The sequence below is a fragment of the Mycobacterium sp. Aquia_216 genome, assembly GCF_026723865.1.
GTDB lineage: Bacteria > Actinomycetota > Actinomycetes > Mycobacteriales > Mycobacteriaceae > Mycobacterium.
The window spans coordinates 5,683,709-5,740,065 of record NZ_CP113529.1 but is presented as its reverse complement, the minus strand read 5'-3'; the positions used below and the strand labels follow the sequence as shown (position 1 = coordinate 5,740,065).

General features: G+C 65.4%; 57 protein-coding genes (2 of these 57 running past the window's edge). 27 read left to right on the top strand and 30 right to left on the bottom strand.

The annotated features are described in order from the left end of the window. The 3 genes in view from OK015_RS26875 to OK015_RS26865 are tightly spaced (at most 35 nt apart) and all read right to left on the bottom strand, a layout consistent with a single transcriptional unit that may run on beyond the window. On the bottom strand, nt 1-117 hold the beginning of the coding sequence (locus OK015_RS26875; RefSeq protein ID WP_268127770.1) for an MSMEG_0570 family nitrogen starvation response protein. It extends 180 nt beyond the left edge of the window; only the first 117 of its 297 coding nucleotides appear in the window; the start codon lies at nt 115-117; its stop codon lies beyond the left edge, outside the window. Then, nucleotides 110-1,009, bottom strand: a complete 900-nt coding sequence (locus OK015_RS26870) for a carbon-nitrogen hydrolase family protein (protein ID WP_268127769.1) — start codon at nt 1,007-1,009, stop codon at nt 110-112. Before OK015_RS26870 ends, OK015_RS26875 begins: the two co-directional genes overlap by 8 nt. A 35-nt stretch (nt 1,010-1,044) precedes the next feature. Further along, nucleotides 1,045-1,566: an MSMEG_0572/Sll0783 family nitrogen starvation response protein gene (locus OK015_RS26865; RefSeq protein WP_268127768.1), complete on the bottom strand. Its 522-nt coding sequence runs from the start codon at nt 1,564-1,566 to the stop codon at nt 1,045-1,047. Between the two features lie 253 nt (nt 1,567-1,819). On the opposite strand from OK015_RS26865, the gene purD reads away from it, so the two are divergent. Beyond that, on the top strand, nt 1,820-3,088 hold the full coding sequence (gene purD / locus OK015_RS26860; protein WP_268127766.1) for a phosphoribosylamine--glycine ligase: 1,269 nt from the start codon (nt 1,820-1,822) through the stop codon (nt 3,086-3,088). Here the strand turns inward: purD and OK015_RS26855 are convergent. Continuing rightward, nucleotides 3,085-4,668 (bottom strand): gamma-glutamyltransferase family protein, encoded by a 1,584-nt coding sequence (locus OK015_RS26855; protein WP_268127765.1) that lies wholly within the window; start codon nt 4,666-4,668, stop codon nt 3,085-3,087. The two genes, purD and OK015_RS26855, sit on opposite strands and share 4 nt — an antisense overlap. A 75-nt stretch (nt 4,669-4,743) precedes the next feature. Beyond that, on the bottom strand, nt 4,744-5,661 hold the full coding sequence (locus OK015_RS26850) for an alpha/beta hydrolase-fold protein (RefSeq protein WP_268133139.1): 918 nt from the start codon (nt 5,659-5,661) through the stop codon (nt 4,744-4,746). A 73-nt stretch (nt 5,662-5,734) separates the two neighbouring features. On the opposite strand from OK015_RS26850, the gene OK015_RS26845 reads away from it, so the two are divergent. Next, a complete protein-coding gene (locus OK015_RS26845) occupies nt 5,735-6,352 on the top strand; it encodes a TetR/AcrR family transcriptional regulator (protein ID WP_442791168.1) in 618 nt (205 codons plus the stop codon). A gap of 4 nt (nt 6,353-6,356) precedes the next feature. Here the strand turns inward: OK015_RS26845 and OK015_RS26840 are convergent, their stop codons facing one another. Further along, the gene (locus OK015_RS26840) at nt 6,357-7,103 is read right to left on the bottom strand and encodes a DUF429 domain-containing protein (protein ID WP_268127764.1); all 747 of its coding nucleotides are present in this window, start codon (nt 7,101-7,103) and stop codon (nt 6,357-6,359) included. Between the two features lie 93 nt (nt 7,104-7,196). Here OK015_RS26840 and purB point away from each other — a divergent pair, with 93 nt between their 5' ends. Next, nucleotides 7,197-8,615: an adenylosuccinate lyase gene (gene purB / locus OK015_RS26835; RefSeq protein WP_268127763.1), complete on the top strand. Its 1,419-nt coding sequence runs from the start codon at nt 7,197-7,199 to the stop codon at nt 8,613-8,615. Further along, nucleotides 8,612-9,871 (top strand): cytochrome P450, encoded by a 1,260-nt coding sequence (locus OK015_RS26830; RefSeq protein WP_268127760.1) that lies wholly within the window; start codon nt 8,612-8,614, stop codon nt 9,869-9,871. The genes purB and OK015_RS26830 overlap by 4 nt, the downstream gene beginning before the upstream one ends. Before the next feature lie 9 nt (nt 9,872-9,880). On the opposite strand, the gene OK015_RS26825 is transcribed toward OK015_RS26830, so the two are convergent. Beyond that, nucleotides 9,881-10,498: a hypothetical protein gene (locus OK015_RS26825; protein ID WP_268127757.1), complete on the bottom strand. Its 618-nt coding sequence runs from the start codon at nt 10,496-10,498 to the stop codon at nt 9,881-9,883. Nucleotides 10,499-10,555: 57 nt separating this feature from the next. Here OK015_RS26825 and OK015_RS26820 point away from each other — a divergent pair, with 57 nt between their 5' ends. Together OK015_RS26820 and OK015_RS26815 are read left to right on the top strand one after the other, a co-directional pair. Then, on the top strand, nt 10,556-11,449 hold the full coding sequence (locus OK015_RS26820) for a phosphoribosylaminoimidazolesuccinocarboxamide synthase (RefSeq protein ID WP_268127755.1): 894 nt from the start codon (nt 10,556-10,558) through the stop codon (nt 11,447-11,449). Continuing rightward, entirely contained in the window at nt 11,446-13,596 is a 2,151-nt protein-coding gene (locus OK015_RS26815; RefSeq protein WP_268127753.1) for a S9 family peptidase, read from the top strand. Before OK015_RS26820 ends, OK015_RS26815 begins: the two co-directional genes overlap by 4 nt. On the opposite strand, the gene OK015_RS26810 is transcribed toward OK015_RS26815, so the two are convergent. Then, a complete protein-coding gene (locus tag OK015_RS26810; RefSeq protein ID WP_268127752.1) occupies nt 13,525-13,971 on the bottom strand; it encodes a DoxX family protein in 447 nt (148 codons plus the stop codon). The genes OK015_RS26815 and OK015_RS26810 overlap by 72 nt on opposite strands. A 90-nt stretch (nt 13,972-14,061) precedes the next feature. Here OK015_RS26810 and OK015_RS26805 point away from each other — a divergent pair, with 90 nt between their 5' ends. Further along, nucleotides 14,062-14,625 (top strand): TetR/AcrR family transcriptional regulator, encoded by a 564-nt coding sequence (locus OK015_RS26805; protein ID WP_268127749.1) that lies wholly within the window; start codon nt 14,062-14,064, stop codon nt 14,623-14,625. A 6-nt stretch (nt 14,626-14,631) separates the two neighbouring features. Here OK015_RS26805 and OK015_RS26800 read toward each other — a convergent pair whose 3' ends face one another. Beyond that, the gene (locus tag OK015_RS26800; RefSeq protein ID WP_268127746.1) at nt 14,632-16,272 is read right to left on the bottom strand and encodes a DHA2 family efflux MFS transporter permease subunit; all 1,641 of its coding nucleotides are present in this window, start codon (nt 16,270-16,272) and stop codon (nt 14,632-14,634) included. 214 nt (nt 16,273-16,486) lie between these two features. Beyond that, entirely contained in the window at nt 16,487-18,106 is a 1,620-nt protein-coding gene (locus OK015_RS26795; protein ID WP_268127745.1) for a DHA2 family efflux MFS transporter permease subunit, read from the bottom strand. Between the two features lie 233 nt (nt 18,107-18,339). On the opposite strand from OK015_RS26795, the gene OK015_RS26790 reads away from it, so the two are divergent. Together OK015_RS26790 and OK015_RS26785 are read left to right on the top strand one after the other, a co-directional pair. Beyond that, complete coding sequence (locus OK015_RS26790; protein ID WP_268127744.1) at nt 18,340-19,044, top strand: DUF2334 domain-containing protein; 705 nt, start codon at nt 18,340-18,342, stop codon at nt 19,042-19,044. A 48-nt stretch (nt 19,045-19,092) separates the two neighbouring features. After that, nucleotides 19,093-20,766 (top strand): FAD-binding dehydrogenase, encoded by a 1,674-nt coding sequence (locus OK015_RS26785; RefSeq protein ID WP_268127742.1) that lies wholly within the window; start codon nt 19,093-19,095, stop codon nt 20,764-20,766. A 15-nt stretch (nt 20,767-20,781) separates the two neighbouring features. Here the strand turns inward: OK015_RS26785 and OK015_RS26780 are convergent, their stop codons facing one another. Further along, nucleotides 20,782-21,420, bottom strand: a complete 639-nt coding sequence (locus OK015_RS26780) for an MBL fold metallo-hydrolase (protein ID WP_268127739.1) — start codon at nt 21,418-21,420, stop codon at nt 20,782-20,784. A gap of 32 nt (nt 21,421-21,452) precedes the next feature. Between OK015_RS26780 and OK015_RS26775 the strand changes: the two genes are divergently transcribed. The 3 genes from OK015_RS26775 to purQ all read left to right on the top strand — a co-directional run bounded on the left by OK015_RS26775 (nt 21,453) and on the right by purQ (nt 23,105). After that, a complete protein-coding gene (locus tag OK015_RS26775) occupies nt 21,453-22,130 on the top strand; it encodes an ATPase (RefSeq protein ID WP_268127738.1) in 678 nt (225 codons plus the stop codon). Between the two features lie 64 nt (nt 22,131-22,194). Beyond that, a complete protein-coding gene (gene purS / locus OK015_RS26770) occupies nt 22,195-22,434 on the top strand; it encodes a phosphoribosylformylglycinamidine synthase subunit PurS (RefSeq protein ID WP_268127736.1) in 240 nt (79 codons plus the stop codon). Beyond that, entirely contained in the window at nt 22,431-23,105 is a 675-nt protein-coding gene (gene purQ, locus OK015_RS26765; protein WP_268127735.1) for a phosphoribosylformylglycinamidine synthase subunit PurQ, read from the top strand. The genes purS and purQ overlap by 4 nt, the downstream gene beginning before the upstream one ends. Here purQ and OK015_RS26760 read toward each other — a convergent pair. Further along, nucleotides 23,076-24,020, bottom strand: coding sequence for a WS/DGAT domain-containing protein (locus tag OK015_RS26760; RefSeq protein ID WP_268127734.1), 945 nt, complete (start codon nt 24,018-24,020; stop codon nt 23,076-23,078). The genes purQ and OK015_RS26760 overlap by 30 nt on opposite strands. 278 nt (nt 24,021-24,298) lie before the next feature. Here OK015_RS26760 and OK015_RS26755 point away from each other — a divergent pair, with 278 nt between their 5' ends. After that, entirely contained in the window at nt 24,299-25,138 is an 840-nt protein-coding gene (locus tag OK015_RS26755; RefSeq protein WP_268127732.1) for a mycofactocin-coupled SDR family oxidoreductase, read from the top strand. 20 nt (nt 25,139-25,158) lie between these two features. Here OK015_RS26755 and OK015_RS26750 read toward each other — a convergent pair whose 3' ends face one another. After that, entirely contained in the window at nt 25,159-25,965 is an 807-nt protein-coding gene (locus tag OK015_RS26750; protein WP_268127731.1) for a lysophospholipid acyltransferase family protein, read from the bottom strand. 144 nt (nt 25,966-26,109) lie between these two features. On the opposite strand from OK015_RS26750, the gene OK015_RS26745 reads away from it, so the two are divergent. Continuing rightward, nucleotides 26,110-26,301: a hypothetical protein gene (locus tag OK015_RS26745; RefSeq protein ID WP_268127730.1), complete on the top strand. Its 192-nt coding sequence runs from the start codon at nt 26,110-26,112 to the stop codon at nt 26,299-26,301. On the opposite strand, the gene OK015_RS26740 is transcribed toward OK015_RS26745, so the two are convergent. Then, entirely contained in the window at nt 26,281-26,751 is a 471-nt protein-coding gene (locus OK015_RS26740) for a hypothetical protein (RefSeq protein ID WP_268127729.1), read from the bottom strand. The two genes, OK015_RS26745 and OK015_RS26740, sit on opposite strands and share 21 nt — an antisense overlap. 345 nt (nt 26,752-27,096) lie before the next feature. Further along, nucleotides 27,097-28,092: an aldo/keto reductase family protein gene (locus OK015_RS26735; protein ID WP_268127728.1), complete on the bottom strand. Its 996-nt coding sequence runs from the start codon at nt 28,090-28,092 to the stop codon at nt 27,097-27,099. 584 nt (nt 28,093-28,676) lie between these two features. On the opposite strand from OK015_RS26735, the gene OK015_RS29375 reads away from it, so the two are divergent. Together OK015_RS29375 and OK015_RS26725 are read left to right on the top strand one after the other, a co-directional pair. Next, on the top strand, nt 28,677-29,069 hold the full coding sequence (locus tag OK015_RS29375; RefSeq protein WP_442791167.1) for a TetR/AcrR family transcriptional regulator C-terminal ligand-binding domain-containing protein: 393 nt from the start codon (nt 28,677-28,679) through the stop codon (nt 29,067-29,069). Nucleotides 29,070-29,071: 2 nt separating this feature from the next. Further along, nucleotides 29,072-29,470 (top strand): VOC family protein, encoded by a 399-nt coding sequence (locus OK015_RS26725; RefSeq protein WP_268127726.1) that lies wholly within the window; start codon nt 29,072-29,074, stop codon nt 29,468-29,470. Here the strand turns inward: OK015_RS26725 and OK015_RS26720 are convergent. From OK015_RS26720 to OK015_RS26690, 7 genes are all read right to left on the bottom strand, one after another. Beyond that, entirely contained in the window at nt 29,464-29,931 is a 468-nt protein-coding gene (locus OK015_RS26720) for a cupin domain-containing protein (RefSeq protein ID WP_268127725.1), read from the bottom strand. The genes OK015_RS26725 and OK015_RS26720 overlap by 7 nt on opposite strands. Before the next feature lie 17 nt (nt 29,932-29,948). Further along, nucleotides 29,949-31,397 (bottom strand): dihydrolipoyl dehydrogenase family protein, encoded by a 1,449-nt coding sequence (locus OK015_RS26715; RefSeq protein ID WP_268127722.1) that lies wholly within the window; start codon nt 31,395-31,397, stop codon nt 29,949-29,951. Nucleotides 31,398-31,451: 54 nt separating this feature from the next. After that, a complete protein-coding gene (locus OK015_RS26710) occupies nt 31,452-32,138 on the bottom strand; it encodes a haloacid dehalogenase type II (protein WP_268127719.1) in 687 nt (228 codons plus the stop codon). 184 nt (nt 32,139-32,322) lie between these two features. After that, nucleotides 32,323-33,375, bottom strand: coding sequence for a zinc-binding alcohol dehydrogenase family protein (locus OK015_RS26705; RefSeq protein WP_268127717.1), 1,053 nt, complete (start codon nt 33,373-33,375; stop codon nt 32,323-32,325). A 129-nt stretch (nt 33,376-33,504) separates the two neighbouring features. Continuing rightward, nucleotides 33,505-34,176 carry a TetR/AcrR family transcriptional regulator gene (locus OK015_RS26700; protein WP_268127715.1) on the bottom strand — a complete coding sequence of 224 codons (672 nt, stop codon included), beginning with the start codon at nt 34,174-34,176 and terminating at the stop codon, nt 33,505-33,507. Then, entirely contained in the window at nt 34,173-34,874 is a 702-nt protein-coding gene (locus OK015_RS26695) for a TetR/AcrR family transcriptional regulator (RefSeq protein ID WP_268127713.1), read from the bottom strand. The genes OK015_RS26700 and OK015_RS26695 overlap by 4 nt, the downstream gene beginning before the upstream one ends. A 77-nt stretch (nt 34,875-34,951) precedes the next feature. Continuing rightward, nucleotides 34,952-35,821, bottom strand: a complete 870-nt coding sequence (locus tag OK015_RS26690; protein ID WP_268127710.1) for an alpha/beta fold hydrolase — start codon at nt 35,819-35,821, stop codon at nt 34,952-34,954. Nucleotides 35,822-35,976: 155 nt separating this feature from the next. On the opposite strand from OK015_RS26690, the gene OK015_RS26685 reads away from it, so the two are divergent. After that, nucleotides 35,977-36,390: an SDR family oxidoreductase gene (locus OK015_RS26685; RefSeq protein WP_268127707.1), complete on the top strand. Its 414-nt coding sequence runs from the start codon at nt 35,977-35,979 to the stop codon at nt 36,388-36,390. Between the two features lie 29 nt (nt 36,391-36,419). After that, nucleotides 36,420-38,120: an MOSC and FAD-binding oxidoreductase domain-containing protein gene (locus OK015_RS26680; protein WP_268127705.1), complete on the top strand. Its 1,701-nt coding sequence runs from the start codon at nt 36,420-36,422 to the stop codon at nt 38,118-38,120. 146 nt (nt 38,121-38,266) lie between these two features. Here OK015_RS26680 and OK015_RS26675 read toward each other — a convergent pair whose 3' ends face one another. Together OK015_RS26675 and OK015_RS26670 are read right to left on the bottom strand one after the other, a co-directional pair. Further along, nucleotides 38,267-39,067: a family 1 encapsulin nanocompartment shell protein gene (locus OK015_RS26675; protein ID WP_268127702.1), complete on the bottom strand. Its 801-nt coding sequence runs from the start codon at nt 39,065-39,067 to the stop codon at nt 38,267-38,269. Next, nucleotides 39,064-40,083 (bottom strand): Dyp-type peroxidase, encoded by a 1,020-nt coding sequence (locus tag OK015_RS26670; RefSeq protein ID WP_268127699.1) that lies wholly within the window; start codon nt 40,081-40,083, stop codon nt 39,064-39,066. Before OK015_RS26670 ends, OK015_RS26675 begins: the two co-directional genes overlap by 4 nt. A 223-nt stretch (nt 40,084-40,306) precedes the next feature. On the opposite strand from OK015_RS26670, the gene OK015_RS26665 reads away from it, so the two are divergent. Together OK015_RS26665 and OK015_RS26660 are read left to right on the top strand one after the other, a co-directional pair. Continuing rightward, nucleotides 40,307-41,575 carry a M18 family aminopeptidase gene (locus OK015_RS26665; protein ID WP_268127697.1) on the top strand — a complete coding sequence of 423 codons (1,269 nt, stop codon included), beginning with the start codon at nt 40,307-40,309 and terminating at the stop codon, nt 41,573-41,575. 35 nt (nt 41,576-41,610) lie between these two features. Next, nucleotides 41,611-41,958: a VOC family protein gene (locus OK015_RS26660; RefSeq protein WP_268127695.1), complete on the top strand. Its 348-nt coding sequence runs from the start codon at nt 41,611-41,613 to the stop codon at nt 41,956-41,958. Here OK015_RS26660 and OK015_RS26655 read toward each other — a convergent pair. Continuing rightward, a complete protein-coding gene (locus OK015_RS26655; protein WP_326498562.1) occupies nt 41,952-42,536 on the bottom strand; it encodes a TetR/AcrR family transcriptional regulator in 585 nt (194 codons plus the stop codon). The two genes, OK015_RS26660 and OK015_RS26655, sit on opposite strands and share 7 nt — an antisense overlap. Before the next feature lie 84 nt (nt 42,537-42,620). On the opposite strand from OK015_RS26655, the gene OK015_RS26650 reads away from it, so the two are divergent. The 3 genes from OK015_RS26650 to OK015_RS26640 all read left to right on the top strand — a co-directional run bounded on the left by OK015_RS26650 (nt 42,621) and on the right by OK015_RS26640 (nt 47,134). Next, on the top strand, nt 42,621-43,691 hold the full coding sequence (locus OK015_RS26650; RefSeq protein WP_268127690.1) for a phosphotransferase: 1,071 nt from the start codon (nt 42,621-42,623) through the stop codon (nt 43,689-43,691). 90 nt (nt 43,692-43,781) lie between these two features. Next, a complete protein-coding gene (purL, locus tag OK015_RS26645; protein ID WP_268133135.1) occupies nt 43,782-46,058 on the top strand; it encodes a phosphoribosylformylglycinamidine synthase subunit PurL in 2,277 nt (758 codons plus the stop codon). 119 nt (nt 46,059-46,177) lie between these two features. Then, the gene (locus OK015_RS26640; RefSeq protein ID WP_268127688.1) at nt 46,178-47,134 is read left to right on the top strand and encodes a phosphodiesterase; all 957 of its coding nucleotides are present in this window, start codon (nt 46,178-46,180) and stop codon (nt 47,132-47,134) included. Here OK015_RS26640 and OK015_RS26635 read toward each other — a convergent pair. The 3 genes from OK015_RS26635 to OK015_RS26625 all read right to left on the bottom strand — a co-directional run bounded on the left by OK015_RS26635 (nt 47,079) and on the right by OK015_RS26625 (nt 51,398). Further along, nucleotides 47,079-48,647 (bottom strand): stealth family protein, encoded by a 1,569-nt coding sequence (locus OK015_RS26635; protein ID WP_268127687.1) that lies wholly within the window; start codon nt 48,645-48,647, stop codon nt 47,079-47,081. The two genes, OK015_RS26640 and OK015_RS26635, sit on opposite strands and share 56 nt — an antisense overlap. A 219-nt stretch (nt 48,648-48,866) precedes the next feature. After that, entirely contained in the window at nt 48,867-50,174 is a 1,308-nt protein-coding gene (locus OK015_RS26630; protein WP_268127685.1) for a haloacid dehalogenase-like hydrolase, read from the bottom strand. 9 nt (nt 50,175-50,183) lie between these two features. Continuing rightward, a complete protein-coding gene (locus OK015_RS26625) occupies nt 50,184-51,398 on the bottom strand; it encodes an MCE family protein (protein ID WP_268127684.1) in 1,215 nt (404 codons plus the stop codon). A gap of 19 nt (nt 51,399-51,417) precedes the next feature. Between OK015_RS26625 and OK015_RS26620 the strand changes: the two genes are divergently transcribed. The 3 genes from OK015_RS26620 (at nt 51,418) to purM (ending at nt 54,636) form a co-directional block, all read left to right on the top strand. Continuing rightward, nucleotides 51,418-51,807, top strand: coding sequence for a sterol carrier family protein (locus tag OK015_RS26620; RefSeq protein WP_268127682.1), 390 nt, complete (start codon nt 51,418-51,420; stop codon nt 51,805-51,807). A gap of 135 nt (nt 51,808-51,942) precedes the next feature. Next, a complete protein-coding gene (gene purF / locus OK015_RS26615; RefSeq protein WP_268127679.1) occupies nt 51,943-53,469 on the top strand; it encodes an amidophosphoribosyltransferase in 1,527 nt (508 codons plus the stop codon). Nucleotides 53,470-53,541: 72 nt separating this feature from the next. Further along, nucleotides 53,542-54,636, top strand: a complete 1,095-nt coding sequence (purM, locus tag OK015_RS26610) for a phosphoribosylformylglycinamidine cyclo-ligase (RefSeq protein ID WP_268127678.1) — start codon at nt 53,542-53,544, stop codon at nt 54,634-54,636. Between the two features lie 63 nt (nt 54,637-54,699). Here the strand turns inward: purM and OK015_RS26605 are convergent, their stop codons facing one another. Continuing rightward, nucleotides 54,700-54,879, bottom strand: a complete 180-nt coding sequence (locus OK015_RS26605) for a DUF3073 domain-containing protein (protein WP_268127675.1) — start codon at nt 54,877-54,879, stop codon at nt 54,700-54,702. 147 nt (nt 54,880-55,026) lie between these two features. Continuing rightward, nucleotides 55,027-56,121: a CAF17-like 4Fe-4S cluster assembly/insertion protein YgfZ gene (gene ygfZ / locus OK015_RS26600; RefSeq protein WP_268127673.1), complete on the bottom strand. Its 1,095-nt coding sequence runs from the start codon at nt 56,119-56,121 to the stop codon at nt 55,027-55,029. A gap of 85 nt (nt 56,122-56,206) precedes the next feature. Here ygfZ and OK015_RS26595 point away from each other — a divergent pair, with 85 nt between their 5' ends. Continuing rightward, on the top strand, nt 56,207-56,357 hold the start of the coding sequence (locus OK015_RS26595; protein WP_268133133.1) for an aminodeoxychorismate lyase. The gene runs 722 nt beyond the window's last position; only the first 151 of its 873 coding nucleotides appear in the window; its start codon is at nt 56,207-56,209; the stop codon falls past the right edge of the window.

The window sequence follows — 56,357 nt, the reverse complement described above, 5'->3', positions numbered from 1 at the left end:
CTCGGCAACGGTGTAGTTGGCGCCGGTCTGCAGGTAGTCGTGCATCACCAGGCTGGGTGAGTAGCAGCATTGAGTGCTGCCGTCGGGCCAGCGCACCTCGAAGGTCATTTCAGGCACGAGCCAGCTCCCGCCATTTCGCCGGCCGCGATGTCTCGGTGTCGGTGAGGGATCCGTAAACGTCGGGCCTGCGGTCGCGCAGGTGGAACATCCCGGCCCGCATGGTGCGGAAGGTCGCATCCAAGTCCACCTCGGCTACAGCCATGCCGCTACCGAGAAGCGTTGTGGCCATGATATTTCCGCCTGGGTCGACAATCTTTGCGTTGCCGACGTAGCGGAGCGACCCGAAGGTGCCACTCTGGTTGGAGGCCATCCAAAACACTTGGTTGTCCAGGGCTCGGGCCATATCGAACAGGTTGAACCGGTAGGTCCAGCGGTCATCCTGGAGGTTCTCGGCGGGCGCGGTCCGCGCGGCCGGCCATGCTGACAGGCTGGCGATGATCTGCGCACCGTCAAGCGCCATGACGCGGGCGGCTTCGGGAAAAGCCTTGTCGTAGCAGATCTGCAGCCCCACCCGACCGACCGGTGTGTCGTAGACGTCGTAGCGAGAGCCGGCGGAGTACGACATGCTCTCTCCGAGTGGTTGATGCACCTTGCGGTAGACGCCGTATACATTGCCGCCGTCGAGCACAGCGGCGGTGTTGTAGCGGGTTTCACCGTCGTCGTCCAGCTCGCAGAAGCCGATCGCCACAACCAGGTGACCGAGCATCTCCTGGACGCGGGCGATTTCAGGTCCGTCAATCCGGATGGCGGGGGGCAACGAGCGATTCGTCGTTCGCACCGTGTCGCCGTGGTCGCCGAGCGAAGGCAGGTATCCGCCGATGGCGGCCTCCGGTAGCGCCATGAAGTCGACGCGTTTCTCCTGGGCTTGTCGCACAAGGGAGGCGATCAGCGCATAGTTCTGTTCGAGGTCACGGGTGAAGTTGGCCGAGACGGCGGCAAGAGTTGTCATCTATGAATCCTGTTGTGTGGCATCTATTCTGGACCTTAGACCATGTATGCGGAATTGATGATGGCGCCTTTGCGGGAGTAGTAGATCAGCGCGTCCTGAACGTCAAGCGGGTGAGCTGGGATAACCCCCTCGATGAGGTCCTCTTCGCGGCCGCCGTGTAAGCCGAGCCCGAAACGGCAGCAGAACACGGTTCCGCCCTCGGCGATGAATGTCGCCAGCGCCTCGTTGATGTTCTGCTGGCCGGGGAAGGCGGCGTCACCGACTTTCGGAAAGCCGCGTGTAGCAAGGCAATTGATGGATCCCGGCCCGTAGAAATAGAGCACGGATTCAAAGCCTTGACGAAGTGCACGAGTAGCCTGCAGCACCGCGACGAACGACGCCGAAGATTCGTGAGCGATGCCATGGATCAAAGTGAAGTAACTCTCCCCGTTCTCAGCCTTGTAGTCGGGGAAGATCTTCGTAGCGCCGTAAACACTCGAGCCCCTGGGCGCCGACGGATGAGGGATCTCTGCCAGTGACGCTTTGATGTTTGCAGCGATGGATTCTTCAAAAGGCATGGAGTACCCCAGATTTCGATTGGTATCAGGTTGGCGACAATGCCACGGTTTCGGCAATTACCGATGTGCCCATTACAGGCGCCGTCCATTACTGAATGGTTATCGACAGACTACGGTCGTGTATTGCATACATCACTTACGTAATATGAACGAAACATATGCGCCTGGCTGCCGGTGGCGATCGCCTAAGCGTGACCCCTGACACACACCTGGCGGTAGGCATACCGTAAGGGCCCGGCTAGTGTGACGTGTCGTGCGCGTCCTGGTGATCGGCTCCGGTGCCCGTGAACATGCCCTGCTGCTGGCTCTGAGTAGAGATCCGCAGGTCACGGGGCTCGCCATTGCCCCCGGCAACGCCGGCACCGCCCGGCTGGCCGAGCAACACGACGTCGACATCACCTCCGGCGAGGGTGTGGTCGCCCTGGCTCGCGAGGTGCGGGCCGATCTGGTCGTCATCGGCCCCGAGGTTCCGTTGGTGCTCGGGGTGGCCGACGCGGTGCGCGCCGCCGGCATCGTCTGCTTCGGGCCCGGCAAGGACGCGGCGCGCATCGAGGGATCGAAAGCATTCGCCAAAGAGGTGATGGCCGCCGCCGGGGTACGGACGGCTTCCAGCGAAATCGTAGACAATCCAGCACATTTGGATGCAGCCCTGGATCGCTTCGGCCCCCCCGCAGGCGACCCGGCATGGGTGGTCAAGGACGACTCCCTGGCGGCCGGCAAAGGTGTGGTGGTGACACCGGACCGCGACGCCGCGCGGGCGCACGCCGCAGGGCTGCTCGAGGCCGGGCATCCGGTGCTGCTGGAGTCATTCCTGGACGGCCCCGAAGTATCCCTGTTCTGCGTCGTCGACGGCGCGACGGTGGTGCCGCTGCTGCCCGCCCAGGACTTCAAGAGGGTCGGTGAAGGCGACTCCGGTCCCAACACCGGCGGGATGGGCGCGTATGCGCCGCTGCCGTGGCTCCCCGGCGACGTATACCGGGAGGTGCTCACCGCGATTGTCGAACCCGTTGCGGCCGAGATGGTTCGGCGTGGCAGCCCGTTCTCTGGCTTGCTCTATGTCGGCCTCGCCATTAGCGAGAAAGGGCCAGCGGTAGTCGAATTCAATTGCCGTTTCGGTGATCCGGAGACCCAGGCCGTGCTGGCCCTGCTGGATTCACCGCTCGGGCAGCTGCTCTACGCCGCCGGAAGCGGTGCGCTGGCGGACTTCGGTGAGTTGCGCTGGCGGGACGGCGCCGCCGTCACGGTGGTGCTGGCCGCCGAAAACTATCCGGGACGGCCGCGGCTCGGTGACGTCGTCCTCGGATCCGAAGCCGACGGTGTGCTGCACGCCGGCACGGCGCGGCGCGGCGACGGCGCGATCGTCTCGTCCGGGGGACGGGTGCTGTCGGTGGTCGGCACCGGCGCCGACCTGTCCGCCGCGCGTGAGCACGCCTACGACATTCTGCGCTCAATTCGCTTGCCGGGCAGTCATTTCCGAGGCGACATCGGATTGTTGGCGCAGGAGGGCAAGATTCACATCTAGAAGGCCACCGCCTGGCCGTCGCGACGCGGATCGCTGGCCGCGAGGTAGCCGTCGTCGAGGCGCCAGATTGCCTGGCAGCTGCCGAATGCGTTGTAGTCGTCCACCGTGAGCAGCTCGTGCCCGCGCTGCCGCAGCCCTTCGAGCGTCGACGGCGGATAACCCGGCTCGCAGCTGACCTGCATGCCCTGCACCCAGCGGAACCGCGGCCCATCGCAGGCCGCCTGCGGGTTTTGGCCATGGTCGGCGATGCGGATCAATACCTGCACGTGGCCCTGGGGTTGCATCGGACCGCCCATCACCCCGAAGCTCATCACCGGCGCCCCGTCCTTGGTGACGAAGCCGGGGATGATCGTCTGGTAGGGCCGCTTATTCGGTCCGACCTGATTCGGATGTCCCTGAGCAACAACGAAGCCCGCTCCGCGGTTTTGCAGTGAGATGCCCGTGCCGGGCACCACCACGCCGGAGCCGAACCCCATGTAATTCGACTGGATCATCGACACCATCACCCCCGTTGCGTCGGCAGCGGTGAGGTAGACGGTGCCTCCTTTCGGGGTTCCCGCCGACGCGGGCTTCGCCCGATCCTCGTCGATCAGCCCGGCCCGCTGCTTCAGATACTCGGTGTTCAACAGGTCCTCGGGGCGCACCGGCATGTGGTCGATGTCGCAGACATAGGCCTGCGCGTCGGCGAAAGCCAGCTTCAGCGCTTCGATCTGCAGGTGCACGCTGGCAGCGGAGTCGACTGGCAGTGCGGACATGTCGAACTGCTGGAGGATCCCGAGCGCGATCAGTGCCACAATGCCCTGACCGTTTGGCGGGATCTCGTGGACGGTGTAGCCGCGGTAGGTTCCGCTGATCGTGCCCACCCAGTCGGCGCGGTGAGCGGCGAGGTCACTGGCCCGCATCGCGCCGCCGTTCGCCGTCGAATGCGCGTCGAGTTGGGCCGCCAGGTCACCGCGATAGAACGCTTCCCCGCTGGTTGCCGCGATCTTTTCGAGCGTGGCCGCGTGCTCCGGGAACCGGAACCGCTCCCCGGGTTTCGGGGCTCGCCCGTCGGGCAGAAACGCTTCGGCGAACCCCGGCTGAGACTTGAACAGCGGCACCTGCGCATCCCATTGCTGCGCAATCGTCGGAGACACCGGAAAGCCGTTGCGGCCGTACGAGATCGCCGGTTCGAAGAGGCGCTCGAACGGGAGTTTGCCGAACTTGGCGTGCAACTCGGCCCAGGCCGACACCGCGCCCGGGACGGTCACCGAATTCCAGCCCAACGCAGGAACACCGTTGCCGCCGAAGTACTCTGGCGTCCACGCCGCCGGTGAACGGCCGGACGCGTTCAGTCCGTGTAACTGCCTGCCGTCCCAGACGATCGCGAAGGCATCCGAGCCGATGCCGTTGGACACGGGCTCCACGATTGTCAGCGTGATGGCGGTGGCGATGGCCGCGTCGGCGGCGCTGCCGCCCTCGGCGAGCATCCGCAGACCCGCTTGGGCGGCGAGCGGCTGCGATGTGGACACCACGTTCGGCCCCAGAATGGGCGTTCGTGGCCAGGCGTAAGGGAAGTTCCAGTCGAACGGTGCACTCACGTCCGCGAGCGTAGCGCCGCGGCGAATACGCGCCCAGTTTTTCGCCGTGGCGCTACGCTCGCGGACGAAGGTGCCTTATGCCGTCAGCAGCGGTGCCATCCACGTCAGCTCGGCCGGGAGCTGCGAGCTCCAGAACGCGGGGTTGTGCCCCCCGGGCGAGAAACCACCCGCGGGCGGGTTGGGCAGCTGAGCGATGAATTGCTTGGTCGCGTCGTAGAACGGATCGCTGTCGCCGCAATCGATCCGGATCGGGATGGAGGCCAGAGCGGGCATTCCGAACACCGAATTGGCAGCGAAGTCGTCGGGACCGTCGAAAGCGCCGGGTGCTGCCGCCCCGGACGACATCCACAGCGCCGGGCTCACCGCGCAGATCGCCGCGGTACGTGCGGGTCCGAGGCGGCCGCCGAGCAGCAATGCTCCATAGCCGCCCATCGACCAGCCCAGGAACGCGACCCGCGAGGTGTCCAGCCGCTGGCCGTCCAGCATCGGAATCAGCTCGTTCAGCACCATCGCACCGGAGTCGTCGCCAGAGGACCGCTTGTGCCAATAGCCGCCGCCGCCGTCGACCGCGACGACGGCGAAGGGCGGTAGCCCCGCATTGACGGCCTGAGCCAGACCCTGCTCGACACCACCGGCCATCACGGTGGCCGCGTCGCTGCCCTTGCCGTGCAGCGCGATCACCGGTCGCAGCGCCTTGGTCTGCCCCGGCGGCCGGGCGATCGCCCAGTTGGTCGATATTCCGCCGCGTGCCGCCGACACGAACGAACCGGTCGTCATCGTCGGCGCCGGGTCTGCCGGCGCAGCCGGCTCCAGCGGTGCGGTGGGCTGCGGCGCCAGTGGAACCTGCGTGCTGGCCCTCGACACCGGCATGCTGCGAGATGTTCTGGCGTGTAACAGGTTGTCGAGCGCAAAAGCGCCCGTCGCACCTACCGCCGCACTGGCACCGAGACTGAGCACGGCGCGACGGCTCAAGTCGGGCATGCGGGCCATCATGCCATGTTGGTTCGGCGGGCCGTTTAGCGGAAATGGCAATGCAGTACCACTTTGACTGGCACGATGGCTACTCGTGACTGCAGCAGTTACTCCGAAAGGGGAACGTCGACGGTATGCGCTGGTGAGCGCTGCCGCCGAGCTGCTGGCCGAGGGCGGGTTCGAAGCGGTGCGGCATCGGGCGGTCGCGCAGCGGGCCGGCCTGCCGCTGGCATCCACCACTTATTACTTCTCGTCCCTGGACGACTTGATCGCGCGTGCGGTCGAACACATCGCGATGATCGAGGTAGCTCAGTTGCGGGCCCGGGTCAACGCGCTGTCACGCCGGCGCCGCGGGCCCGAGACGACCGCCGAGGTACTGGTTGACCTGCTGGTGGGCGATCTGTCCGATCAGACACTCGTGGAGCAGCTGATCTCGCGCTACGAGCGAAATATCGCCTGCACCCGCCTGACCGCGTTGCGCGAAACCATGCGCCGCAGCCTGCGACAGCGTGCCGATGCCGTCGCCGAGGCGATCGACCGATCCGGCCGAGCGGTGCGTATCGAGCTGATCTGCACACTGATCTGCGCGGTTGACGGTTCGGTGGTGTCCGCGCTGGTCGAGGGCCGCGACCCCCGGACCGCGGCAATGGGCACCGTGATCGACATCATCGACGTGCTCGCACCCATCGACGAACGACCGGTGCGCATCTGACCCGTCACTGCCGCGTCAGCTCGGCAGGCAGCGACGGCGTCACGATGTACCCAGTGGCGCAGTCCCCGTAAATCGTGATGCGAGTCGGGCAGCGCTGGGCGTACAGCGCCACGTAGGCGCAGACCACGGCGTCGATCGGGTCTTCGGCGCGACGCAGTTCACTCTTGCGCTGCGCCGTCGTCACCTGGGAGCGCAGTGCAACCCAGTCGTCGTGATCGGCGACGCGCAACGGCACGTCGGTGTCGGCGAGGCGCTCGACGCCGTCCATCAGCAGCAGTAGCTCCGATTTGAGCCGATCGAGGGTACGGCCGGGCTTGGCCTTGTATTTCAGGGTTCGCTCCAGCCGGAACAAGGCAACGGTCGCCGCGTGGGGGTAGACCTCGATCGCGCGGCGCAGCATCGGCGACCGTGGATTCATGTCCAGGCCCAGCGCCTCGGCCAGCCGCGCCCCGCGCGGACCGTTGGCGAACTCGGGTTTGCCGGTGTTGGCGGGATGTGCGCCGGCTTCGAACCTGCGAAAGTCGCGGTTGAGCGCCGTCTCGGCCGGGCGCTGGCCTGTGCGGTTGTTGACTACCAGCGGCGCGTCGAATCCGACGACACAATTCCCGTGCACGTAAGGGCGCAATGCCGTCAGGATTTCGTCGTCGGCGCGGACCGCGCCGGCGCTCACCAGGCAACCGCCGGAATCGACGACGGCGACACCGGTCGGATTGCGGGTACCCCACGCCAGGTCGACACCCGCGAAGTACATCGGCCACATTGTGCCGCGAAACTGTAACTACTGATTTCGCTACTGGCGGAAATGCGTTGCCGGTCGCAGTCTCGCGGTCGATAAGCTGACCAAGTGAGCATTCCGAATGTGCTGGCCGCCCGGTACGCCAGCGCCGAGATGGTCGCGATCTGGTCGCCGGAGGCCAAGGTCGTCGCGGAGCGGCGGCTCTGGCTGGCCGTGTTGCGGGCGCAGACGGAACTGGGTGTTCCGCTACCCCAGGAAGCGATCGCCGACTACGAGCGAGTGCTCGAGGACGTCGACTTGGCTTCGATCGCGGAACGCGAACGGGTGCTGCGGCATGACGTCAAGGCGCGGATCGAGGAATTCAACGCCCTGGCCGGACACGAACACGTGCACAAGGGGATGACCAGTCGCGACCTGACCGAGAACGTCGAACAGCTGCAGATCCGACGGTCGCTGGAACTGGTCTTCTCCCATGGTGTCGCGGTGGTCGCGCGGCTTGCCGAGCGGGCGGTGACGTATCGCGACTTGGTGATGGCCGGACGCAGCCACAACGTCGCCGCGCAGGCCACCACGTTGGGCAAGCGGTTCGCCTCCGCGGCCCAGGAGACGCTGATCGCGTTGACCAGGCTGCGCGAGTTGATGGACCGCTACCCACTGCGCGGCGTCAAGGGCCCGATGGGCACCTCGCAGGACATGCTCGACCTGTTGGACGGGGACACGGCCAAGCTGACCGAACTCGAGCGGCGCGTCGCTGAATTTCTCGGTTTCGCAACAGTTTTGACCAGCGTTGGGCAGGTGTATCCGCGTTCGCTGGACCACGACGTGCTCTCCGCGCTGGTGCAACTGGGTGCCGGCCCGGCGTCGATGGCTCACACCATCCGGCTGATGGCGGGGCACGAACTCGTGACGGAAGGGTTCGCGGAGGGCCAGGTTGGTTCCTCGGCGATGCCGCACAAGATGAACACCCGCAGCTGCGAACGGGTCAACGGGCTGCAGGTGGTGCTGCGCGGCTACGCCTCGATGGCCGCCGAGCTGGCTGGCGCGCAGTGGAACGAGGGCGACGTGTTCTGCTCGGTGGTACGCCGGGTTGCTTTGCCGGACAGCTTCTTTGCCATCGACGGTCAGATCGAGACGTTCTTGACTGTGCTCGACGAGTTCGGCGCCTACCCGGCCGCGATCGAGCGGGAGCTGGACCGCTATCTGCCCTTCCTGGCCACCACCAAGGTGTTGATCGCGGCCGTGCGGGCCGGCATGGGTCGCGAGGCTGCGCATCACGTGATCCGCGAACACGCCGTGGCAACGGCGTTGGCGATGCGCGAACGCGGCGCCGAGCCCGACCTGCTGGATCGGTTGGCCGCTGACGAGCGACTGCCGCTGGACCGTGCGGCGCTGGACGCCGCGCTGGCCGACAAGAAGGCATTCACCGGTGCCGCCGGTGATCAGGTCGATGAGGTTGCCGCGATGGTGGACACGCTGGTGGGCCGCTACCCGGACGCGGCCAAATACGCTCCGGGCGCGATCCTGTGACTCATGCCGCCGCGCTCCCGGGGATCGACTTGACCGATCTGGACAACTTCGCCAACGGTTTTCCGCACGAGTTGTTCGCCGTGCACCGCCGCGAGGCGCCGGTCTATTGGCACGAGCCGACTGATAACACCCCCGACGGGGAGGGCTTTTGGTCTGTCGCTACCTATGCGGAAACCCTTGCGGTGCTCAAGGATCCGGAAACGTACTCATCGGTGACCGGCGGCACACGGCCCTTCGGCGGGACGCTGTTGCAGGACCTGGCCATTGCGGGCCAGGTACTCAACATGATGGACGACCCGAGGCATTCCCAGATTCGGCGACTGGTCAGCTCCGGGCTGACGCCGCGGATGATCGCTCTGGTCGAAGACGACCTGCGGGCGCGGACACGACGGCTGCTGGACGACGTGGTGCCGGGCGAGCCGTTCGACTTCCTCGTCGACATCGCCGCCGAACTGCCGATGCAGATGATCTGCATCTTGCTGGGAGTGCCTGAATCCGAACGACATTGGTTATTCGAGGCCATCGAGCCGCAGTTCGACTTCGGCGGCTCGCGCAAGGCGTCGCTTTCCCAGCTCCCGGCCTCCGAAAGAGACGCTGCGGGCGGCTCGCGGATGTACAGCTACGGCCAGGAGCTGATCGCCTCGAAACGTGCCAACCCGACCGACGACATGTTGTCGGTCGTCACCAACGCCGCCCTCGACGACGTCGACGCGCCGGCCTTGTCGGACCTCGAGCTGTACCTGTTCTTCAGCCTACTGTTCAGTGCCGGCGCGGAGACGACTCGCAACGCCGTTGCGGGCGGCCTGCTGTCGCTGGCCGAGCACCCGGACCAATTACGGGCGCTGCGTGCAGATTTCGGTATGCTGCCGACAGCTGTCGAGGAGATGGTGCGGTGGAGTTCGCCGTCGCCGTCCAAGCGGCGTACCGCCACCCGCGATGTCGTCCTCGGTGGGCAGTCGATCGAAGCCGGCCAGAAGGTGCAGATCTGGGAGGGCTCGGCTAACCGCGATGCCGAAGTGTTCGACCGCGCAGACGAGTTCGACATTGGCCGAAAACCGAATCCGCACTTGGGCTTCGGCCAAGGCGTGCACTACTGCCTGGGAGCCAATCTGGCGCGCCTGGAGCTGCGTGTTCTCTACGAGGAACTGCTGTCTCGCTTCGGCGCCGTACGGGTGGTGCGGCCCGTCGAATGGACGCGAAGCAACCGGCATACCGGCATCCGGCACTTGGTCGTGGAACTACACGCGGCACAGTGACGTTCCGGCTCACCGACGGATCGTGATCCCCGCCGAGCGCAGTTCGAGGGCGGCCAGCGCGCGGATCGTGAAGGGATCCTCGTGACGCCAGCCACCGACCGGATCCGCACTGATGGCCGCTAGTTTCCCCGGCGAACGGTTGCTCAGTGCCCGCAGCGCCAGCAGCTGTTCGCCGGCCGGGGTGGCGGCCAGGGCAGTCACGATCAATTTGCGCCGGAAGAACCGCAGCCGCAGGTAGAGCCATGGCATCGCCGCGACGAGGATCGGGGGAGCGACCACGGCCAATGCGAGCAGCACCGCGAGCCAGCCGGCCGTGGTGTCCAGCTCGTGCAGGGCACCGGCGACGTCGAGCGCGGCCTGGCTAGCCGAGTTGAGCGGCTTGCTGACAGCATCGCCGACGACCGGAATGTGTTGTGCGCCATGACCCGCTGAGGCCAGGTTGCCCGCGATGCTGTGCGTGCCGTCCTCGACTTGACGGCCGGCGTCGGCGATCGTCGAGATGGCGTCGTAGACGGCGGTGCCGACGACCAGCCAGATCCCCGTCCACACGACGATGACGGCATCGCTGAACAGTTGAGCCAGCAACCGGCCAGGCGTGGTGGCGTAGGGCAGAAAGCGCGATCTCATAACCCCGATCCCAGCACAGCTCCCGGCCCGGGGTGGGGTTCCCGATAGGCTGGCCCGATGCGCCCTGCACTGACCGACTACCAGCATTTGGCCAGCGGCAAGGTCCGTGAGCTGTATCGCGTCGACGAAGAGCACCTGTTGCTGGTCGCCAGCGACCGGATCTCGGCGTACGACTTTGTCTTGGACAGCACGATCCCGGACAAAGGCCGCATCCTGACCGCGATGAGCGTCTTCTTCTTCGGCCTCGTCGATGCCCCCAACCACCTGGCCGGCCCGCCCGATGACCCACGTATCCCCGACGAGGTGCTGGGCCGCGCGTTGGTGGTGCGCCAGCTGGAGATGGTCCCGGTGGAATGTGTGGCCCGCGGATATCTGACCGGCTCGGGGTTGCTGGACTATCAGGCCACCGGCAAGGTCTGCGGCATCACGCTGCCGCCGGGCCTGGTCGAGGCCAGCAAGTTCACCCAGCCGCTGTTCACCCCGGCGACCAAAGCCGCATTGGGAGACCACGACGAGAACATCGCCTTCAGCCGGGTCATCGAGCTGGTGGGAGCGATACGCGCCAACCAGCTGCGCGACCGCACCCTGCAGATCTATGTCCAGGCCGCCGATCATGCCTTGACGAGGGGAATCATCATCGCCGACACCAAGTTCGAATTCGGCACCGACCGCGACGGCAACCTGCTGCTGGCCGACGAAATCTTCACCCCGGACTCCTCGCGGTACTGGCCGGCCGAGGATTACCGCGCCGGGGTGGTTCAGACCAGTTTCGACAAGCAGTTTGTCCGCAATTGGCTCACCAGCCCCGAGTCGGGCTGGGACCGTCACGGCTCGCAACCCCCGCCGCCGCTGCCTGCTGACATCATCAGTGCCACTCGTGACCGTTACATCAATGCCTACGAACGGATTTCCGGCTTGAGTTTCCACGACTGGATCGGCCCGGCGGCATGACGGACTCCGGTACCGCCCCTGTCGCGAAGCGGGTGGAGACCACGCGCGAGCACCACGGCGATGTGTTCGTCGATCCTTACGAGTGGCTGCGCGAAAAGTCGAATCCCGAAGTCATTGCTTACCTCGAGGCCGAGAACGACTACGTCGACCGGTCGCTCGCCCACCTGGAGCCGCTGCGGCAAAAGATTTTCGACGAGATCAAGGCACGCACCAAGGAAACCGATCTGTCGGTGCCGACCAGGCAGGGTGATTGGTGGTACTACTCACGAACTTTCGAGGGAAAGCAGTATCGCGTCCAGTGTCGTTGCCCGGTCGCAGATCCCGACGACTGGGACCCGCCGGCTCTGGACGAGAACACCGAAATACCGGGCGAGCAGATTCTGCTCGATTCGAATGAAGAGGCCGACGGGCACGACTTCTTTGCCCTGGGCGCCGCCCTGGTCAGCTTGGATGCCAATCTGCTCGCTTACTCCGTCGACATCATCGGCGACGAACGGTACACGCTGCGGTTCAAGGACTTACGCACCGGCGAGAAGTACACCGACGAAATCGCCGACATCGCGGGTGGAGTGACGTGGGCGGCCGACAACCGCACCGTGTACTACCTGACCCTGGACGACGCCCACCGTCCGGACAAGGTATGGCGGTATCGGCTCGGTTCTTCGGAGCCGTCGGAATTGGTGTATCACGAAGCCGACGAACGGTTTTGGGTCGGTGCGGGCCTGAGCAGAAGTGAGGCGTACGTCTTTATCGCCTCGGGCTCGTCCATCACCTCCGAGGTTCGCTACGCCGACGCCGCGAACCCACAAGCCGAGTTCACCGTTGTGCTGCCTCGCCGTGAAGGTGTCGAGTACTCGGTGGAGCACGCGGTGGTCGGGGGACAGGATCGCTTCCTGATCCTGCACAACGACGGCGCGGTGAATTTCACTCTCACCGAAGCGCCGGTCAGCGATCCCGCGCAGCAACGCACCCTGATTCCACACCGCGACGACGTCCGGCTCGAAGCTGTGGACGCATTTGCCGGTCATCTGGTGATCAGCTACCGGCGTGCAGCATTGCCACGAATTCAGTTGTGGCCCATCGGCTCCGACGCTGACTACGGAGAGCCCGAGGAGATCGCCTTCGATTCGGAGTTGATGTCGTCGGGCCTGGGGGCCAACCCGAACTGGCGTTCGCCCAAGCTGCGGGTCAGGGCGGGGTCCCTCGTCACGCCGCTGCGGGTGTACGACATCGACCTGGGCACCGGAGAGCGCACTTTGTTGCGTGAACAACCCGTGCTCGGTGACTATCGTCCAACCGATTACGTCGAGCGGCGCGACTGGGCGCCCGCCGCCGACGGCACCCGAATCCCGGTGTCGATCGTGCATCGGGCCGGCCTCGAATTTCCGGCGCCGACGCTCATCTACGGCTACGGTGCCTACGAGATATGCACGGATCCGGCATTTTCCATTGCGCGGTTATCGTTGCTGGACCGCGGCATGGTGTTCGTCATCGCTCATGTCCGCGGCGGCGGAGAAATGGGCCGGTTGTGGTACGAGCACGGCAAACTACTGGAGAAGAAAAACACCTTTACCGACTTCGTCGCGGCGGCACAGCATTTGGTGGACTCGGGGGTGACGCGCCCGCGAGAGCTCGTGGCGTTGGGCGGCAGCGCAGGCGGGCTGCTGATGGGTGCGGTGGCCAACCTGGCTCCGGATCTGTTCGCGGGAATTCTTGCTCAGGTCCCGTTCGTCGACCCGCTGACCACCATCCTGGATCCCTCGCTGCCGTTGACCGTCACCGAGTGGGACGAATGGGGAAACCCCTTGAGCGACAGCGAAGTCTACGCATACATGAAGTCGTACTCGCCCTACGAGAACGTCGAGACCAAGACGTATCCCGCGATCCTGGCGATGACGTCGTTGAACGACACCAGGGTGTACTACGTGGAGCCGGCCAAGTGGGTGGCCGCACTACGGCACGCTAACGTCGACGGGAACCCGGTGCTGCTCAAGACGGAGATGGCGGCGGGCCACGGCGGCGTCAGTGGTCGCTACCGGGGATGGCAGGAAACCGCATTCCAATATGCCTGGCTGCTAGCCGCTGCCGACGGCAACCGTTACGGCGGCGGCCAGGAAAGCGATCTCGGTGACGGTCCGCAGGGGTAGCCGCGTGGTCATCGACTTGGGCGGATCGGGCATCCGCGCCGCGTAGACGTTGGCCGGGAACATGGCCAGCATCAGCACCAGCAGGCACACGGCCGCGGCCAGCCGGGTGGCGGGAAGTAGCAGCCCCGCGGCGCCCAGGAGTTCCAGCACACCGGTGACGGTGACGAGCAGGCCCGGCGCGGGCAGCCGGGGCGGGACGATCGCGATGAGGTCGCGACGCAGCGGCGGCGCGAAGTGCGCGATGCCGGTCAGGGCGAACATGGCGGCCAGTCCGATGGCCAACGCCTCGGTCCAGCTGGTGAGGTAGCCGACGCCGAGCCAGCCGGCGACCCGGGCGATGACGGTGCCCAACAGCAGAGTGATCAGTGGAGCCATCCCATTTCCAATCTAGGCAGTGACAAGATAGATGTCTCAAAGCTAGCTCGTATCTAGTCACTGTCAAGTTAGCCCGCTATGCTTGCTGCCATGGGCCGTCCGAACTACCACCACGGTGATCTGCGCGCGGTGATCCTGGGCGAAGCCGCGCGCCTGGTGGCCGAACGCGGCGCGGACCAGGTGTCCTTGCGCCAGCTGGCCCGAGGCGCGGGTGTGTCCCACGCCGCGCCTGCCCACCACTTCGTCGATCGTCGCGGCCTGTTCACCGCACTGGCCGCACAGGGCTTTGAGCTGCTGGCGCGGGCGCTGAAGGGCGCTCGCGGCCACTTCGCCGACGCGGCCCTGGCCTATGTGCGGTTCGCCCTCGAACATCCCGGCCACTATCAGGTGATGTTCAACAGGTCGTTGCTGGACGCTGCGGACACCGCGCTGGCCGCCGCGCAAGCCGCGGCCGGCGCCGAGCTGGCGCGCGGCGTGGCGACGCTGCGCGATGCCAACGCGCAAGCCGACCCCGAGGGCGCGCAGTTGGCGGCATGGTCACTGGTGCATGGGTTTTCGACGCTGTGGCTCAACGACGCGGTCAACGCTCAGGTCAAATCGGTCGACCCGATGCTAACCGTGACGCGGATCGCGACAATGCTTTTCGAGGGGTAAACCGGGTCAGTCAGCCGGCGCGGCGGCGGGCTCCGGATCTACCTCCGGCTCCGGCCGCTTCATCGGAAGAAATGCTGCCGGGACGATCGTCAGCACCAGCAAGGCGACGGCGACCACGAACACCGCCGTGTAGGCGTGTGACAGGCCGAGCGACACGCTGTTCGCGAAGTCGGGGCCAAGGTCTTTCCATGCGGAGGCCGAGGCCTCCACCGGCAGACGTTGCCCAGTGGCCTCCTGCTGCGCTGCGACCAGCCTGTTCGCCGCGACCAGGGTCTCGTTGTGATTGAACAACTGGGTCAGGATCACGCCCAACAGCGCTGCCCCGATCGATCCACTCACCTGCTGGTTCACGGTCACCAGCGTGGTGCCGCGCGCGACCTGATGCGGGGCCAGCGCCTGCAGCACCGCCGCAGACAGCGGCGTCGTCGTGCAGCCGACGCCCAGGCCCATGACCGCAAGTCCGATCAACAGCGTCGGGTTGAAGGGCGCCTGCGTGGCGACTCCGTAGGTGAAGATGCCCAGACCTGCCGCCATCACCGGCAGGCCGATCATCACGATCTTGCCGGGTCCGTGTTTGTCCATGAATATCCCGGCGAGCGGCATCGTGATGACCGCACCGAGACCGACCGGCACCAGAAGCAAGCCGGACTGCATCGGCGTCTTGTGCATGACGAGTTGGAAATAGCTCGGCACCAGCAGGCCGAGGCCGACGAAGGGGGCGCCGAACACCAGCAGGGCCATATTGGCCTGGGCTACCACGCGATTCTGGAAAAGTCGCAGGTCGATGAGCGGGTGTTCGGTGCGAAAGGAGTGGAAGACGAATGCGCTGACCAACAGCAGCCCGGTGAGGGTCGGTGCCCACACGCGGTAATCGCTTATCGTGCCGGCCGCCGGGATGTACGACACCCCGCAGAGGAAAAGCGTGACGCCGGGGGGCAGCAGCAGCACGCTGACGATGTCGAGGGCTTCCGCCGGGGCGGGGCGGTCTTTGGGAAAGGTGACTGCCGCCAGGATGAGCGAGATCAGCCCGATCGGCAGATTGATCAGGAAGATCCACTCCCAGCCGTAGGAGCCCACCAGCCAGCCGCCCAGGACTGGCCCACCGATCGGACCGAGCAGGATCGGAATTCCCCCGATCGCCATCAGTCGGCCAACCCGATGCGGTCCTGCCTCATGCGCCAGGATCACGAAGCTCAGCGGCATCAACATTCCGCCGCCGATACCTTGTATCACCCGAAATATGATGAGCAGCATGATGTTTGGTGAAATCGCGCAGAGTAGCGAGCCCACCATGAAGAACAGAACCGACCCGATGAAGAGCCGCTTGGTACCGAACCTGTCGGCCGCCCACCCGGTTATCGGGATCACGGTTGCAAACGCGAGCATGTAGCCGGCGACCGTCCAGGAGACGACGGCTTGGGTGGTCTTGAACTGGGTGACGAAGGTGCCCTGGGCGACCGCGACGACGTTGCTGTCCAGCACTGCCATCACGGCGGCCAGCCCGCACACGAAGACGACGCGCAGCAGCTTGGCGTCGACCTTGTCGGGATACTCACGATCGCCCGCGGCTGCGCGCCTGGTGGAAATGAGGGGGACCGCGACTTTGGGAGCTGCGGGGCGCGCTCCTTCCACGGCGTCGCTGAGCATGCATCCGAGCATATCGAGACGGTTGCGCGATTTGGTCGCTTTGCCGGTATTCACGAGCTGTAAGGGGAGCCTGAGCGGCTGCAATATGTCCTTGCCACTTGCGTAGCCGTCATTTTCTAGACACCTGCGAACGGGAAATCTACGCGTGCCGAATCAACGCGCAAGATCATTTCTACGAAACCGCGTGCAGCCGGCATCGGCGCTGCTCAAATGATTATTCGGCGGCTGTTTGGCTGGCGGGTCTTTTCGGCAGAAATGACGCCGGGATGATCGTAAATGCCACCAATACCGCTGCGACCACGAATACAGATGTATAGGCGTGCGAAAGGTCGTGCAGCAGATTAGCGGAAAAATCGGGGGCGAGTGACTGGTGTGGTATTTGTGACGGATCAACCGGAACGCCGCTGATTGCGGCCTGCTGCTGTAACGCGGCAAGTTTGTTCGCCGCGGCGATGTCTTGGCTCCGGTCGAATTGGTCGGTCAGGATCATCGCCATCAGCGCGGTTCCCATCGAGCCGCCCACCTGATGGCTGACGCTCATCAGCGTGGTGCCGCGGGCAATCTGGTGCGGTGCCAACGCCTGCACCGATGCCACCGAGAGCGGCATCATCGTGCAGCCCATCCCCAGGCCCATGACCGCCAGCGCGATCAGCAGCGTGGGCAGATACTCGGCGTGCCTGGCGACACCGAACGCGAACGTGCCCAGGCCGGCGATGATCAGTGCGATACCGCCCAGCACGAACTTGCCCGGTCCCTGTCTGTCCACGAGCGGACCCGCCAGTCGCATGGTGAGCATGGCGCCGAGTCCCTGCGGGATCAGGTGCACCCCGGCTTGCATCGGCGTCTGGTGCAGCACCTGCTGGAAATAACTGGGCAGCAGCAGGCCGGCGCCGAAGAAGGCGCCGGCGAACAGCAGCATCGTCACATTGGCCCGGGTGAGAACCGGGTTCTGAAACAAATGCAGGTCGATGAGCGGGTGATCGGCGCGGCGCAACGCGTGCACGACGAACGCCGCGATCAAGGCCAGGCCGACGGCCGCGGGTATCAAGACGCGACGATCGGCGATCGTTCCGCAACGCGGGATCGAGGACACCGCGAACAAAAACGTCGCCAACCCGGGCGAGAGCAGCAGCCCGCCAACCACGTCGAACGTTTCCGACCGCGCGGGGTGATCTCGCGGGAACACGATCCCCGCGAGGACGAAGGTGACCAACCCGATCGGCAAGTTGATCAGGAAGATCCACTTCCAACTGGATGTGTCGATCAGCCAACCGCCCAGGATTGGCCCGGCGATCGGGGCAAGCAGCATCGGGATGCTCAGAATAGACATCAGCCGACCGAGGCGTCCGGGGCCCGCTTCGCGCGTCATGATCATGAATCCCAGCGGCATCAACATGCCGCCGCTGATGCCCTGCACTACGCGAAATACGATGAGCTGCAAGATCGTTGACGCCAACGCGCATAGCAACGAACCCAGTACGAACGCCACTACCGAGCCCATGAAGAGCCGTTTGGTGCCGAACCGGTCGGCTGCCCAACCGGTCAGGGGGATCACGGTCGCTAATCCGAGGGTGTAGCCGGTCATTGTCCACGCGACGATGGCCTGGGTGGACCCGAATTCGGAGATGAAGGTGCGTTGCGCGACCGTGACGACGGTGACATCCAGGATCGCCATGATCGTGGCCAGCAGACACACGCCGGAAATCCGCAACAGCGGGGCATCCAGTTTGTCGGGGTAAACACGTTCCTCGGCACTCGACAGCCCGGCGGCGGTGCTGGGCAGCGGGGCGTCGCCCGCTGCGGAACGGGCCTTCTCCATGGCGTTGCTTAGCATATCGAACCGATTTCGCATCCAGACGCTGGTTGGCGTGTCCCACCCAGGGCGTGGCGGCACGGCCGTCCTCCCGGCGGTGCGCCGAGCCCGCACCACGGTCCGGCAAGTGGCCCAACTCCGTTGCGCGAACGCCGCATCGGAGCGGAGAGTGACATCTGGCGTACGCGTTGATATATGCCTGGCGTCTGCGTGTCCTTCACCATCCCGAAACCTGCGCTCGTCAAAATGCGGTTGTGTCTGGAAAACTGATCGTCTCCGTCTCAGGGATAGGCGAGCGCACCCTGGACGACGTCGAGGCGTTCTGCGCGCAAATGGATTCCCGCAAGGTGCCGGTTTCGTTGCTGGTGGCTCCGCGTCTGTCCGGCGACTACCGGCTTGACCACGATCCACGCACGGTCGAGTGGCTGACTGCCCGGCGCGCCGGCGGCGACGCCATCGTGCTGCACGGCTACGACGACGCTGCCACCAAGAAGCGGCGTGGCGAGTTCGCCATCCTGCGGGCCCACGAGGCCAACCTTCGGCTGATGGCCGCCGACCGGGTGCTCGAACATCTCGGGCTGCGCACCCGGCTCTTCGCCGCACCGGGTTGGACCGTCTCGCCAGGCGTCGTTAAGGCCTTGCCCGGCAACGGATTTCGACTGCTAGCTGATTTGCACGGGATTACCGACCTGGTCCGTCACACCACCGTTCGCAGCCGGGTACTCGGCATCGGCGAGGGATTCCTTACCGAACCGTGGTGGTGCCGCATGGTGGTGCTGTCCTCCGAACGGATCGCTCGTCGCGGTGGGATCGTGCGGGTGGCGGTCGCGGCTCGCCAGTTGCGTAAGCCGGGGCCGTTGCAGACGATGCTGGATGCCGTCGACCTCGCCTCGATGCACGGGTGCACGCCAACGGTCTACCGGTGGCGACCCGACAGAGCCATTCTGGACGCGGCCTGACCAAGCCATCTGATTAATCGCTTGGTCCGGGCACTACCCTGGTCCGACATGAGCGATTCTTCGGCGGGCTTCGCCGCTGACGCGATTATTGTCGGGGCGGGACTGTCCGGTCTGGTGGCCGCCTGTGAATTGGTGGACCGCGGGCTGCGGGTGCTCATTCTCGATCAGGAGAACAGCGCCAACGTCGGTGGTCAGGCCTTCTGGTCGTTCGGCGGTCTGTTCTTCGTCGACAGCCCCGAGCAGCGTCGTCTGGGTATCCGGGACAGCCACGAACTGGCGTTACAGGACTGGTTGGGCACGGCTGCTTTCGATCGCGAAGAGGACTACTGGCCGCGGAAGTGGGCGCACGCCTATGTGGATTTTGCGGCCGGCGAGAAGCGCAGCTGGCTGCGCGAGCGGGGTCTGAAAATCTTTCCGTTGGTGGGCTGGGCCGAACGCGGCGGATACAACGCGCAGGGGCACGGCAACTCGGTTCCCCGGTTCCACATCACCTGGGGCACCGGTCCCGCCCTGGTCGACATCTTCGCGCGTCAGCTGCTGGATCGGTCGAGTGTTCGCTTCGCCCATCGTCACCAAGTCGATGAGTTGATCCTGGAGGGCGGGGCAGGCGGCGCGGTTACCGGCGTTCGGGGCACCGTACTGGAGCCGTCGACCGTAGCGCGAGGTGTGCCTTCCTCGCGAAAGGCCGTGGGGGCATTCGAATTTCGTGCATCCGCAGTCATCGTGACCAGCGGTGGGATCGGCGGCAACCACGATCTGGTCCGCAAGAACTGGCCACAGCGGATGGGCCGGGTGCCCGAGCAGATGCTGAGCGGGGTGCCGGCCCACGTGGACGGCAGGATGATCGGCATCTCCGCGCAGGCCGGGGCCCGCGTGATCAATCCCGATCGGATGTGGCATTACACCGAGGGCATCACCAACTACGACCCGATCTGGCCGCTGCACGGTATCCGGATCATCCCAGGCCCGTCGTCGCTATGGCTGGACGCGGCCGGGAACCGGTTGCCGGTTCCGCTGTATCCCGGGTTCGACACGCTCGGCACGTTGGAATACATCACTAAATCCGGGTACGACTACACCTGGTTTATCTTGAACACCAAGATCATTGAGAAGGAATTCGCCCTTTCTGGGCAGGAGCAGAACCCCGACCTGACCGGTCAGAGCGTCCGCGAGCTGCTGCGTAACCGGGCCAGCTCCGGCCCGCCCGGACCCGTCCGGGCATTCATCGATCGCGGCGTGGACTTCGTCAGCGCAGATTCGTTGCGCGAGTTGATAACCGGGATGAACAAGCTACCCGATGTGGTCCCGCTGGACTACGCGACGGTGGAGTCCGAGGTCACCGCCCGCGATCGCGAGGTGGTCAACAAGTTCAGCAAAGACGGCCAGATCACCGCGATCCGCGGCGCCCGCGGATATCTCGGTGACCGGCTGGGTCGGGTGGTGCCGCCGCACCGGCTGACCGATCCGAAGGCCGGACCGTTGATCGCGGTCAAACTGCACATTCTAACCCGAAAGACGTTGGGCGGCATCGAGACTGACTTGGATGGGCGGGTTCTCAAGGACGGCGGCACCCCGCTTACCGGACTGTATGCTGCCGGCGAAGTGGCCGGGTTCGGCGGTGGCGGCATGCACGGTTACCGGGCCTTGGAGGGCACGTTCCTGGGCGGATGCATTTTCTCCGGCCGGGCCGCCGGTCGCGGCGCCGCCGGCGACATCACCTAGTGCGGGTGGTACGCCCTAGAAGGTGACGGCGCTTTCCTCGGGCAATACCTGGAAGTCCGTACTGGTCATCTCGGTGAGCCGGCCGTAGTAGATACCCCTCGCCTCGGGTGCGACGACGCCTTGGTGGATGGGTACCGCCCGTGCCGGGGACACCGCGCGCAGGTAGTCGACGGCCTCGGAGATCCTCATCCACGGCGCCGCCGCCGGCGTCGCCAATACATCCACCGGCTCGTCGGGCACGAACAACGCGTCACCGGGGTGCATCAACCGGGCGCGGTGCTCGCCGTCGCCCACCAGATACGAAAGGTTCTCTATCACAGGGATTTCCGGGTGAATTACCGCGTGCTTCCCGCCGAGCGCCCGAATCGTCAGTTCACCGATCGTCAGCTCGTCGCCGGCGTGAACCGTCTGGAAGGGTGCGTCGAGCTGTGCCGCGGTTTGTGAGTCGGTGTAGAGCGCGGCATCGGGGTTGGCCTCGATCAGCGCGGGCAGTCGCGCCGGGTCGACATGATCTGGGTGCTGGTGGGTGATCAGGATGGCGGTCAGCCCGGTGATTCCTTCGAAACCATGCGCGAAGGTACCGGGATCAAAGAGCACGCTAGTGTTATCGAACTCGGCAAGTAGGCAGGAATGGCCGAAATGCGTCAGTTGCATGCCTACGATTGTGCCCTGACGGGGGTGGTCGTGTGCGGGTAGTTGTCGCGACGATACTGGTCGCCGGTGGCCTGGTCGCCGCTCTTGTCTTCGTGGTTCCCGCACCCGCCGAACCGGAGACCTGTCCGCCTGTCTGCGACCAGATCCCCGCCACCGCCTGGATGCAGCAGCGCGCCGTGCCGCTGAACACGACGTACAACTGGCCGGCGCTGGCAGGTTCGGCCGGGCAAGTCACGGGGGCCGGGGCGGGGCCGCGCTTCCGGTTCGAGGAGTTGTGCGGCGCGCAACCGCTGGCGCAGGATCCACGCGCTTCGGCGGTGGCGGCTCGCGCGACGGTGGTCCACCCGGACGGCCAATGGCAGCTGCAGGCCCAGATCCTGCACTGGCGCGGCGACACGGCCCGCGGCGGGGCGATCGCCTCATCGGTGTTCGGCAATGCCGTCGCGGTGCTGCGGGGTTGCCAGCTGGGTGCGCCGCTGCAATCGCCGTCGATTACCACTGACGAACCGAACCGGTTGGCCGGGGTGATCAGCGGGCCGGTGATCATGCACATCTACCTGGTCGCACACGTCGCGAGCAGCACGATCAGCGAGCTGACGCTGTGGTCTTCGGCGCCGCCTCAGGTGCCCTGGCCCTCGATGGCAGACAACCAAGTGCTGGATTCGATGACGGCGCCGCTGTGCGAGGCCTATATCGCCTCCTGCCCGTGAGCCGCGCTGGGCACCGGCCGCCGGTAGAGTTGGCGCCGATCGAAATGCGACAGGAGGAACGCCAGTGGCGCGGGTGATCGTTAACGTGATGCCCAAAGCGGAGATTCTCGACCCGCAGGGTCAGGCGATTGTCGGCGCACTGGGCCGACTCGGACATCCCGGAATCTCAGATGTCCGCCAGGGCAAGAGGTTTGAGCTCGAAGTCGACGACAGCGTCGACGATTCCGTGCTTGCCGAGATCGCCGAATCGCTGTTGGCCAACACCGTGATCGAAGACTGGACGATCAGCCGGGAAGTGCTGTGACTGCGCGGATCGGCGTGATCACCTTTCCCGGGACTCTTGACGACGTGGACGCTGCCCGCGCGGTGCGCCGCGTCGGCGCGGAGGCGGTGAGCCTGTGGCACGCCGACGCCGACCTCAAGGCGGTCGACGCGGTCGTGGTGCCGGGCGGGTTCTCCTACGGCGACTATCTGCGCGCCGGCGCGATCGCCCGATTCGCCCCCGTGATGTCCGAGGTGGTGTACGCGGCGGGTCGCGGCATGCCGGTGTTGGGGATTTGCAACGGTTTTCAGGTGCTCTGCGAGACCAGGCTGCTGCCCGGCGTTCTAACCCGGAACGCGGGTCTGCACTTCATCTGCCGCGACGTGTGGCTTCGGGTGGCGTCGAACTCGACGGCGTGGACGTCGCGCTTCGAGCCCGACGCCGACCTGCTGGTTCCACTGAAGTCGGGCGAGGGCCGCTATGTGGCGCCGGAGAATGTGCTCGACGAACTCGAGGGCGAGGGGCGCGTGGTGTTTCGATACCACGACAACGTCAACGGCTCGCTGCGCGGCATCGCGGGTATCAGCTCGGCCAACGGCCGCGTCGTCGGGCTGATGCCACACCCCGAGCACGCGATCGAAGCGTTGACGGGCCCCTCCGACGACGGGTTGGGCTTGTTCTATTCAGCGCTGGACGCCGTTCTCGCCGCCTGAATTCCGCGCGGAAATGCCTGCGGCGCTGCGTAGTTCAGCGAACGCGTCGGTCATCGCGTCGGTCGCTTCATGCGGGTCTTTGAACGTCCGGTCGTCGGTCAGCACCGCGATCCCGAGCCCGTCGGCGTAACTCCATACGGTGATATTGACCGGTGCGCCCGGTGAGAGGACCCCGGTGGAGTAGATCTCGGTCACGGTGGCGCCGCCGAAATGTCCGCGCTCGCGCGGTCCTATCACGCTGGAGACCGCCACGTTCATCAGCTTGTTCGGCACGTCGTAGCGGCCCAGCCAGCGGAACACGGTCGGGGCGAATGCCGTCGGCAGATAGGCCATCAGCCGCCCGTAGAGTTCCGGGCCCATGATTTCGTGGTCTTCTTTGGCGATCCGGGTCGCGAGCGAAACCAGTCGTGCCCGTTCGGCGGGATCGGCGACGTGGACCGGCAGCGAAATCATCAGGCCGCTGATCTCGTTGCCGGTGACGCGATCGGGCTTGTCGGTGGCGGTGGGCACCGACGCGATGATGGGGCGGCCGGCCCGGCCGTCGTAGCTCAACAACAGCGTGCGCAATCCGCCGGTGGCTATGGCCAGCACCATGTCATTGACGGTGATGTCCAGCGCCTTGGCCGTCACTTTGACCTCGGCCAAGGGCAGGGTCGCGCTGGCGAACCGCCGCTGCGGGGACACCACGTGGTTGAGGAAGCTCGACGGTGCGTCGAAAGCGTCGGCCAGATCCGGGTTATCCCCGCGCTCTTTGGCGCGGCGCCGCACCCGGCTCACTCCCACCGCAGCGTCTTTGACCAGCCCGGGCAGCTCGACGATTTGCCGGACATGGTCTCTCGCGGCGGCGCGCAGGAGTTCAGCTTTCGGCGTCTCGCTGTAGAGCAACATGGCGTCCATGCCATTGAGTCGTTTCACACGCCACCTCGCCCCGTCGACGCGACTTGACAGCAACTATGCCGTAGTGGTTCGGAGTTTGCTACGGGCCGGCGCCCGCAATTCGTTCCGGGTGATCTCTTCGCCGCCCGGCGGGCTCCAGCTGCGATAGGAGACATCGCCTCTTTCGTACGAGGAGACACGTCATTGTGGGGGTCTCTCCGCGGGCGCACGATCGAGGGATCCGGCAGACGGTTCAGGGGGCGCCGTCGAATGCCGTTGCGAGACGGCGAGTTCTCGGCAATCTGGGGAGGGATCGAATGATTCAAGGAGCTTCTAGCCTGCAGGGCCGCGTCGCGCTCGTCACCGGGGCGGCGCGCGGGCAGGGACGCGCTCACGCGATCCGGCTTGCCAACGAAGGCGCCGACATCATCGCCATCGACGTCTGCGCCCCCGTTTCCAGCACCGTCCGGTATCCGGCCGCCACTTCCGACGAATTGGTGGAAACGGCTCGGGCGGTGGAAGATTCAGGACGCAAAGCGCTCGTTCGCGAAGTCGATATCCGCAATCTGGCGGATCTGCAGCAGTTGGTTGCCGATGCCGTCGACCAATTCGGCAGGCTCGATATCGTCGTCGCCAATGCGGGGGTATTGAGCTTCGGCCGGTTGTGGGAGATGTCCGAAGAGCATTGGGACACCGTCGTCGACGTCAATCTGAGTGGCACCTGGCGCACCGTGCGCGCCGCGGTGCCCGCGATGATCAAGCTGGGCAACGGTGGTTCGATCATTGTCATCAGCTCGACCACCGGACTGAAAGCCACACCCGGCAATGGGCACTATTCGGCGTCCAAACATGGTCTGGTCGGGCTCACGAATGCCTTGGCGGTGGAATTGGGCGAGTACGGCATCCGGGTGAATTCCGTCCACCCGTACGCGGTGAGCACGCCAATGGGAAGCTCTGAGGAGATGCTGACGTTTCTCGCCGATCATCCTTCCTACTTGCACAGCCTCCCCCCGATGCCGTTTCGTGCCATTGGTGCTCCCGAAGAGTTCATGAAGCCCGAGGACATCGCGGACGTCGTTGCCTGGCTTGCCGGAGACGGGTCGGCGAACATGTCGGGCAGTCAGGTCGTGGTGGATCGCGGTTATCTGAAGTACTAGACGTTGCGGGCGATCATTGGTCAGCCCAGAATGGGGAACCGTCGCTGGCGGGCCAGACGTTTGAGGGCGGCGTCCATCACCGAACGTACGTGGGCGTCCACCTCGTCGACGTCCGGGTCCTTGCCGAACTGGGCGATGATGTCGATCGGCTCGAGCACCTCGGTCACGATCTTGGCCGGCAGCGGCAGGTTCGGCGGGAAGATGACGCTCAGCCCGAACGGGAAGCCGAAGCTGACCGGCAGAATGTCCATGCGGGCTTTGGTGATTCCCAGTTTGCGAGCCAGCCAGTTGCCGCGGGTCAGGAACAGCTGGGTCTCTTGGCCACCGATCGAGACGGCAGGCACGATCGGCACCCCGGCTTCGAGCGCGGCCCGCGCATAGCCGGTGCGGCCGTTGAAATCGATGGTGTTCGCGCTCAACGTGGGCCGGTAGGAGTCGTAGTCACCGCCCGGGAAAACCAGCACGACTGCGCCCGAATGCAGTGCAGTGGAAGCATTTTCGGGACTGGCCTCGATGACCCCCACCCGACGCAGCCAGCTGTCCAGCGGTCCCATGAATACCCCGTAGTGGGCGAGGGTGTACACCGGCCGGTCGTAGCCGAACTTGTCGTAGAAGGCTGACGAGAAAATCAGGACGTCGGGCGTGAAGATACCGCCGGAGTGGTTGGACACCACCAAGGCCCCACCGGCCGGGGGAACGTTGTCCAGATTCCGCACTTCGGCCCGAAACCACCGGTTGACCAGCGGGCCGACTGTGTTCTTGACCTGTTCGGTAAACGCCGGATCCCATTTTGCGGTTTCCTGATTCTCGGTGTCAGCGTTGCCCATCGCGATTCCCCCGCGGTTGTGTTCGGCGTCAGTGGTTGCCAGCGCGAGGCCGTTCTCCCAGGGCGCACGGCGTATGGCATAGCGTACTCTCGGTTTAGGAGAATATCATATCCGTTTGCTGTGGACCCCCACGCATCGGGCGAAATGACCGAAGTTGTTCTGGTTGCCGGTGGTTTCGGGCTGGTCGGCTCTCCGATCGGGCGCCACTTGCTCAAACGCCGTGGCGGCTACCGGGATTCGCCCGGCGGCTATGCGGACGCATGGCGCGCGATCCACGCCGAGTTCGGCGAGCCCGGGTCGGACACAATTGACCGCTCAGCCGGCGTCCCGCAGTAGCGGCTGCGCCGGCGTCGGGCACTCGGCGACCGCGGCCAGCTTGGCGAAAAACACAATCGCCGCGGCAATGGTGTGGTCGACGTACATGGCGAAGTCGTCGAAGCCGATGGGCTCCCGGATCTTGCGGGAGTTCCGCGCAAGAACACCGACCCGCTGTGGGTCGGAGGATTGGTGCACAGTCACGACGACGTCGCGGTTGAGCTGATTCCAGCTGTCGGCAAGCTCGGCCAAGTCAGCGCTATCGGAGGCGGGAAAGAAACAGCCGGGGGTGACTTGAATGGTGAACTCGTCGCCGTGCCAACGAGAGATCCCGAGGTGGACATGTAGCCGTCGCGGACGGGTGTTGGCGACGTAGAAGAATTCGCCGTCGTGCTGGCCCCGGAAATACCGGCTGCCGCGAGTGCACAGGTAACGTTCGATCAGGTCTGCGGACAACGCTTCAGTCGTCATGAAATCTATTGTGAGGCCGGCGCCTTTGCTGATCCTTTAAGCGAGGCGATGCGCCGGCATAGAATCTGTTGAGAATTCGCTGAGTTTGTAACGATCCGGTCACCCGATGGGAAGCCATCGACCCTCGAAGACAGTGCCCCGCACCGAAATTCGGTTGAGCCGTTGCGGGGCTGACGACGTAGGGGTTCGCACCCAAAACGGTGACGTTGGCAAGTTTGCCGACCGCGATGCCGTCCGCTCGCGTTCCATCCGCATGAATGCACCACCTCGATCGTGATGGCGCGCAAGGCATGATGACCATGACGGGTTGCCGGAGCAGACGACCTGCCCAGTGGGGTGGGCCGATTATCGGTGCATCACGCCGGGCTTCGCGAAGGGGGCGATGGTCGGCGTGGTGACCGGCAGGTCGCCGAGGGCGTCGTCGACGGCTTTGAGAACGTCGTCGGGCAGTTTGACACCCGCGGCAGCTGCGTTGGCGTGGACCTGTTCGGGGCGCGACGCCCCGGTGATCGCCGAAGCGAGCTCGCTGCGGCGCAGCACCCATGCCAGGGCCAGTGTTGGCATGCTGAGGCCGGCGCCTTCGGCGATCGGTATGAGTCGCTGGACCGCCTCGATTGCGGCAGCCACGTCGAACAGGACGCCCATGCTTTCACCCATCTCGTCGTGGGCGCGCCGACTATCGGCAGGGGGCGGCTGGCCGGGTAGGTATTTGCCGGTGAGCAGACCCTGAGCCAGCGGCGACCACACGATCTGGGAAATGTTGTTGGCCGCGCACAGCTCAAACACCTCAACCTCAGGGGCTTGCCACAGCATGGAGTATTGCGGCTGGGAAGACACGAAAAAGTCGGGCCCGACGATGTCGATCGCCGCTTGGATCTGCTCCGTGGTCCACTCGCTGAAGCCGAGGTAGCGGGCCTTGCCCTGCTGCACGACCTTCTGGAACGCCTCGAGGGTCTCCTCGATCGGCACGGTCGGGTCGAAGCGGTGGGCCTGGTAGAGGTCGACGTAGTCGGTCTGCAGCCGGGTCAGTGAGGCGTCGATCTGCTTGGCGATCTGCGCGCCCGACAGGCCTTTGTCAGTGTCCGACATTTCGAAGAACACCTTGGTCGCCAGGATGTAGGAGTCACGGGGGTGCTTGGCGAGGATCTCGCCCCAGGCGGTCTCGGCTGCGCCTCGGCCGTACGCATTAGCGGTGTCGAAGAAATTGATGCCCGCGTCGAACGCGGCTTCGGTGCAGGCGCGGGTCTGCTCCTCGGCTACACCGCCGGAATAGGTCAGCCAGGAGCCGAGGGAGATCTCCGAGACCTCGAGATCTGAGCTGCCGAGTTTGCGGAACCGCATGGTTTGTCCCTATCTGTCGTCTTGTCGGTCGAAAAGCAAAGAGCAAAAGGCCGACTGGTCGATTGTCCGAATCGGCCGCGAATTCGGCGAACCCGGATGCCTTCGGCAATTTGCCTGCAGCGGGCTATGTTCGGGGTAGCCACGAGGAGTCGTGCCAAGTGTCGTCAACACCATCGGCGTCTACGATCAGCGAACTTCGCTGCAAGACAGCCTCTGTACACCCCTCTCCCTGTACGGCAAAGCCGTCAAATACACTTGTCCGGAGGCGATTTCGTTACTCAGATCCATCGGACATACACGAGGGTACCCGTCGCAGCCTTGGGGTCGTACGGGCCACCGCGGTGGCGATCCGTTGCGGGCGGCCGCCTGGGAGCTGATTCGTTCCGGCGGGATCTCACGGGGGTTTCTGCCCGGCAGGCCTGGCCGTAAATCGCTAAAACGCGCCGCTTTATCTTCCCTCGCGACGCCTCGTCGGGGATATACGAGCCGGCCAATGCATGTCGACCTTCGAGCGCGGATAGGTGGTACGTCCGGGCAGCGCCCAAATCATCGATCGGTTGTCGCGCTCAGCTCATAGCGCCTTTATGGCAACGCGCGCACGGGGACGTTCTACCAGCAGGCGAGATGCTGCATGCTCGCCCAGTACTCATCCGGGTCGATTCGCACGGTCAGCAAGTCAGGGCCGAGCGCGCACCAGCGAGTTGTTGAAACGCGGCAATCCCGTCAAACGCGTGCGCGGGTCGTCCCGGGGCAGCAGGGACGCCGTTCCCGGATGCCGGCGTCCGGCTCAGTCATTGGACCGGGCGCACGCGCGCGGGCAGGTCACCGCGAAGGCCAGCCTCGATGCGCTCGTCGGTCAAGCGTTCGGGTTACTCTGGAATCGAATGTTTTTCGCGCACCGGCCACTCGATGAGTACGCTGCCGACGACGTTACGGCCGTCCTCGCGGCGAAACTCGGTGCGGAGCAGGAGGGGTGATCGTGGGGTTCCACGTGGAACGATTCGACCATATCGTCATCAATTGCCATGATGTTGAGGCCACCGCGCAGTGGTATGAGCGTGTGCTCGGCATGAGGCGGGAAAAGTTCGGGCCGTCGCAGCGAAGCGCGCTGTGCTTCGGAAATCAGAAGATCAACCTTCGACCCGTCGGCGCGCTCGCCGCAGATCCCGACTGGGTCACCGGGGCCGTGGAAGCGGCGGGTTCCGAAGACCTGTGCTTCATCACCGAGTCGACTCCCGACGAGGTGCGTGCCCACCTCGAAGCGTGCGGCGTCGAGATCACCGCGGGGCCGGTGACCAAGACCGGTGCGCTGGGAGCGATGACCTCGCACTACTGCCGCGACATCGACGGCAACCTGGTCGAAATCGCGGTCTACTGACCGCTTTCGAGCGGATACAGCGCGGGCAGGTTGACCACGATGGCTTCCTGACTACTGCGCGCGATCACCACCTCGGCAATCGTGGTCGGGTCGGGGTTCTCTTCCCGGTGCGGCAGATATGGCGGGATGAAAACGTAATCGCCGGGTGCAGCCGTGATCCGCACCTCGTCCACGCCGTCGTGAAACACGAACTCCGGGTGGCCGCTTCGGACATAGATCGCGGTCTCCGACTCGCCGTGATGATGGTTCGACGAGACGGTTTCGGGTAACGCGTGGGTCTCGCCCATCCACAGCTTCTCGGCGCCGACCGACTGACCGGACAGCGCCGCGAACCGTCGCAGTCCTTCCGATTGCGCGGTGTCGGAGCTGATGTCCGATGCCTTGATGTGGTGCACCTTGCTGCGCGTCACCCGCTGTTCGGTGTCGTCGAAATCAGGGTGAAACCCGTCCGCGGTAGCCATTCGCGCTCCTATCGCAACTATCGGTCATCCGAATCCCGGTAGGCCTCAAGGAGTCTCAGCCACAGCTCACTGACGGTCGGGAAGCACGGGACCGCGTGCCACAACCGAGCGACTGGAACCTGGCCGGCCACGGCGATGGTGGCCGAGTGCAACATCTCGGTGGCACCCGATCCGACCAAAGTCACACCGAGCAGATAGCGCTGATCCTCCTCGACCACCATACGCGCTCGGCCGCTGTAGCCGTCGGCGTACAGCTTGGCTCCCATAACGACATCACCGATTTCGATGTCCACAGTGCGCACCCGATGACCGGTCTGCACGGCCTGCTCCGCGGTCAGTCCGACCGCGGCCGCTTCCGGATCGGTGAAGAACGCCTGGGGGACGGCGTGATGGTCGGCGGTGGTCGCATGCGCACCCCAGGGCGTGGTGTCCAGCGGCGTTCCGGCGGCTCGAGCCCCGATCGCGGCGCCGGCGATGCGTCCCTGGTACTTGCCTTGATGAGTCAACAGGGCGCGATGGTTGACGTCGCCGGCCGCATACAGCCATCCGTCCTCGACGGCCGTCACCCGGCAGGTGTCGTCGACGTCGAGCCAGCTACCCGGGGTCAGTCCCACCGTGTCCAAGCCGATGTCGTCAGTCAGCGGCGCGCGTCCCGTCGCGAAGAGTATTTCGTCGACCTGCAATTCGTTGCCGTCATCCAGTTCGACGGTCACCGGTCCCTCCGGGTCGCGACGACGAAGTGCCCGCACCGAAACACCCAAGCGCACGTCAACACCCGCGTCGGCGAGCCCCCGGCCGATGAGTTCGCCCACAAAGGGCTCCATCCGCGGCAGCAGGCCGGGCCCACGCGCCAGCAGCGTCACCGCGGAACCCAGACCCTGCCAGGCCGTGGCCATTTCGACGCCGACACCGCCGGCGCCGACAACCGCGAGGCGACCCGGGACGTGGCTGCTGTCGGTTGCCTGACGATTGGTCCACGGTCGTGCTTCGGCGATGCCGGGCACATCGGGCAGCGCAGCCCGGGTCCCGGTGCACACAACCACGGCGTGCCGGGCACCGAGTGTGACCTCGTCACCGCTTGCTGTCGAGACGGTGACTCGCCGGGCACCGTCCAACCGCCCGTGCCCACGCACCAGCGTTGCGCCGATTCCGGCCACCCAGTCAGCCTGACCGGAGTCATCCCAGTTACTCACGTAGCGGTTGCGACGGCCAAATACACCGGCGGGGTCGATCGACCCAGTGACAGCCTCGCGCGCGCCATCTACGCGACGGGCATCGGACAGGGCAAGCACCGGACGCAGCAATGCCTTGCTGGGCACACAGGCCCAGTACGAACACTCGCCCCCGACCAGCTCGCGCTCGACCACCGCGACGCGCAGATCCGCGGCCCGGGCGCGTTCAGCGGCATTTTGCCCAATCGGCCCCGCGCCGAGTACCACCACGTCGAAATCGTTGCTGGATACCATAGTTCGAAATCTTCTCGCTTTCGTTTGGCTTGTCGCTCCGCTCGGGCAATCAGTTCAACGCGGCCCAGCGGTCAGGAGCTCGGCGAGTTGCTGCAGATCGTTGACCACGAGGGTGGGTTGCGGCAGTCCCTCAACCCGTAATGGGCGGTTGCCCGGTCGCGTGACGAGAGCGGAGCTGAAGCCAACATTGTTGGCGCCGAGGAGATCCCAGACGTGGGCGGCCACCATCATGCAATCGGCAGGCTCCACGCCGAGCGCTTCACACGCATATCGATACACCAATGGTGCCGGTTTGAAGGCGCGACACGATTCCACGCTGAGCTGCTGCTCGAAAAAACCGGCGAGTCCCGCGTTGTCCAGCGGTGTCCGTACTCCGGGCCGGTGCGGCGAGTTCGTCAGCGTGACCAAACGAAATCCATTGTCGTGCAGTGCCGTGAGTGCTGCTTCGACGTCGGGATGTGCCGGCATAGTACGCATCTGCTCTTGCAGACGACGTGCGTCGCGATCGGTGATATCCACCCGGTAACTGTCGGCCAGCATATGCAATACACCCTGACCGAGCGTGAAGAAGTCCGCATAGCAGTCGGCCAGCGTGGCCGTCATCGAGTACATGACGAGCTGCCCGAACCATTCGCGAAGCACCCGCTCGTCGCCGAACAACTCCCCGAAAAGCGGTGCGATGGATTCGATGTCGATCAACGTCTCGTTAACGTCGAAAACAAGTACCGAAGGCCTCGTCATGGCTGGCACTCAACCTCCCTTGGCGTCCGGAATATCGGGGCGCAGATATCCGATCGGACACGAGCAGATCAGCACCATCGCTGGGACCGGCCACCCAATGGCGATCAGCGCGGCCATGCCCACCCCATCGTTGTTCCCTTTCCGCAACGAAACTGGTTGTCAGAGCATGTGTTAGCGGTCCGGCTCAGTCTACGACGACGACCATTTTGCCGCCGGCTTCGCCGGCCTCCATGACCCGGTGTGCTTCGCGGATCTCGTCGAACGAGAAGACACGCGACGGCGTTGCGTCGAGCTTGCCCTCGGCCACCTGCCGCGCGATGTCCTGCAGAGGTACGTCGGACAGCGGGAAGCCCGGAGTCCCAAACACAAAGCTGCCCAAGAAGTTCAAATTCACTCCACTGGCCATGCGCAACAGCGGGTTGAAATCTCCGATCGGGTCGAGGCCACCCAGCCACCCGGCCAGGCAGGCGGTGCCGCCGCGGCGCAGCATATCCAGGGAGTCGAGAATGGTGCTATTGCCCACCAGATCGAGCACGGCGTCGATCTCCTTGGACTCCGCGATGTGGGCGGCCAGGTCGTGCCGTTCCAACTCGACGCGTGCAGCGCCCAGTTCTTCGAGCATCGAAAAACGCTTGGGGCTGCGCGCGGTCGCGATGACGCGCGCACCGGCAGCGACCGCCATCTTGAGAGCAGCCTGGCCGAACGACGATGTCGCGCCGCGGAGCACCAGCGTTTGTCCGGCTTTCAGCTCGAGGTTGCGGAAGAGACACGTCCAGGCCACCGCATAGGTCTCCGGCAGTGCTGCCAATTGCGACCAGGGCAGCTCGGACTCGATGAGGGCGACGTTCGCAGCTCGTACCCGCGTGTATTGGGCATAGCTGCCGTTGATCGTTCGCCCCAGGCCGCCCATCAGGGCGGCGACCTTCGCGCCGACGGGAAACTCGCCGCCTGGACACGAATCGACGACGCCGACGCATTCGATGCCACTGACCTCGGCGGCTTCGGCCCATTCCCCCCGGCGCATGTGCAGCTCGGCGTGGTTGATCCCGAATCCCTTCACCTGGATCACCACTTCGCCGTCCTTGGGCAGCGGCTTGGGGATCTCGGTGTAGACCAAGCTGTCCAGGCCGCCGAACCCCTCCAGGATGATGGCGCGCATGCTTTCCCCGCCGGGTTGTTCACGTACCACGGCCGGCGCGGTGGGCAGCGTATTGGTGGTGCTAGTGGCGGTATCCATCGAACTGGCCTCCCCAGCAGGTTCGCGAATGACTCGCATTTCGCAATGTGGCCCGGTGTCCGCTTCGACATAATGGGCTAACTGACCCATTATTATGGGCGGAAGAACCCAAAAATGTCCAGAGCGCGGTCAGGATTGACGTCGTTGCCGAGACGGTCTGGAATGCCGCTTGCCGGGTTCGGGGGCGGTCGCGAAGGAGCGCACATAGTCGACGGCGGCATTGACGGCGACCCGCAACGGCTCGGCGTCGCCGGTGGCGTGCGTGATCATCGCACCGCCCTGGTGCGCGATGACCAGCGACGCGGCCAGGTGCCGCGGGTCTGCATCGGCGCGCAGATCGCCGCGCCGGCGCATCGCCTCAAGGCCGGTGTGAAAAAGCTCGAGCCATTGGTCGTAGCCCTGCGCGAGGTCGTCGCGGACTTCGTCGTCGGCCTCGATCAGTTCACCGGCCAGCGAGCCGTAGACGCATCCGCCGAGCCGATACACGGTATCGATGTCGGCGACGCAGGCGTCGGCCCAGGCTCGCAGCGCCGCGACGCTGTCGAGCGCGCCGAGCCGTGGTTGGGTGTGGAACTCGATGACGTCATCGCGGCGCGCGGCGATGACCTCGCGAGTCAGGTCGCGTTTGTCGCGGAAGTAGTGCGAGATCTGCGATCCGCCCACTCCGGCGTTGCTCCGCACCTCGTCGATACTGGTGTTGGCCACCCCGCGCTCGAACATCAGCCGGGCGGCGACATCGATGATGCGGGCCCGCGTCGCCTGCCCCTTGCGGGTGAACCGTGGCTTGCCTTCTTCGGTCACGTTGCCGCCCTTGGCTTCGTGCGTCGGACGCGGGGACGCCGTGCGGGCCGCGGGGAACGTTCATCGGGATCGGCAGCGAACATTCGCAGGTAGTTGACCGCGAACCGGGTAGCGTCGGCGTGCGGCCATTCCGCCCGATAGGTAAAGGCGAGAGTGGCTCCGCCTTGGTGAGCGCTGATGATAGCCAGCGCCAGTCGTCGGGGATCGGCGCTCGCCATCAGGACTCCCGTGTCCTTCATCCGCTGAATCGCCGCCTCGATCAACTGCACCCACTGCCAGTAGCCGTCCGCCAGGGTGTCGCGGGTTGCGGAGTCGGACTTCGCCAGCTGCGCGGTCAGCGCGTGGTAGGTCGGTGTGCCCCCGGAGGTTCCGATGCGTCGGAGGTAGCGCATATTGAGATCGATCCACCGCTCGAAGTCTTCGAACGAGTCCAGGTCCCGCAGCGTGGGCTGCCGGTGGAAGTCCAGAACCACACCGATCTGGCGCCTGATCACCGCGCGAATCAGGGCGCTCTTGTCGACGAAATAGTGTGCGAGCTGAGAGCCGCTGACCGATGCGGCCTTGCGCACGTTCTCCATGTTCGAGGCCGAGAGACCTTCAGTGATGATCAGCTGGGCGGCAGCCTGCACAATCCTGTCGCGGGTGGCACGCCCCTTGGCGGTCAACCGTTGTTCGTCCTGAACATCGGGATGGGCCATCGCGTCAGGCTAACTCGCGAGCATCCCAAATTATGGGATCTACAGCCCATTGCTGACTGCGCGTCCACGAGCCCAGGTCAGGCGGGCACGCCATCCTCGAGGAAGTTGCGGATCAGTTGGGTGACTTCGTCGAGGGCGGACTCCAACAGGAAATGGCCGCCGTCGAGCAGATGAATCCGCGCGTCGGGCAGATCGTCGGCGAAGGCTTCGGCGCCGGCGGGGCCGAAGATCTGGTCACCGCGGCCCCACACCGCGAGCAGGGGAACCTGGGTGGCGCGAAAATACTCGTGCACTTGCGGGTACATCGGCGCGTTGGTGGCGTAGTCCCGGAACAGCTTCAGCTGCACGAGGTCGTTACCGGGCCGGCAGAGCAATCCGTAGTCGTGATGCCAGCACTCGGGGTCGACCAAGGTTTCGTCGGCCACGCCGGTGAGATACTGCCACCGGGTCGCGTCCAGGGTGAGGAATTGGCGTATCGGCGCCTCGGTCTCGGCGTTCGGCTGAGTTTGGTAGGCCCGCACGGGCTTCCAAAAGTCCGTCACGAAGCCGGCGTCGTAGCCGTTGCCATTCTGGCTGATGATCGCCGTAATCGCGGACGGGTCGCGTAGTGCCAAACGCCAGCCGATGGGGGCGCCGTAGTCCTGCACATACATTGCGTACCGATCGACTCGGAGGTCCCGCAGCAGGCCCGTGGTCAGGTCCGTCAGCGCGTCGAAGGTGTAGTCGAACCCCTCGACGCTGGGTGCGTCGGAAAGCCCGAACCCCAGGTGATCGGGGGCGATCACGTGGTAGCGGTCGGCGAGCGCCGGGATCAGGTGCCGGAACATGCGAGAGCTGGTCGGAAATCCGTGTAACAGGACCAGCGCCGGCGCCCCCTCGTTGCCGGCTTCCCGGAAGAACAGCCGATGACCGTCGACGGTGGCGTAACGATGGTGAACAGCCGGCATGAGATTCCTCCTGCGCCCTACCCATTTTGGGATACTCATCCCAGTATGCCTCAACACCGGCCGCGCGCAATAGTCCGGCAGGAGTTGACCGCTCGGGTACTCGGGGAATATTCTGGGCCAGCCATCCCAATCTGCTGCCACGCTGAGGAGTGCTTGTGGGTAACACAAAAGTCATCGGGCCCACAATGCTAGCCAAATACTTTGCACCGCTGATCAATCCGGGCGGCTCGTTCGTCTTGTTCTCCGGCGTGCACGCGTTCAAGCTCAACGTCGGGTACCTCGGGGTGGGCATCACCAATGGCGCCGTTGACTTTCTCGCCCGCTGGCTGGCCGTCGAGCTCGCACCGACGAGGGTCAACGCGATTTCGCCCGGAGTCATCGATACCGGAGCGTGGGACGCCCTGGGCGACAACGGGAAGCGCGATTACTTCACGCACATCGCGGCCGGTAACCCGGTGCGCCGAATCGGCACGCCGGACGACGTGGCCGCCGCGGTGTTATTCGCCATGAACAACACTTTCATGACCGGTATGACGCTGAAAGTCGACGGCGGCGGGCCACTGATTTAGGCTCTCTCGCAAGGCCAAAGGAGACGACAGTGGGCAGGCTTGTATCGGTGAATGTGGGCATGCCCAAGAACGTGCAATGGCGCGACAAGACGGTCTACACCGGGATATGGAAGACGCCGGTAGAAGGACCGATCATGGTGCGACGTCTCAACATCGACGGCGACGGCGACGGCGATCTCGGCGGCCACGGTGGCGAACAACGCGCGGTCATGGTCTATCAGACCGAATCGTATGAGTTCTGGAAGAACTACCTGAAACGCGGCGATCTGGTACCGGGTCACTTCGGGGAGAACTTCACCATCACGGGACTGTCCGACCACGAGGTGTGCATCGGTGACCGCTACCGCATCGGTGACGCTGAATTCGAGGTCACCCAGCCGCGGGTCACCTGCTTCCGGATCGGTTTGCGGCTCGACGAACCGGAGATGCCCAATCTGCTTGTCGCCCAGCACCGTCCGGGATTCTACTTTCGTGTCATCACCGAGGGCCACGTCCAGGCCGGTGACGACATCGTGCGGACCCGCCGGGGCCGACACGAGCTCAGTGTCGCCGACGTCGATGCGCTGTTGTATCTGCCCAACCGCAACACCGAAACGCTGCGCAAGGTCGTAGACGTACCGGCACTGAGCCCCGGCTGGCAGCAATCGTTCAATGACATGCTCGACTCGGGGGAGGAGCCGGCGCCGGCCATCGGAGTCGAACCGGGGTGGAACGGCTTTCGGCCGTTGCGGGTCACCGCAATACGCCGGGAGAGTCCGTCGGTGCTGTCGATCCGTCTTGCGGCCGACGACGGTGTCTCGTTGCCGCCGCCACTGCCGGGGCAATACCTGACGGTACGAATTCCCGGGGCCGGCGATCCGGTGCCGATACGTAGTTATTCGCTGTCCGGCGATCCCGCCGCAGGCGACTACCGCATCAGCGTCAAGCGCGAAGAATGCGGCCTGGCCAGTCGATGGTTGCATGCCCACATCGAACCGGGATCGGTCATCGAGGCTGCGGCCCCGCGTGGCGATTTCTATCTCGCCGATGACGATGGGCCGGTGGTGCTGGTGTCGGCGGGCATCGGCATCACTCCCGTCCTGGCGATGCTGCATGCGCTGGCGGCCGCGCAGAGTAGTCGCGACATTTGGTGGCTGCACACGAGCCGCAATCCCGAAAGTCAGGCGTTCGCGGTCGAAGTCACGACGCTGATCGAGTCGTTGCCACACGCCCGGCAACAGGTGTTCTACACCCAGACACAGGGGCGCCTGGATCAGCAGGCTGTCGCGGCGTTAGGGCTTCCCGCCGATGCCGCGGCATATCTTTGCGGCCCAACACAATTCATGACCGATATGCGTGATGCCTTGACCGCTGCCGGACTGGACACCGCGCGGGTCCACAGCGAATTGTTCGGCGCGCTACCGCCGATCAATCCCGGCATCGTCGGCGGGGCACTGCGGGTGCCGCCGCATGCACCGGCCGGACCGCCGGGGACCGGACCGTCAATTACCTTCGCGCGCAGCGGGCTTACCGCCAGCTGGTCTGCCGGCTGCGGCAGTCTCCTGGATTTCGCCGAAGCCTGCGACGTGCCGACCCGTTTTTCGTGCCGCAGCGGTGTCTGTCACCTGTGCGAGACCGGAGTCGTCGCCGGCACCACCAAGTATGTTCAGGCTCCGCTGGAGCCGCCCGGGCCGGGCACGGTGCTCATCTGTTCGGCGGCTCCCAACAGCGACCTGGTGCTGGATCTCTAAAAGCCTTGTCAGAATGCAATCGCGCGCCGACCGCTAAAGGTGGTCGACGGGAGAGGGCGGCATCCTCGAGCCTGTAATCCTGCGGGCCCTCACTCGCAGTTTGTCTGCGGATTTACAGGCTCGTAAGCACTCGTCTCTTGCGTTTCCTAGGTGCCCAGCGCGACAGATGCCTCGGCGGTGTAGCACAGGAACGTCAGGGTCTCTTGCAGATACAGCTGCACGGTGTCGGCGTCATGGCTGGTGTAGCCGATCGACACGTCGGTGCCCAGCTGCAGATCGAAGTCGCCGCCACGGGTGGTCAGCACGAATGCGCCGTCGATGGCCGGTGCCCAGATGATGTCGCCCGGTACCAGCCGGTCGATGTGCTCGAGGATCGGATAGCCACCGGCAGTGGTCTCGCTGACCTTGGTGTAGACGTCGGCGGAGAGCAGTACCGAGTATGGGCCGTCGACGCCGGCCAGCCGCAGTTCGCTGATCGCCTGGGTGATGATGTCCGGAATTTCGCTGGGGTCTGCGGGCAGCGTCAGCGGCTTGTTCGAGCTCGCGGAGCGGATGCCCTCAATCGACGCGGCGGAGTAGCCCTCGAAGATGGCGCGGTCTTCGATAAAGGCCAGTTTCTTGGCGGCCTCTTTCACCGGGTCCCAGTCGGAGTCCTGCGCGCCCCGTTCGACATTGTCGATCTCCACGCGCGAGAGCGTGAACGGAACACGCAGGCGGACAAGGGGTCTGCTCTCCCGCAGATGTGCCACCACGCCGTCGGTGGGCGCCTGGACGTCGACCAGACGCCCCGTGCTGACCGCGGCGGTGACCGGACCACCGGGCTCGCTGACGTCGACCACCCGGCGCCCGGCGATGTGCCGCTTGAAGGTCCGCGTCGCCTCCAATTCGATTTCAGTCCAGGCGACGTCGGTGACCGGCGCCAGATTGCGGTAGAGGTTGTTCGTCATTGGGTGGTTCCTTTCAGGCTGCCGATCGATAGTGAACCGTTATCGGGTGCGGGCGTGGGTGGCGGTGCCGTCTCCAACGGCGCGGGAAGCGGCGGTGGATCGTCGAGGAAGTCGACGGTGGGGGAGAAGAACAGCCCACCGGTCAGCGCGGTGGAGAAGTCAAGCACGCGATCGGTATTGCCGGGCGGATCGCCGAGAAACATGTTGCGCAGCATGCGCTCGGTGACCTCGGGCGTGCGCGAATAGCCGATGAAGTAGGTGCCGTACTCGCCCTTGCCCACCTCGCCGAACGGCATGTTGTGCCGCACGATCTTCAGCTCGTTGCCGTCCTCGTCTTCGATCACGTTGAGCGCGATGTGTGCGTCGGACGGCTTGACGTCGTCGTCCATCTCGATGTCTTCGAGCTTGGTACGGCCGAACACCAATTCCTGCTCGGTGACCGACAGCGAATCCCACGACTGCATGTCGTGTACGTACTTCTGGATGTGGACGTAGCAGGAGCCGGCGAAGTCGGGATCCTCGTCACCGATCGCGGTGGCGCTCACGGCGATTGGGCCGTCCGGATTTTCGGTGCCGTCGACAAAGCCGAGCAGATCGCGGTTGTCGAAGAAGCGAAAGCCGTGCACTTCGTCGATGACATTGACTGCACCGGCCATCGCCTTGAGGATGCGACCGGCCAGTTCGAAGCAGACGTCCAGGGACTCGGCCCGGATATGGAACAACAGATCGCCGGGGGTGGCCGGTGCGGTGTGTCGCGGTCCGGTCAGCTCGATGAACGGATGCAGTTCGGCGGGCCGCGGTCCGGCGAACAACCGATCCCAGGCGTCCGACCCGATCGAGGTGATCACCGACAGATGCTTGGTCGGGTCGCGAAAGCCAATGGCGCGCACCAGCCCCGAGATGTCGGGCAACGCGTCGTGCACGGCTGCTTCGCCGCCGTCGACGATGGTGGCCACCAAAAAAATCGCGGCAGGCGTCAACGGCGCGAGGATGTGTTGTGGCTGAACCGGAGGCACCCTGGTGACCTTAGCGTGGCGACGGCGAGCGCAGGAAGTGCGCGAGTGAGGAGTCGCGCAATTGGGCCCAGCGTGGCGACGGCGAGCGCAGGAAGTGCGCGAGTGAGGAGTCGCGCAATTGGGCCCAGCGTGGCGACGGCGAGCGCAGGAAGTGCGCGAGTGAGGAGTCGCGCAATTGGGCCCAGCGTGAACTGCGTGGTTGCGAACAGCCATGATGTTGAACATGTCGGCCAGCGCCGCAGGCCTCTGCGAATTCATCGACGCCTCTCCGTCCCCATTTCATGTGTGTGCCACAGTGGCCGGCCGGCTCCTCGCCGCCGGCTACACCGAACTCCGCGAAGCCGACCCGTGGCCCGGGCAGCCGGGGCGCTACTTCACCGTCCGCGCCGCCTCACTGATCGCGTGGAACACCGTGGGCCCCGACGGTCCATTCCGGATCGTCGGCGCGCACACCGACAGCCCCAACCTGCGGGTCAAGCAGCACCCCGACCGGGTGGTCACCGGGTGGCAGGTGGTGGCGCTGGAGCCGTACGGCGGGGCGTGGCTCAACTCGTGGCTGGACCGCGATCTGGGGATCAGCGGCCGGTTGTCGGTGCGTGACGGCTCCGGGCTGGACCATCGGCTCGTCCGGATCGACGAGCCGATCCTGCGGGTGCCGCAGCTGGCGATTCATCTGGCCGAGGACCGCAAGTCGGTAACCCTGGACCCGCAGCGACACGTCAACGCGGTTTGGGGTGCCGGCGACAAGGCGCGCGCATTCATGGCGTATGTCGCCGAGCAGGCCGGGGTGGCACCCGCCGACGTGCTGGCCGCTGACCTGATGACGCACGATCTGACGCCGTCGACGGTGCTCGGCGCTGACGCCGGCCTGCTGAGCGCGCCCCGGCTGGATAATCAGGCCAGTTGCTATGCGGGGCTGGAGGCGTTGCTGTCCTTGGAACCTGCCTCGGCGCCGCGCGGCTGCGTGCCGGTGTTGGTGCTGTTCGACCACGAGGAGGTCGGCTCGTCGTCGGACCACGGTGCGCAGTCCACTCTGCTGAGTACCGTTCTCGAGCGCATCGTGCTCGCGGCCGGCGGCAGCCGGGAAGACTTCCTGCGGCGGCTGCCGGCATCGCTGTTGGCCTCCGCGGATATGGCGCATGCCACCCATCCGAACTACCCGGAGCGCCACGAGCCGGGCCACTTGATCGCTATCAACGCGGGGCCGGTGCTCAAGGTGCACCCCAATCTGCGCTACGCGACCGACGGGCGTACGGCGGCGGCGTTCGCGTTGGCGTGCCGGCAGGCCGGGGTGGGGCTGCAGCGCTATGAGCATCGCGCCGACCTGCCGTGTGGTTCGACGATCGGACCGCTGGTCTCGGCGCAAACCGGCATCCCCACCGTCGACGTCGGCGCCGCCCAGCTTGCGATGCACTCCGCGCGCGAATTGATGGGTGCTCACGACGTCGCCGCCTATTCCGCTGCGCTGCAAGCGTTTTTGTCGCCGCAATAGTCTCCGCGGGTCGGTCAGGCATAGAGTCGACCGGTATGACGCTCAAAGTGGAGATGGTCACGTTCGACTGCGGCGATGCGGCGAAGCTGGCCAGCTGGTGGGCCGACCAGTTCGGGGGCACCACAGCAGAACTGATCCCGGGTGAACTCTTTGCGGTCATGCGACCGGACGGGCCCCGACTGGGTTTTCAGAATGTGCCCGATCCGACGCCGGGAAAGAATCGCGTGCATCTCGACTTTCATGCCAAGGACGTCGACGGCGAGGTGTCGCGGCTGACGGCAGCGGGAGCCACCGAAGTAGGACGCCACCAATTCAGCGGCAACTTTCGCTGGGTGGTGCTGGCCGACCCCGAAGGCAATGCGTTCTGCGTCGCGGGTCAATAACTCGATATCCCGTCCAGCAGCGCGTCAACGAGCCCGTCGAATCCGGCGCTGTCGCCGACTCGCGTGAGCGCGTGAAAGAGCAGCGTGCCGACCAATGCGTGCGCGACGGCATCGATGTCCGCGCCGGCGCGGAGTTCTCCGTCTGCGACGGCTCGGCGCAGTCGCGTCGTCAACCCCGCGAGCTGCGGGGCGCTCAATTGTTGATAGAGATCCTCGCCGTCGCCCGGGCGAGCGGCCGCCGCGGCGACAAGAGCTCGCACTAACGCGGCGTTGGTTGGCTCGGCTAGAAACTCGGCGTGCTCGCTCAGCCACGCCCGCAGATCGGCACGGATGATGCCGGTGTGCGCGACCGGAAACGACCCCGATCTTCCGTAGGCCTCCAACACCGCTTCGGCGACCAACGGTGCCTTTGACGACCAACGCCGGTACAGCGTCTTCTTGCCCACCCCCGCGCGGGCGGCGACGCTTTCCATCGACAATTCGGCGTAACTGCCGGTCGTCAGCAGCTCGCGGGTGGCGTCCAGAATCGCGTGATCTAACCGGCTGTCTCGCGGCCGGCCGACCCGTTCGTCGGTCACTGGCGGATGCGGGCCGGGTTCGGCTACCTTCATGGTGACCAGCTTAGGATACGATACGTGTCGTTTCTACGAAAGGACTCACCGGTGAGTGCTCCCTCGTTGTCAGTGCCGAAGACCTGGGACGAAATCACGCCCGAGTGGATGTCGGCGGCGCTGGCCATGGACTTTCCCGGTGTCGTGGTCGATACGGTCACCGTCGCGCTTCGCGACGACGGCACCAACCGGCGTGCCCGGCTGGGTGTCACCTACCAAGCCGGTGCGGGCCCGGGCACGGTCTTCGTCAAGGCTGCCGACCCCGCGCACAAAGTGCTGATTCGCCTGACCAGCGGGATGTTCCACGAGCCGCGACTTTTCACCTGCGGGGTGGATTTACCGCTGGAACACCCGGCCGTCTACACCGCGCTGATCGATGAGCCCGACTACGACTTCGTCTTGGTCATGGAGGATCTTCGGGCCAGGGGAGCCGATCCGCGCGACGGCACCCGGCCGATGACAGTCGAGCAGGTCGCCACCGGTGTGCGTGGCCTGGCCCGGATGCACGGCCGCTACTGGGGTGAACGCGTGCTGCGCGAGCCGGCCCTGGCATGGCTGGAGCCTTTTCTGCCATGGAAGGGCATGGAGGCGGCACCGCTGCCGGCCGCCCTCGAACGCCTTGGCGCCGACGCGCCCGCGGAAGTGCTGTCGCTGACCATCGACAAGCTCATCGATGCGATCTGGAAGCCGTACGTCGCGACGCTGACCACGTCGCCGCAGACCTTGCTGCACGGCGACCCACACATCGGCAACACCTACCTGCTGCCCAGCGGCGAGGTTGGTTTCCTGGACTGGCAGGTCGCCCGGCGGGGCAATTGGTCGCTGGACCTGGGCTACTTCCTGCAAGGCGCCCTGACCGTAGCGGATCGGCGTCGCAGCGAGCGCGACCTGCTCGCCGAATACCGAGACTCGCTGGGGTTGCCGGCCGACGAGCTGCCCAGCACCGAGGAGATCTGGTTGCGCTACCGCGCTTCCGTCGCCCACGGGCTGACCCTGTGGCTGGTCACCGCCAGTGCCGGTGAATGGCAGCGCACCGACGTCTCTGTCGCACTGGCGCAACGGTATTCGTTCGCGTATGCCGACCTTGACCCGGAATCGGCGCTGGCCGAGATCGCGGGCTAGGCGCGGCCACCGGCTTTGGGTAGCCGCCGGGGTGGGCCGTCACCCTAGACTGTCTGCGTGACTGCCTCCGGAACAGGCGCGCGAACCCACGTGGCGGATACCGTGGAACACGCGGCGACCACGCCCGACCAGCCGCAGCCCTTCGCTGAGTTGGGTCTCAAAGACGACGAGTACCAGCGGATTCGCGAGATTCTGGGCCGCAGACCCACCGACACCGAGCTGGCGATGTACTCGGTGATGTGGAGCGAGCACTGCTCGTACAAGTCGTCCAAGGTGCACCTGCGCTACTTCGGCGAGACCACGACCGACGAGATGCGCGCGGCCATGCTGGCCGGAATCGGGGAGAACGCGGGCGTCGTCGACATCGGCGACGGCTGGGCTGTGACCTTCAAGGTGGAGTCGCACAACCACCCGTCCTACGTCGAGCCCTACCAGGGCGCGGCCACCGGTGTGGGCGGCATCGTGCGCGACATCATGGCGATGGGCGCGCGACCCGTCGCCGTGATGGATCAGCTGCGGTTCGGGGCCGCCGATGCGCCCGACACCCGCCGCGTGCTCGACGGCGTGGTCCGCGGTATCGGTGGTTACGGTAACTCGCTGGGTCTGCCGAACATCGGCGGCGAGACCGTCTTCGACGCCTCGTATGCCGGCAATCCGTTGGTGAACGCGCTGTGCGTGGGGGTGTTGCGCAAGGAGGATCTCCACCTTGCCTTCGCGTCGGGAACCGGCAACAAGATCATCCTGTTCGGCGCCCGCACCGGCCTGGACGGGATCGGCGGGGTGTCCGTGCTGGCCTCGGAGACCTTTGGCGGCGACGAGGGCGGAGGCCCCGGCCGCAAGAAGCTGCCCTCGGTGCAGGTTGGCGACCCGTTCACCGAGAAGGTGCTCATCGAGTGCTGCCTGGAGCTGTACGCGGCTGGGTTGGTGATCGGCATCCAGGACCTCGGTGGTGCCGGATTATCCTGTGCGACTTCGGAACTCGCATCAGCCGGCGACGGCGGCATGCGCGTTGAACTGGAGACGGTCCCGTTGCGGGCGGCCAACATGACTCCCGCGGAGATTCTGTCCAGCGAGTCCCAGGAGCGAATGTGCGCGGTGGTCGCTCCCGAGAACGTCGAGGCTTTTCTGGCGGTGTGCCGCAAATGGGAGGTGCTCGCGACCGTCATCGGCGAGGTCACCGATGGTGACCGGCTGCGCATCACCTGGCATGGCGAAACGGTCGTCGACGTGCCGCCGCGCACCGTGGCCCATCAGGGTCCGGTGTACGAGCGCCCAGTGGCCCGTCCCGAATCGCAGGATGCCCTGAACGCCGACCGATCGAGCAGTCTGCCCCGGCCGGTCACCGGTGAACAGCTGCGTGCGACTTTGCTTGCGCTGCTGGGCAGCCCGCACCTGTGCAGCCGCGCATTCATCACCGAACAGTACGACCGCTACGTCCGCGGCAACACCGTGCTGGCCGAGCACGCCGACGGTGCAGTGCTGCGTATCGACGAGTCCACCGGACGCGGCATCGCGCTGTCGACGGACGCCTCGGGCCGCTACACGAAGTTGGATCCCTACACCGGAGCCCAGCTTGCGCTGGCCGAGGCCTACCGCAACGTCGCCGCCACGGGCGCTGTCCCGGTCGCGGTGACGAACTGCCTTAACTTCGGATCTCCCGAAGACCCGGGAGTGATGTGGCAGTTCGCCCAAGCGGTCCGGGGGCTCGCCGATGGCTGTGTGGCCCTGGGGATTCCGGTGACCGGAGGCAATGTCAGCTTCTACAACCAAACCGGATCGGCCGCGATCCTGCCCACTCCGGTGGTTGGCGTGCTGGGCGTGATCGACGATGTCGATCGGCGGATTCCGACCGCCGTGGGCACCGAACCGGGAGAATCCCTGCTACTACTCGGCGACACCCGCGACGAGTTCGACGGGTCCATCTGGGCTCAGGTGACCGGCGAGCATCTGGGTGGGCTGCCGCCCGCGGTCGACCTGCAAAGGGAGAAGCTGCTGGCTGAGGTGCTGAGCGCTGCATCACGCGACGGGCTGGTGACCGCGGCCCACGACCTGTCCGAGGGCGGGCTGGCCCAGGCCATCGTGGAATCTGCGCTGGCGGGTGAAACGGGTTGCCGCATAGTACTGCCCGAGGGTGGCGATCCGTTCGTGATGCTGTTCTCCGAGTCGGCCGGCCGGGTGCTCGTCGCGGTGCCGCGCACCGAGGAGAGCCGGTTTCGTTCCATGTGCGAGGCGCGCGGACTACCTGCCGTCCGTATCGGCGTCGTCGACCAGGGCTCGGACGTGGTGGAATTTCAAGGTCTCTTCACGGTGTCACTGGCCGAACTGCGCACCACATCCGAAGCAGTGCTGCCGCGATTCTTTGGCTGAGCGGCGGATCTGCGGATAACGCCTGGTGGATCCCCGCACAAGTGTGCGGGATTGCCCATCACCCCGGGTATACTTGTTTCGTTTGTGTTAACTGATCATGGAAGGGGTTGGCACCTCCGGTGCGCAGACTCAGGGCCGCGGAGCATTCGCGGCCGGACTACGTGCTTTTGCACATCAGCGATACGCACCTCATTTCGGGAGACGGCTCCCTTTATGGAGCGGTCGACGCCGACGGCCTGCTCGGCAAGCTGCTGGAGCAGCTCAGGCATTCCGGGCTGCGGCCCGACGCGATCATCTTCACCGGCGACCTGGCCGACAAGGGCGAACCCGAGGCCTACCGCAAGCTGCGCCGCGTGGTTGAACCGTTCGCCGCGGAGCTGGGTGCCGAACTCGTCTGGGTAATGGGCAACCACGATAACCGCGCGGAACTGCGCAGGCTGTTGCTGGACGAGGCGCCGTCGATGGCGCCGTTCGACCGTATCCGCATGGTCGACGGGTTGCGCATCATCACGTTGGATACGTCGGTCCCGGGACATCACTACGGTGAGATCAGTGACTCCCAATTGGATTGGCTCGCCGACGAATTGGCGACCCCGGCGCCCGACGGAACCATTCTGGCGTTGCATCATCCGCCGATTCCCAGCGTTTTGGACTTGGCCGTCACGGTCGAATTGCGTGACCAGGCGCCGCTTGGTCACGTCCTCAAGGGCACCGATGTGCGTGCCATTTTGGCCGGGCACCTGCACTATTCGACGAATGCGACCTTTGTCGGAATCCCCGTGTCGGTCGCCTCGGCCACGTGCTACACCCAAGACCTGACGGTCGAAGCCGGGGGCACCCGAGGTAGGGACGGCGCCCAGGGCTGCAACGTGGTGCACGTCTACCAAGACACCGTGGTGCACTCCGTGATTCCGCTCGGCAGCGGAAAAACCGTGGGCACCTTCGTTTCTCCCGCGGAGTCGCAACGCAAAATCGCCGAAGCCGGACTCTTCATCGAACCGTCTCGTCGGGATTCGCTGTTTACCCACCCTCCAATGGCGTTAACGTCATCGGCTCGGCAAAGCCCGGTTGATTGACGTCGGCCGCGACTTTCTCCCAAGGCGCGGGTATCGGGAAATAGCGTTCGAGGAACCCGGTGACGCGTTCGGTCCGCTCGTCCGGAGAGACTTCGGGGAAGCTGCTGTCGTTGAGGCAGAAGAAGTCATAGTCGCGCTTCTTTCGCAGCACGGGCAATAGCTCGAGACCGGCACGGGTGGTGGTGTTGACGTACAACACCTTGGCCTTCTCCTGCTGCACGGCACGTCCGGTCATCAGCGCGTAGTAGTGGTAGAACGAGTTGGTCACCGAGATATCGGTGCTGGAACGGAATTGACTGGCCTGAGTGCGCGCGAAGTCGTCCGGGAACTCCTGCTCCATCTGCTGCAGCACGCTCTTGCGCAACGGAACCGCGGTGTGTTCGAGATGGCGAGTGATGACCTGTCCGAATCGCTCCAGGATCAGCTGCCGGTTGACTCGGGCCGCATTCTCGAACCCGCTGCGCGAGGGGTCGTTGCCGCCCAGCCCGATGCGCGTCTTCGCCTCGATGAACCTCGTGATGCCGCCCGGGGAAAAGAACATGCTGGCCTTGAGCGGTCGACCGAAAAACATGTCATCGTTGGAATACAGGAAATGCTCACTGAGATCCGCGATGTTGTGCAGTTGGCTTTCCACCGCGTGCGAGCTGTAGGTGGGCAAGGCCGTCGGGTCCGAGAAATGCTCCTCCGCGCGAACGATGGTGATTTTCGGATGCTCGGCCAGCCATGCCGGCACGGATGAATCCGTTGCGATGAAGATCCGGCGCACCCACGGCGCAAACATGTTCACCGACCGTAGGGCGTACTTCAACTCATCGATCTGCCGAATGCGCGCTTCGGCATCGTCGCCTTCGCCCGCGACGTACCGCGACATCTGGGCCGCGCGCCGGGCGCGAAACTGCGGATCAGTGCCTTCGACCCAAGAGAACACCATGTCGATATCGAATGTCACGTCGCTTGCGTGCGGAGTGAACATTCCCGCGATGGTCTGCCATTTGTATCCGTAGAGCTTGACGGTCGCTGGCTTTATTTCACTGTGCGGCAACACTTTGCGGGTCAACGAATTCTCCACGGGACACCGGATCACGGTATCCTCGTAGACCCAGAACTGAAGTTCGACGCCGAACGCCGGCCCGTAGCGTAGTCCGCCGGGCGCGATTCGCCGCCGATATAGCCGCACCATGCGCGGATCGATCAACGGGGACAGCCGTCCGTTGGCGACCAGGACCGGAGAAAGACCCTTCTCGTCGATGGTCTTGGCGTATACGGGTTCGCCGGCAGCCGCCGTCGCGAGCGCACGCTCAACCGCGGGGCGTAGCTCTATATTGATCGCGAGGATCGGCCGGTCTTTGTGGTTGCGGATCAGCAGGAAAGGAATATCGGCCCGGTTCAACGCCTTTCGAATGAACACCAGATCCTCGATCTGTGCCTCATGTGGGGTCAGGCTGGACTCCAGACGGGCAATCTTGCCGCCCCGGCTGACGACAATGGGGTCGAGGGTGCGCCGGATGGCCATCGGGATACACCGCCTTCCGTCTTACGGAGTCTCAGCGAAACCAGCGGGTTTCGCACATCGAGCATCGAGCGAGGGGCGACGGCGGCCGGCTGACGTGCGATTATCTCTATAGGGTGCCGTTAAGTTGACAACTCTTGCAAGGCAGCCGATTTAGAGACTTTCCAGACACGTGCCGGAAACCTTGCCGTTGCATCAGTGTCACAAGAGTTCAGCTGTCAGCTACCCCGAGAATACGCGGTCCTGCTGGTCGGGGACGACGACGCCGTCGGGTCGCAGTAGCGGCGCCTGGTCGCCGTTGGGCTGGTCGAACCCCTGGGTCGCGCACGGGTAGGGCGGGCTCGCTGTCAGTGGATTGATGAACATCGGGTTGACCAGCCAACGGCCGTCGAGATTGGCGTAGGCCCGGCACATCAACTCGATCTGGTTGCGATTGATCACCAGGCGGAGCGCGGTCGCATCCGCGACGAACGTTACGTCGCCATCGGAGTCGCCGGCCCCGAACACCTGGCGCCGCTGCCCGGGCAGCTGGTCGAAGGCCGCCGTTCCCTGGACGCCGAAGACTTGCTCGTTGATCCGGCAGCGTTTGCCCTCGTTGAAGGGAATCGATGGCTCCCCGCCGCAGGACGTCAATCGCGTAGTGAGGACGTCACCGTTGTGCTCGGTGCGGGTGCCCATCACGTGGTCGGCCGAGATTCCCAATTCGGCGGCCCACACTCGCACCGCCGGCTCGGGTGAAGCGGAGATGATTCGCACGTCAAATCCGTTGGCCTGCAGGGCGGTGACCAAGTCTCGCATCTGCGCGTAGTAGCGAATCCACCCGTTTCGGCGGCCGCTGCCCACCAGCTGTTCGGCGCCCTCGGGTGCGTCCAGGTTCTCCCGCCGAGCCGCTTCGGCGAATCCGCCGACGTCGGCTTCGGTCCAGCCGGCGAGAAGTTGTGCCGCCCAAGCGGCGGCGGGAGCGATGCGCCGATGGTTGTAGCCGTCGAATGCCGCCGCGCCCGTTCGTATCTGGCGATCGCTGTATACCGAAATCAGTTCGTCGGCGCACCCGCCGTTGGATCCCGTCGGCAATGGTTGGCCCGGGGGCGCCAGCGCGCCACACGCGGCGGCCAGGGCCGCGGCGGCCGGTGGGGTGAGGTATTGGCTTGTCGTGCTCCAATTTCCGGCGGCAGGTTGACGAACCTTGGAGTTGCGCACCATCCAGAAGAAGGTCGCGTCGCCGATGTCGTTCTTCACCATGGTGCCATCCCAGTCGAACAACGCCAGCGGCGCCGCGTCGGCCTCGGGTGCCAGCTTGCCGCAGGTGCCCAGCTTGCCGATCATCGCGTTGATCCGGTCCCTGTTGTCGCCATACCATCCGGGATCGGCGGCCAGCGTGTGACAGCCGTTGTCCGACGGGTCACCCTCGGTATGGTCGCCGGAGTCGCCGCAGCCCGAGACCGACAGCGTCGCGGCGGTGATCGCGAACGCCGCGAGTCGACGGGCGACGGCTGCCACCCGGTGGGCAGCCAAGCACGCGAATGTCATTGTCTCTCTTCAGGGGTTGATGGTGTTGTCACCTAGTTGGCGTCCCCAGACATACTCCACGGCCACCGGTGAGCCGACCTCAAAGTGGTTGTACGGGGCCACGCTCGCACCGGTGTCCATGACGAGATAGGGAGCAGGCCAGAGTTCGCGGGTAATCGACTGCCAGCATCCCGGTCGCCCGCCGGGTCCGCCCCTGGCGTTGGTCCGAGGCAGGTTCTCCGGATAGATGTACGGGTTAGGCGCTCCGGCGATCGAACCGGAGGAGTGGGCCCCCAGCGCGTAGCCGTTATCGCCCAGGGCGTTGTGAATCTTCGGTGCCACTTCGTTGAAGTTGCGGATGGTGCAAAAGATTTCGGGGCTGTACTCGTCCAGCAGCTGGGCGGAGGGAACGAGATCGGCCGCTCCCCGCGCCAGATACGGCCCACTGCGTCCGAAAACGTCCACACCGCTGGTTCCCAATCCCGCCGCCGCCAGCAATGCCGCATCCAGATCACCAAGCTGACGGTTCAGCGTCCGCGCCGTCGTCACCGCGTGGTCGAGGGCGGCCCAGAGGTCCGGAGCGGCGTCGGCGTACGTCTCACTCAGCGCCGCCAACCGCGCAATGTCCAAGCGCGCCATGGGCAGCTGCGGGTTCAGGTCGTCGAGGATCGCGTTGCCGCTGATCAGCGAGGTGCCGAATTTCTCGCCCAGCCCGGCCAGCGCCTGCGCCGCCGCGGACAGCGTCAAGTTCACCTTGACCGGATCGACCTGCTCGGTGATCGACATCAGCGTCTCGAACACGGTATTGAACTCTGTCGTCACCGATGTCGCGTTGATCACTGTGGACGGTGTAATCGATTGTGGTGCAGGGATTTTCGGAGATCTCAGGGCTACGTACTTGTTGCCGAACACGGTCGACGCCTTCACTTCGGCGGCCACGTTCGCGGGAATCATGTTGACGTACTTGGGAGTCACGTCCAGCAGTACTTTGGCGGCGGGCTTGCCGTCCCGGCTGAACTCGGAGATGCCGGACACCCGGCCGATCTCGACGCCGTTGTAGGTGACCTTGGAACCGGGATCCATCACCAGGCCCGCTCGGGGGGCCACCATGGTCAACTTCGTCTTCGATGTGAAGTCGCCGCGGAACTGCGAATACAGGACCATCCCGATGAGCCCCATGACCACTATCGTCACGAGGCCGACGGTCTTGTAAGGGGGCGGCGGCCGCGAACGACGACGCTCCATGATTCTGAGACCCTAAGGTATGGCCGCCCGCGATAGTGCCGATCCGGCCAAGACGCGTCAGGTCCTGGCGGCCGTCGCGGCCTGGTTACGCGACGAAACCCGTCCCGCACCGGATCGCGCCACACTGGCGACGGCGGTTCGCCTCACCGCGCGCACGCTGGCCGCAATGGCGCCCGGTGCCAGCGTCGAGGTCCGGATCCCCCCATTCGTCGCCGTGCAGTGTGTGGCCGGGCCGAAACACACCCGTGGCACACCTCCCAATGTCGTGGAGACCGATCCGAGGACGTGGCTGCTCCTGGCCGCCGGAATGTTCACGCTCGCCGACGCCAAGGCCGCCGGATCGCTGACGTTATCGGGCGCCCGAGCGGGTGAAATCGACCACTGGTTACCGTTGTTCGATGTGGGCTGAATATAACCCTGAACTGCAGGTTCAGGCTGACACGCCGATAATTTCGGCGCTCAACACGCCCAACGGATTCGTGCGGGGGGCTTACGTGCCCGTAAACTCCGTTACGTCACCCCTCTCTCTAGGGAGCCGCCCACCGTGACCGTCCAGGAATCCGAGCAGGACCTGAACTCGCCCCGCGAAGAGTGCGGTGTATTCGGGGTCTGGGCCCCGGGCGAGGAAGTCGCCAAACTCACCTACTACGGCCTGTACGCGCTGCAGCATCGCGGTCAGGAAGCCGCTGGTATCGCCGTCGCCGATGGATCTCAGGTGCTGGTCTTCAAAGACCTCGGCCTGGTCAGCCAGGTGTTCGACGAGCAGACGCTGGCGGCCATGCAGGGCCACGTCGCGATCGGGCACTGCCGTTACTCGACCACGGGCGACACCACCTGGGAAAACGCCCAGCCGGTGTTCCGCAATACCGCCGCCGGCACGGGCGTCGCCCTGGGACACAACGGGAACCTGGTCAACACCGCCGAGCTCGCCGCACGCGCGCGTGACGCGGGGCTGATTGCCAAGCGTTGCCCGGCGCCGGCGACGACGGACTCCGACATCCTGGGCGCGCTGCTCGCCCACGGCGCGGCCGACTCCACCCTGGAACAGGCGGCACTGGAACTGCTGCCGACCGTTCGCGGGGCCTTCTGCCTCACCTTCATGGACGAGAACACGCTGTACGCGTGCCGCGATCCCCACGGGGTGCGCCCGCTTTCGCTCGGACGCCTGGACCGCGGCTGGGTGGTGGCCTCCGAGACGGCCGCGCTCGACATCGTCGGTGCCTCGTTCGTCCGCGACATCGAACCGGGCGAGCTGCTGGCGATCGACGCGGACGGGGTGCGATCCACACGTTTCGCCAACCCCACCCCCAAGGGCTGCGTCTTCGAATACGTCTACTTGGCCCGGCCGGACAGCACCATCGGCGGTCGATCGGTGCACGGCGCCCGGGTGGAGATCGGCCGCCGGCTGGCCCGCGAACGCCCGGTGGACGCCGACCTGGTGATCGGCGTGCCGGAATCGGGGACCCCCGCCGCGGTGGGATACGCGCAGGAGTCCGGTGTTCCGTACGGGCAGGGTCTGATGAAGAACGCCTACGTCGGGCGAACATTCATTCAGCCGTCCCAGACCATCCGTCAGCTGGGTATCCGGTTGAAGCTCAACCCGCTCAAAGAGGTGATCCGCGGCAAGCGGCTCATCGTCGTCGACGACTCGATCGTGCGGGGTAACACCCAGCGTGCATTGTTGCGGATGCTGCGCGAGGCCGGCGCCGTCGAGGTGCACGTGCGAATCGCCTCGCCACCGGTGAAGTGGCCGTGCTTCTACGGCATCGACTTCCCGTCGCCGGCCGAGTTGATCGCCAACGCCGTCGAGGACGAGGACGAGATGCTCGAGGCGGTGCGGCATGCGATCGGCGCCGACACGCTGGGCTACATCTCGCTGCGCGGCATGGTTGCGGCGACCGAGCAGCCGGCCTCACGGCTTTGCTCCGCCTGCTTCGACGGCAAGTATCCGATCGAGCTGCCCAGTGAAACCGCGTTGGGCAAGAACGTGATCGAGCACATGCTCGCCAACGCGGCGCGCGGCGCGGAGCTCGGCGATCGTGTGGCCGACGAGATTCCCGTCAACCACTAGACGGCATTCATTCCGGATACTTCAAAGAGGTTTGATCCCGGCGTGCGGCGCCTACCGGTAGCCTTTATCGCGATGACCGATCCCGGAAAAAGCCCCGGAGAAGAACCGGGCAGTCAGGGCATTACCTACGCGTCGGCCGGGGTGGACATTGAAGCCGGTGACCGCGCGGTGGATCTGTTCAAGCCTCTGGCGGCAAAAGCCACCAGAGCCGAGGTGCGTGGCGGGCTGGGTGGATTCGCCGGATTGTTCGCGTTGCGTGGCGACTACCGCGAGCCGGTGCTCGCGGCCTCCACCGACGGCGTCGGCACCAAGTTGGCGGTTGCGCAGGCGATGGACAAGCACGACACCGTCGGCCTCGACCTGGTGGCGATGGTCGTCGACGACCTCGTTGTTTGTGGCGCCGAGCCGCTGTTCCTACAGGACTACATCGCGGTCGGCCGCGCCGTGCCCGAGCGACTCAGCGCGATCGTCGGCGGCATCGCCGAGGGATGCGTGCGGGCCGGGTGTGCGCTGCTGGGCGGCGAGACCGCCGAACACCCCGGGCTGATGGAGCCTGACCACTACGACATATCGGCCACCGGGATCGGCGTGGTCGAAGCCGACGACGTGCTGGGGCCCGATCGCGTCAAACCCGGCGACGTCATCATCGCGTTGGGGTCGTCCGGCCTGCACTCCAACGGATACTCGCTGGCCCGCACGGTCCTGCTCGAGATTGACCGGATGAACCTGGCCGGTTACGTCGAGGAGTTCGGCCGCACGCTGGGCGAAGAGTTACTCGAGCCCACTCTGATCTACGCCAAAGACTGCCTGGCACTGGCCGCCGAAACCCATGTCCGCACCTTCTGCCACGTCACGGGTGGCGGACTGGCGGGCAACTTGCAGCGCGTGATCCCGCACGGGTTGACCGCCGAGGTGGATCGCGGCACCTGGACGCCCGCGCCGGTATTCGCGATGATCGCCCAGCGCGGTCGGGTCAGCCGCGAGGAGATGGAAAAGACCTTCAACATGGGCGTGGGCATGATCGCCGTCGTCGCACCCGAGGACACCGACCGCGCCCTGGCGATATTGACCGCACGGCATCTGGACTGCTGGGTGTTGGGGACCGTCTGCAAGGGTGGCAAAGACGGCCCACGCGCAAAACTGGTTGGGCAGCACCCGAGATTTTAAGGGTCTGCGCCTAACTAGAACTTGCTCCGTGCCGATGCACGCGGCATCGGCACGGAGCAAGTTCTAGCGGCGCCAATCGTCCTCACGATCCCACGACTCGTCGGCGCCGTCCAGCTCGCCGGCTGCGTCCGCATCGGTCCCTGACAGCTCGGCCTGTAGCCGCTGAAAGTCAGTCTGCGGAGAGCTGTATTTAAGTTCTCGAGCAACCTTGGTCTGCTTTGCCTTAGCCCGGCCGCGGCCCATGGGGGGACCCCCTCGCGCAATAACGGAGCGGCCTAACAAGTAGGCGGCTCCGATCTCTGGTGTCGTTTATTGTCCTGCCGACAGTTTACCGTGCCTCGCCGATGAGCGTCGGTGCCCCCTGCCCGCCGTGTTGGACTTCGACGGACATTATCTCGCACCGCCGCGCAACCGCTCGACAGCCAGACGCCCCGCGCCGATCTGCTCGTCGGGCGGCAGGGAATCGGCGTCGATAACCGCCGCGACCGAGCTCTCCGCGCCGGTCGTCAGTTGCGTCTCGGCCGGTAGCCCACGCTTGAGCAATGCCAGCGCAATCGGTCCCAGATCCACGTGCTCGACGACGGTTCCCAAGCGTCCGACCGACCGCCCACCCGCAAGCACCGCGTCCCCCGTGGACGGCCGCTCCACCGAGCCGTCCAGATGCAACAGCGCCAGCATCCGGGGCGGTTTGCCCAGGTTGTGGACCCGGGCGACGGTTTCTTGCCCGCGATAGCAACCTTTGTCCAGGTGGACCGCTCCGATTCCGGGACCACCGATCCAGCGCACCTCGTGCGGAATCGTGCGTTCGTCGGTGTCGAGGCCGAGGCGCGGGCGCACCGCCGCGACCCGGTGGGCTTCGTAGGCCCAGATCCCGGCCGGCCGCACGCCGGCCCGGGTGAAACGGCTTCGCCAGTCGGCGGCAGTGCCGCCTGGCACTAACAGTTCGAGTTCGATCTGGCCGGCGGCCGGCGCCGGCATCCGCCGCGCGAAGCCACCGCCCGCGAGCGGAAATGCGACCAGTTCGTCGGGCAGGGCGTCCAGGCCAACCACGTCGAGTACCGCCGGGTCGGCGAGCCGCGGCCCGATCAGCGACAACACCGCGATGTCGGCGGCCGCCGGCGTGACATCCGACCAGAACACCATCTTGGTCAGGTAGCCCAGCAACGGCTCACCGCGCCACGGTTCGGTGTCGAGGTAGGTGATGCCGCCGAGCTCGGTCTGCATCCAGTGGTCCTCGACCCGGCCCTGTCCGTCCAAGCTGAGATTCTGCGTGCTGGCCCCGTCGCGAAGTCCGCTGACGTGCTGGGTTGAGATGTTGTGCAGCCAGGTCTGCCGGTCCGTGCCGGTCAGGGTCAGGACCGCGCGATGCGAGCGGTCCACGAGCACCGCATCGGTTTCGGCCGCGCGCTGCTCGCTCAGCGGATCGCCGTAGTGCCAGATCGCGCCGGCGTCGGGTCCGGAATCAGGTGCGGGAACTGGATTCACACTTCAACTCTACGGATCTGGGTGCGCGCGGCTGCGTCGCTCACACCGACGGCTAGGCTCTTTCGGCATGGCAGGGCAGACGGGTGTGATCGTCACCCTTGACGGCGAGATGCATCCGCCCGACTCTCCGCTGTTGCACGCCGACGATCTGGCGGCGGTCCGTGGCGACGGCGCCTTCGAGACCCTCTTGGTCCGCGACGGCGGCGCCTGTCTGGTCGGGCCGCATCTGCAGCGGC

Excerpts from the sequence above, each read along its gene's own strand:
- OK015_RS26870 (WP_268127769.1), bottom strand. The coding sequence starts at position 1,009 with ATGACAACTCTTGCCGCCGTCTCGGCCAACTTCACCCGTGACCTCGAA.
- OK015_RS26865 (WP_268127768.1), bottom strand. The coding sequence starts at position 1,566 with ATGCCTTTTGAAGAATCCATCGCTGCAAACATCAAAGCGTCACTGGCA.
- OK015_RS26850 (WP_268133139.1), bottom strand. The coding sequence starts at position 5,661 with ATGATGGCCCGCATGCCCGACTTGAGCCGTCGCGCCGTGCTCAGTCTC.
- OK015_RS26840 (WP_268127764.1), bottom strand. The coding sequence starts at position 7,103 with ATGTACTTCGCGGGTGTCGACCTGGCGTGGGGTACCCGCAATCCGACC.
- OK015_RS26825 (WP_268127757.1), bottom strand. The coding sequence starts at position 10,498 with ATGAGATCGCGCTTTCTGCCCTACGCCACCACGCCTGGCCGGTTGCTG.
- OK015_RS26820 (WP_268127755.1), top strand. The coding sequence starts at position 10,556 with ATGCGCCCTGCACTGACCGACTACCAGCATTTGGCCAGCGGCAAGGTC.
- OK015_RS26815 (WP_268127753.1), top strand. The coding sequence starts at position 11,446 with ATGACGGACTCCGGTACCGCCCCTGTCGCGAAGCGGGTGGAGACCACG.
- OK015_RS26810 (WP_268127752.1), bottom strand. The coding sequence starts at position 13,971 with ATGGCTCCACTGATCACTCTGCTGTTGGGCACCGTCATCGCCCGGGTC.
- OK015_RS26805 (WP_268127749.1), top strand. The coding sequence starts at position 14,062 with ATGGGCCGTCCGAACTACCACCACGGTGATCTGCGCGCGGTGATCCTG.
- OK015_RS26800 (WP_268127746.1), bottom strand. The coding sequence starts at position 16,272 with ATGCTCAGCGACGCCGTGGAAGGAGCGCGCCCCGCAGCTCCCAAAGTC.
- OK015_RS26795 (WP_268127745.1), bottom strand. The coding sequence starts at position 18,106 with ATGCTAAGCAACGCCATGGAGAAGGCCCGTTCCGCAGCGGGCGACGCC.
- OK015_RS26785 (WP_268127742.1), top strand. The coding sequence starts at position 19,093 with ATGAGCGATTCTTCGGCGGGCTTCGCCGCTGACGCGATTATTGTCGGG.
- OK015_RS26780 (WP_268127739.1), bottom strand. The coding sequence starts at position 21,420 with ATGCAACTGACGCATTTCGGCCATTCCTGCCTACTTGCCGAGTTCGAT.
- OK015_RS26755 (WP_268127732.1), top strand. The coding sequence starts at position 24,299 with ATGATTCAAGGAGCTTCTAGCCTGCAGGGCCGCGTCGCGCTCGTCACC.
- OK015_RS26750 (WP_268127731.1), bottom strand. The coding sequence starts at position 25,965 with ATGGGCAACGCTGACACCGAGAATCAGGAAACCGCAAAATGGGATCCG.
- OK015_RS26745 (WP_268127730.1), top strand. The coding sequence starts at position 26,110 with ATGACCGAAGTTGTTCTGGTTGCCGGTGGTTTCGGGCTGGTCGGCTCT.
- OK015_RS26740 (WP_268127729.1), bottom strand. The coding sequence starts at position 26,751 with ATGACGACTGAAGCGTTGTCCGCAGACCTGATCGAACGTTACCTGTGC.
- OK015_RS26735 (WP_268127728.1), bottom strand. The coding sequence starts at position 28,092 with ATGCGGTTCCGCAAACTCGGCAGCTCAGATCTCGAGGTCTCGGAGATC.
- OK015_RS29375 (WP_442791167.1), top strand. The coding sequence starts at position 28,677 with ATGGCAACGCGCGCACGGGGACGTTCTACCAGCAGGCGAGATGCTGCA.
- OK015_RS26720 (WP_268127725.1), bottom strand. The coding sequence starts at position 29,931 with ATGGCTACCGCGGACGGGTTTCACCCTGATTTCGACGACACCGAACAG.
- OK015_RS26715 (WP_268127722.1), bottom strand. The coding sequence starts at position 31,397 with ATGGTATCCAGCAACGATTTCGACGTGGTGGTACTCGGCGCGGGGCCG.
- OK015_RS26710 (WP_268127719.1), bottom strand. The coding sequence starts at position 32,138 with ATGACGAGGCCTTCGGTACTTGTTTTCGACGTTAACGAGACGTTGATC.
- OK015_RS26705 (WP_268127717.1), bottom strand. The coding sequence starts at position 33,375 with ATGGATACCGCCACTAGCACCACCAATACGCTGCCCACCGCGCCGGCC.
- OK015_RS26695 (WP_268127713.1), bottom strand. The coding sequence starts at position 34,874 with ATGGCCCATCCCGATGTTCAGGACGAACAACGGTTGACCGCCAAGGGG.
- OK015_RS26690 (WP_268127710.1), bottom strand. The coding sequence starts at position 35,821 with ATGCCGGCTGTTCACCATCGTTACGCCACCGTCGACGGTCATCGGCTG.
- OK015_RS26675 (WP_268127702.1), bottom strand. The coding sequence starts at position 39,067 with ATGACGAACAACCTCTACCGCAATCTGGCGCCGGTCACCGACGTCGCC.
- OK015_RS26665 (WP_268127697.1), top strand. The coding sequence starts at position 40,307 with ATGTCGGCCAGCGCCGCAGGCCTCTGCGAATTCATCGACGCCTCTCCG.
- OK015_RS26660 (WP_268127695.1), top strand. The coding sequence starts at position 41,611 with ATGACGCTCAAAGTGGAGATGGTCACGTTCGACTGCGGCGATGCGGCG.
- OK015_RS26635 (WP_268127687.1), bottom strand. The coding sequence starts at position 48,647 with ATGGCCATCCGGCGCACCCTCGACCCCATTGTCGTCAGCCGGGGCGGC.
- OK015_RS26630 (WP_268127685.1), bottom strand. The coding sequence starts at position 50,174 with ATGACATTCGCGTGCTTGGCTGCCCACCGGGTGGCAGCCGTCGCCCGT.
- OK015_RS26625 (WP_268127684.1), bottom strand. The coding sequence starts at position 51,398 with ATGGAGCGTCGTCGTTCGCGGCCGCCGCCCCCTTACAAGACCGTCGGC.
- OK015_RS26620 (WP_268127682.1), top strand. The coding sequence starts at position 51,418 with ATGGCCGCCCGCGATAGTGCCGATCCGGCCAAGACGCGTCAGGTCCTG.
- purM (WP_268127678.1), top strand. The coding sequence starts at position 53,542 with ATGACCGATCCCGGAAAAAGCCCCGGAGAAGAACCGGGCAGTCAGGGC.
- OK015_RS26605 (WP_268127675.1), bottom strand. The coding sequence starts at position 54,879 with ATGGGCCGCGGCCGGGCTAAGGCAAAGCAGACCAAGGTTGCTCGAGAA.